At 38.0% G+C, this 57,671-nt stretch carries 47 protein-coding genes and 2 tRNA genes (1 of these 49 running past the window's edge); 33 read left to right on the top strand and 16 right to left on the bottom strand.

Features of this window, described 5'->3' with window-relative positions; translation table 11 throughout:
* The first annotated feature begins 706 nt into the window (after positions 1-706).
* The 9 genes from Q4534_RS06745 (at position 707) to aroF (ending at position 10,360) form a co-directional block, all read left to right on the top strand.
* The gene (locus tag Q4534_RS06745) at positions 707-2,644 is read left to right on the top strand and encodes a nucleoside-diphosphate sugar epimerase/dehydratase (protein ID WP_303612404.1); all 1,938 of its coding nucleotides are present in this window, start codon (positions 707-709) and stop codon (positions 2,642-2,644) included.
* Positions 2,645-2,884: 240 nt separating this feature from the next.
* Complete coding sequence (locus tag Q4534_RS06750) at positions 2,885-4,291, top strand: anthranilate synthase component I family protein (RefSeq protein WP_303612405.1); 1,407 nt, start codon at positions 2,885-2,887, stop codon at positions 4,289-4,291.
* A gap of 22 nt (positions 4,292-4,313) precedes the next feature.
* Positions 4,314-4,895 (top strand): aminodeoxychorismate/anthranilate synthase component II, encoded by a 582-nt coding sequence (locus tag Q4534_RS06755; RefSeq protein ID WP_303612406.1) that lies wholly within the window; start codon positions 4,314-4,316, stop codon positions 4,893-4,895.
* Complete coding sequence (gene trpD / locus Q4534_RS06760; RefSeq protein ID WP_303612407.1) at positions 4,895-5,905, top strand: anthranilate phosphoribosyltransferase; 1,011 nt, start codon at positions 4,895-4,897, stop codon at positions 5,903-5,905. Before Q4534_RS06755 ends, trpD begins: the two co-directional genes overlap by 1 nt.
* 2 nt (positions 5,906-5,907) lie before the next feature.
* Complete coding sequence (gene trpC / locus Q4534_RS06765; RefSeq protein ID WP_303612408.1) at positions 5,908-6,729, top strand: indole-3-glycerol phosphate synthase TrpC; 822 nt, start codon at positions 5,908-5,910, stop codon at positions 6,727-6,729.
* Positions 6,726-7,400 carry a phosphoribosylanthranilate isomerase gene (locus tag Q4534_RS06770; protein ID WP_303612409.1) on the top strand — a complete coding sequence of 225 codons (675 nt, stop codon included), beginning with the start codon at positions 6,726-6,728 and terminating at the stop codon, positions 7,398-7,400. The genes trpC and Q4534_RS06770 overlap by 4 nt, the downstream gene beginning before the upstream one ends.
* A complete protein-coding gene (trpB, locus tag Q4534_RS06775) occupies positions 7,387-8,565 on the top strand; it encodes a tryptophan synthase subunit beta (protein ID WP_303612410.1) in 1,179 nt (392 codons plus the stop codon). The genes Q4534_RS06770 and trpB overlap by 14 nt, the downstream gene beginning before the upstream one ends.
* A gap of 5 nt (positions 8,566-8,570) precedes the next feature.
* Positions 8,571-9,344 carry a tryptophan synthase subunit alpha gene (gene trpA, locus Q4534_RS06780; protein ID WP_303612411.1) on the top strand — a complete coding sequence of 258 codons (774 nt, stop codon included), beginning with the start codon at positions 8,571-8,573 and terminating at the stop codon, positions 9,342-9,344.
* Entirely contained in the window at positions 9,341-10,360 is a 1,020-nt protein-coding gene (aroF, locus tag Q4534_RS06785) for a 3-deoxy-7-phosphoheptulonate synthase (protein ID WP_303612412.1), read from the top strand. The genes trpA and aroF overlap by 4 nt, the downstream gene beginning before the upstream one ends.
* Positions 10,361-12,375: 2,015 nt before the next feature.
* Here aroF and Q4534_RS06790 read toward each other — a convergent pair.
* Both Q4534_RS06790 and Q4534_RS06795 read right to left on the bottom strand, forming a co-directional pair.
* Positions 12,376-12,858, bottom strand: coding sequence for a hypothetical protein (locus tag Q4534_RS06790; protein ID WP_303612413.1), 483 nt, complete (start codon positions 12,856-12,858; stop codon positions 12,376-12,378).
* A gap of 51 nt (positions 12,859-12,909) precedes the next feature.
* The gene (locus Q4534_RS06795) at positions 12,910-13,476 is read right to left on the bottom strand and encodes a Crp/Fnr family transcriptional regulator (RefSeq protein WP_303612414.1); all 567 of its coding nucleotides are present in this window, start codon (positions 13,474-13,476) and stop codon (positions 12,910-12,912) included.
* 349 nt (positions 13,477-13,825) lie between these two features.
* On the opposite strand from Q4534_RS06795, the gene Q4534_RS06800 reads away from it, so the two are divergent.
* The 6 genes from Q4534_RS06800 (at position 13,826) to Q4534_RS06825 (ending at position 22,293) form a co-directional block, all read left to right on the top strand.
* Positions 13,826-14,602, top strand: a complete 777-nt coding sequence (locus Q4534_RS06800) for a phenylalanine 4-monooxygenase (protein ID WP_303612415.1) — start codon at positions 13,826-13,828, stop codon at positions 14,600-14,602.
* Between the two features lie 69 nt (positions 14,603-14,671).
* Positions 14,672-16,264 carry a sialate O-acetylesterase gene (locus tag Q4534_RS06805; RefSeq protein ID WP_303612416.1) on the top strand — a complete coding sequence of 531 codons (1,593 nt, stop codon included), beginning with the start codon at positions 14,672-14,674 and terminating at the stop codon, positions 16,262-16,264.
* A gap of 97 nt (positions 16,265-16,361) precedes the next feature.
* Positions 16,362-16,859 (top strand): DNA topoisomerase IV, encoded by a 498-nt coding sequence (locus Q4534_RS06810; RefSeq protein WP_303612417.1) that lies wholly within the window; start codon positions 16,362-16,364, stop codon positions 16,857-16,859.
* A 19-nt stretch (positions 16,860-16,878) separates the two neighbouring features.
* A complete protein-coding gene (locus Q4534_RS06815; RefSeq protein WP_303612418.1) occupies positions 16,879-18,783 on the top strand; it encodes a DNA topoisomerase IV subunit B in 1,905 nt (634 codons plus the stop codon).
* 211 nt (positions 18,784-18,994) lie between these two features.
* Entirely contained in the window at positions 18,995-21,589 is a 2,595-nt protein-coding gene (locus Q4534_RS06820; protein WP_303612419.1) for a DNA gyrase/topoisomerase IV subunit A, read from the top strand.
* Positions 21,590-21,600: 11 nt separating this feature from the next.
* A complete protein-coding gene (locus tag Q4534_RS06825) occupies positions 21,601-22,293 on the top strand; it encodes an RNA methyltransferase (RefSeq protein ID WP_303612420.1) in 693 nt (230 codons plus the stop codon).
* A 66-nt stretch (positions 22,294-22,359) separates the two neighbouring features.
* Here the strand turns inward: Q4534_RS06825 and Q4534_RS06830 are convergent, their stop codons facing one another.
* Entirely contained in the window at positions 22,360-22,776 is a 417-nt protein-coding gene (locus Q4534_RS06830; protein WP_303612421.1) for a DUF6157 family protein, read from the bottom strand.
* Between the two features lie 546 nt (positions 22,777-23,322).
* Between Q4534_RS06830 and thrS the strand changes: the two genes are divergently transcribed.
* From thrS to rplT, 4 genes are all read left to right on the top strand, one after another.
* Complete coding sequence (thrS, locus tag Q4534_RS06835; RefSeq protein ID WP_303612422.1) at positions 23,323-25,278, top strand: threonine--tRNA ligase; 1,956 nt, start codon at positions 23,323-23,325, stop codon at positions 25,276-25,278.
* Positions 25,279-25,363: 85 nt separating this feature from the next.
* A complete protein-coding gene (gene infC / locus Q4534_RS06840; RefSeq protein ID WP_303612423.1) occupies positions 25,364-25,915 on the top strand; it encodes a translation initiation factor IF-3 in 552 nt (183 codons plus the stop codon).
* A 22-nt stretch (positions 25,916-25,937) separates the two neighbouring features.
* Entirely contained in the window at positions 25,938-26,132 is a 195-nt protein-coding gene (gene rpmI, locus Q4534_RS06845; RefSeq protein WP_014021144.1) for a 50S ribosomal protein L35, read from the top strand.
* Positions 26,133-26,227: 95 nt separating this feature from the next.
* The gene (gene rplT, locus Q4534_RS06850) at positions 26,228-26,572 is read left to right on the top strand and encodes a 50S ribosomal protein L20 (protein ID WP_014021145.1); all 345 of its coding nucleotides are present in this window, start codon (positions 26,228-26,230) and stop codon (positions 26,570-26,572) included.
* Between the two features lie 641 nt (positions 26,573-27,213).
* Here rplT and Q4534_RS06855 read toward each other — a convergent pair.
* Positions 27,214-27,290 (bottom strand) — tRNA-Met (locus Q4534_RS06855).
* Between the two features lie 93 nt (positions 27,291-27,383).
* On the opposite strand from Q4534_RS06855, the gene Q4534_RS06860 reads away from it, so the two are divergent.
* The 8 genes from Q4534_RS06860 to bshB1 all read left to right on the top strand — a co-directional run bounded on the left by Q4534_RS06860 (position 27,384) and on the right by bshB1 (position 36,268).
* On the top strand, positions 27,384-27,788 hold the full coding sequence (locus Q4534_RS06860; RefSeq protein WP_303612424.1) for an START-like domain-containing protein: 405 nt from the start codon (positions 27,384-27,386) through the stop codon (positions 27,786-27,788).
* 225 nt (positions 27,789-28,013) lie between these two features.
* Positions 28,014-29,843 (top strand): LptF/LptG family permease, encoded by a 1,830-nt coding sequence (locus Q4534_RS06865; RefSeq protein ID WP_303612425.1) that lies wholly within the window; start codon positions 28,014-28,016, stop codon positions 29,841-29,843.
* 63 nt (positions 29,844-29,906) lie between these two features.
* On the top strand, positions 29,907-30,182 hold the full coding sequence (gene rpsO, locus Q4534_RS06870; RefSeq protein ID WP_303612426.1) for a 30S ribosomal protein S15: 276 nt from the start codon (positions 29,907-29,909) through the stop codon (positions 30,180-30,182).
* Between the two features lie 101 nt (positions 30,183-30,283).
* Positions 30,284-32,419: a polyribonucleotide nucleotidyltransferase gene (pnp, locus tag Q4534_RS06875; protein WP_303612427.1), complete on the top strand. Its 2,136-nt coding sequence runs from the start codon at positions 30,284-30,286 to the stop codon at positions 32,417-32,419.
* A gap of 100 nt (positions 32,420-32,519) precedes the next feature.
* Positions 32,520-33,383, top strand: a complete 864-nt coding sequence (locus Q4534_RS06880) for an RNA polymerase sigma factor RpoD/SigA (RefSeq protein WP_014021150.1) — start codon at positions 32,520-32,522, stop codon at positions 33,381-33,383.
* A gap of 156 nt (positions 33,384-33,539) precedes the next feature.
* On the top strand, positions 33,540-34,478 hold the full coding sequence (gene trxB / locus Q4534_RS06885; protein WP_303612428.1) for a thioredoxin-disulfide reductase: 939 nt from the start codon (positions 33,540-33,542) through the stop codon (positions 34,476-34,478).
* Between the two features lie 11 nt (positions 34,479-34,489).
* The gene (locus Q4534_RS06890) at positions 34,490-35,521 is read left to right on the top strand and encodes a M23 family metallopeptidase (RefSeq protein ID WP_303612429.1); all 1,032 of its coding nucleotides are present in this window, start codon (positions 34,490-34,492) and stop codon (positions 35,519-35,521) included.
* A gap of 30 nt (positions 35,522-35,551) precedes the next feature.
* Positions 35,552-36,268: a bacillithiol biosynthesis deacetylase BshB1 gene (gene bshB1 / locus Q4534_RS06895; protein WP_303612430.1), complete on the top strand. Its 717-nt coding sequence runs from the start codon at positions 35,552-35,554 to the stop codon at positions 36,266-36,268.
* Between the two features lie 94 nt (positions 36,269-36,362).
* On the opposite strand, the gene pdxH is transcribed toward bshB1, so the two are convergent.
* Positions 36,363-36,998 carry a pyridoxamine 5'-phosphate oxidase gene (gene pdxH, locus Q4534_RS06900; RefSeq protein WP_303612431.1) on the bottom strand — a complete coding sequence of 212 codons (636 nt, stop codon included), beginning with the start codon at positions 36,996-36,998 and terminating at the stop codon, positions 36,363-36,365.
* Between the two features lie 98 nt (positions 36,999-37,096).
* Between pdxH and Q4534_RS06905 the strand changes: the two genes are divergently transcribed.
* The 3 genes from Q4534_RS06905 to Q4534_RS06915 all read left to right on the top strand — a co-directional run bounded on the left by Q4534_RS06905 (position 37,097) and on the right by Q4534_RS06915 (position 39,982).
* A complete protein-coding gene (locus tag Q4534_RS06905) occupies positions 37,097-37,666 on the top strand; it encodes a YqgE/AlgH family protein (RefSeq protein ID WP_303612432.1) in 570 nt (189 codons plus the stop codon).
* Positions 37,667-37,725: 59 nt separating this feature from the next.
* A complete protein-coding gene (locus Q4534_RS06910; protein ID WP_303612433.1) occupies positions 37,726-39,762 on the top strand; it encodes a DUF349 domain-containing protein in 2,037 nt (678 codons plus the stop codon).
* A 147-nt stretch (positions 39,763-39,909) separates the two neighbouring features.
* Positions 39,910-39,982: transfer RNA gene (locus tag Q4534_RS06915), tRNA-Thr, on the top strand.
* 151 nt (positions 39,983-40,133) lie between these two features.
* On the opposite strand, the gene Q4534_RS06920 is transcribed toward Q4534_RS06915, so the two are convergent.
* The 10 genes from Q4534_RS06920 to Q4534_RS06965 form a co-directional block, all read right to left on the bottom strand.
* Positions 40,134-40,814: a fibrobacter succinogenes major paralogous domain-containing protein gene (locus Q4534_RS06920; RefSeq protein ID WP_303612434.1), complete on the bottom strand. Its 681-nt coding sequence runs from the start codon at positions 40,812-40,814 to the stop codon at positions 40,134-40,136.
* 85 nt (positions 40,815-40,899) lie between these two features.
* Positions 40,900-41,118, bottom strand: coding sequence for a hypothetical protein (locus Q4534_RS06925; RefSeq protein ID WP_303612435.1), 219 nt, complete (start codon positions 41,116-41,118; stop codon positions 40,900-40,902).
* The gene (locus Q4534_RS06930) at positions 41,099-41,335 is read right to left on the bottom strand and encodes a hypothetical protein (protein ID WP_303612436.1); all 237 of its coding nucleotides are present in this window, start codon (positions 41,333-41,335) and stop codon (positions 41,099-41,101) included. Before Q4534_RS06930 ends, Q4534_RS06925 begins: the two co-directional genes overlap by 20 nt.
* Before the next feature lie 30 nt (positions 41,336-41,365).
* Positions 41,366-41,650 carry a hypothetical protein gene (locus tag Q4534_RS06935; protein WP_303612437.1) on the bottom strand — a complete coding sequence of 95 codons (285 nt, stop codon included), beginning with the start codon at positions 41,648-41,650 and terminating at the stop codon, positions 41,366-41,368.
* A gap of 41 nt (positions 41,651-41,691) precedes the next feature.
* Positions 41,692-42,681, bottom strand: a complete 990-nt coding sequence (locus tag Q4534_RS06940) for a DUF6371 domain-containing protein (RefSeq protein ID WP_303612438.1) — start codon at positions 42,679-42,681, stop codon at positions 41,692-41,694.
* A 127-nt stretch (positions 42,682-42,808) separates the two neighbouring features.
* Positions 42,809-44,377, bottom strand: a complete 1,569-nt coding sequence (locus tag Q4534_RS06945) for a phage/plasmid primase, P4 family (protein WP_303612439.1) — start codon at positions 44,375-44,377, stop codon at positions 42,809-42,811.
* The gene (locus Q4534_RS06950; protein ID WP_303612440.1) at positions 44,374-44,658 is read right to left on the bottom strand and encodes a hypothetical protein; all 285 of its coding nucleotides are present in this window, start codon (positions 44,656-44,658) and stop codon (positions 44,374-44,376) included. The genes Q4534_RS06945 and Q4534_RS06950 overlap by 4 nt, the downstream gene beginning before the upstream one ends.
* Positions 44,651-45,025 (bottom strand): helix-turn-helix domain-containing protein, encoded by a 375-nt coding sequence (locus Q4534_RS06955; protein ID WP_303612441.1) that lies wholly within the window; start codon positions 45,023-45,025, stop codon positions 44,651-44,653. The genes Q4534_RS06950 and Q4534_RS06955 overlap by 8 nt, the downstream gene beginning before the upstream one ends.
* Positions 45,026-45,172: 147 nt before the next feature.
* Positions 45,173-45,955 (bottom strand): hypothetical protein, encoded by a 783-nt coding sequence (locus Q4534_RS06960; protein WP_303612442.1) that lies wholly within the window; start codon positions 45,953-45,955, stop codon positions 45,173-45,175.
* A 57-nt stretch (positions 45,956-46,012) separates the two neighbouring features.
* Positions 46,013-47,305, bottom strand: coding sequence for a site-specific integrase (locus Q4534_RS06965; protein ID WP_303612443.1), 1,293 nt, complete (start codon positions 47,303-47,305; stop codon positions 46,013-46,015).
* An 863-nt stretch (positions 47,306-48,168) separates the two neighbouring features.
* Between Q4534_RS06965 and Q4534_RS06970 the strand changes: the two genes are divergently transcribed.
* On the top strand, positions 48,169-49,455 hold the full coding sequence (locus Q4534_RS06970) for a sialidase family protein (protein WP_303612444.1): 1,287 nt from the start codon (positions 48,169-48,171) through the stop codon (positions 49,453-49,455).
* A 429-nt stretch (positions 49,456-49,884) separates the two neighbouring features.
* Here the strand turns inward: Q4534_RS06970 and Q4534_RS06975 are convergent, their stop codons facing one another.
* Entirely contained in the window at positions 49,885-51,840 is a 1,956-nt protein-coding gene (locus tag Q4534_RS06975) for a response regulator (RefSeq protein ID WP_303612445.1), read from the bottom strand.
* Between the two features lie 443 nt (positions 51,841-52,283).
* On the opposite strand from Q4534_RS06975, the gene Q4534_RS06980 reads away from it, so the two are divergent.
* A complete protein-coding gene (locus Q4534_RS06980; RefSeq protein ID WP_303612446.1) occupies positions 52,284-53,180 on the top strand; it encodes a tail fiber protein in 897 nt (298 codons plus the stop codon).
* A 10-nt stretch (positions 53,181-53,190) separates the two neighbouring features.
* Positions 53,191-57,671, top strand: the 5' portion of a protein-coding gene (locus tag Q4534_RS06985; RefSeq protein WP_303612447.1) for a LamG-like jellyroll fold domain-containing protein. Its footprint extends 4,135 nt past the window's final position; the window shows 4,481 of its 8,616 coding nt (coding positions 1-4,481); its start codon is at positions 53,191-53,193; its stop codon lies off the right edge, out of view.

A 57,671-nucleotide genomic window follows, 5' to 3' on the forward strand; every position in this document is an offset into this window, starting at 1 on the left:
TACTGGTATACTTTCCCCTGGAATCACTGGTATACTTTGCTCTGGAATAGTGGTATACTATGGAGTGGAATACTCATACCACCTAAAAGATGGTTGATTATTTCTTTAATTTGTAAGAAATAAGTGTTTAGTAGGTGTTTTTCCCTCCTTTTACCAATAATTTTTCAAAAAATTTCAAAAAAATTTAATAAGGCTGATCTAATGAGAAATGCAATAAATAATATGTGAAATGAAGAAATGGAAGTAGAAGCGAATATTTTGTTTTAACCCTATAAAAAAAATAAATAATTGTGGAGTGGCAATATTAACCGCCTCTAGCACTTTTTAAGTAATTTTTGTATATTTGAGTACTATATAAAACAAGCAATCGTTAACCATGTTTTGTACAGTAGGTATTTTTAAAGAGAATAATAAAATGGAGACTATTTTTCAAACAACTCTAAAGTGCTCAACCCAGAATTTCCTTTTTTACAACAGGATACTTAACAGCAAAACCAAGGATAAAATCCATAATTATTAACATAAATCTGTAACCGATTCGATTATTGAGATTAATCGAATGAATTTCTACCCATTATAACTAAAATTTTGAAACATCGATTTTAAGCTGTTTCAAAGTGGTGTTAAAAAATATTTTTAACCCGATCGATTTGAAATAATTATAGTTTTGACCGGTAAGTCGGGTCATTTTAACCAACGTTTTTTTATGATCAACTTGAGCAAAAAAATCAACATTTTACCCAGATGGATAATTGCATTTCTGGATGGTTTCATTATGTTTCAATGTGTTATCCTGGCATTTTGGCTTCGAGCCAATTTTGACTGGGCATCATTGGCTGATTATCCGGTAATAGGATCTGCAGCAGCCTATTTGTTGATAGGTGCAATGGTAATGTTTTTTACGAAAAGTTATGTTGGGATTGTAAGGCATACTTCCCTAAGTGATGGCTTATTGTTAATGAGAACCACAATAATAACTGCCGTTGTTGCCTATATGGTGGATTTTGGTTACAGTGTTTTCTTGGTTCCGGGCAAGCATTTCCTTCCTTTATCAGTTTTGGTGATCACATCGGTATTGACCTTGTCTTTTTTAATGGTTTATCGCTTGTTTGTAAAGGAAGTTTTCAGCCTTATCAAGTACAAAGTTGAATCTAATTTGCCTGAAAAGGACGTTTTAATTTTTGGAGCGGGAGAAGCAGGTATTCTTATTCATAAGGCGATCTTGAAAAACACGCATTATAAGTTTAATGTCCACGGGTTTTTAGATGATGACCCTAAGAAACAAAAGAAAAAGGTTGAAGGAATCAGGGTTCACGGTGGCTTGAATATGTTGGATAGCTTGGTGAAAGAAAAAGGGGTTAAGGAATTGATTATTTCGGTGATGGACCTTTCTCCGGCTAGGAAAAGAGAAATCATTGACAGGTGTATTACACTAAATATACATGCGCTTACCATTACACCCGTAAATGAGTGGGTAGATGGTAGCACTAAAACAGGCAGCTTGAGGGAAGTAAACATTGAAGATTTACTTAGTAGGGATGCCATCATGTTAAAGAATAAAAATGTAGCAAGTTACCTCAGTGGAAAAACCATTTTGGTGACAGGAGCTGCAGGTTCTATAGGAAGTGAAATATGTAAGCAAGTAGCTAGGGCTAATCCCGGATTCTTGATCATGCTGGATAAGGCAGAATCGCCTTTACATGAGCATGAAATCAGGTTGGAAAGTGAGTTTGAAGATTTGGGTTTACAGACTGTTTTGGCAGATGTAACGGATGAGGAAAACCTCGAGCATATCATTAAGACTTACAGACCTGAGGTTATTTTTCACGCTGCGGCCTACAAACACGTACCAATGATGGAGAGGTATCCGATTCAGGCAGTGAGGTGCAATGTCCTTGGAACCAAAACAGTAGCGGACTTGGCCGTAAGGTATGGTGTAGAGAAATTTGTCTTGGTGAGTACGGATAAAGCTGTGAACCCTACCAATGTGATGGGGGCAAGTAAGCGTATTGCTGAGATGTACATTCAAAGCCTTGATAAAAAGCTTAGAGAATCCGGAAATGGTGGTACACGATTCATTACCACAAGATTTGGGAATGTATTGGGCTCCAACGGATCTGTTATTCCGTTGTTCAAAGAACAAATTAAAAAAGGCGGCCCTCTAACCGTGACGGATGCAAAAGTTACACGTTACTTTATGACCATTCCTGAGGCTTGTGACCTTGTCTTGGAAGCCGGAGTTATGGGTAATGGTGGAGAGATTTTCGTATTCGATATGGGAGAACCGGTTAAAATCATTGATTTGGCTAGGAAAATGATTCACTTGAGTGGCAAAAAACCTGATGTGGACATCATGATCCGCATCACAGGCTTGAGACCTGGTGAGAAGTTATATGAGGAAGTGCTTAATGATCAAGAGAAATCTTTGGAAACGCATCACCCGAAAATTAAAATCGCTCAAGTAAGGCCTGGAAATTTCGAAGAAGTTAATTTTGATGTATCCTTATTGATGGAAATGAAAGGCAATGAAGGAGAAATGACTTTGGTGGGACAAATGAAAAAAATGGTTCCTGAATTCTTAAGTCACAAATCCAGATTTGAAGCCATTGACAACGAAGCTATTGTTCATGAATTGAAACCTTAAATTGACGCGAATAGCTTATAGTAAAGGAACAATTTTAAAAATATATTAAAATACCTTTTTAAAATCGACGCCCTTTTCTATATTTGCTCAACGTTATGAAAAATCAGAATCAAAATTGGTGGTGGCTTTCTTACTTCTTTTAAAGGGGAACAGCTAACTATTGCCAAATTTTGATCAATCGATATACTTAGGCTTGCTGGATTCCCGGCAAGCCTTTTTTTTATTTTAAATACCCAAATAATGAATAAAATAAGAATCAAAACCCGGTATAAAAAGCTTTTGGCGGATACCATCACTCCGGTGAGTATTTACCTTCAGATTCGTGACAGGTATAACAATACCATTCTTCTGGAAAGCTCAGATTACCATGGGAATGAAAACAGTTATTCCTACATCTGTTGCGAACCCATGGCAACTTTTTCTCTAATAAATGGTGAAGTCCATCAGTCTTTTCCCGATCAGAGCACCTCAGTGAAGAAGCTCGAGAAAACAGACAATATTATGGATGAGCTAAGGCAGTTTGGGAACACCTTTCAGGAAGAGGAGATGGACTTTAAGTTTATTACCAACGGTCTTTTTGGCTATATTCAATACGATGGGGTAAGTTATTTTGAAGACATCACCATCAACAACCCTCAAGCTTCGAACACCCCTTTGATTCACTATGCGGTGTACAAAAACATGATTGTGGTAGATCATTTTAAAAATGAGCTTTATATTTTTGAGCATTATTTGGAAGGGGGAGAAGAGGACTCGGGAATTCCAAAAATTGAAATGATTCTCAATAACAAAAATATACCAAGCTATTCATTTAGTCTGGACGGCAAGGAGACCTCCAACTATACTGATAATGAATTTTTAGATATTCTTGCCAAGGGAAGGGATCATTGTTTCCGAGGAGATGTTTTCCAAATAGTATTGTCTCGCTCCTTTTCAACCGGGTTTAAAGGGGATGAATTTAATGTTTACCGGGCATTGCGATCCATTAATCCCTCTCCCTATTTATTTTATTTTGACTATGGTTCTTATAAGATTTTTGGAAGTAGTCCGGAAGCTCAAATTGTAGTAAAAGGAAGGAAAGCAACCATATATCCGATTGCAGGGACCTTTAAACGTACGGGAAATGACAAATCTGATGCTGAATTGGCGGTAAAACTTTATGATGATCCGAAAGAGAATTCTGAGCATGTCATGTTGGTAGATTTGGCCAGAAATGATTTAAGCAGGTCTTCTGAAAAGGTGAATGTGGAAGTTTTTAAAGAGATTCAATACTATTCACATGTCATTCATTTGGTGTCTAAAGTAACCGGGGACCTACCCGAGGGAGCCAATCCGCTGCAACTTGTTGCCGATACTTTTCCTGCCGGTACCTTGTCCGGGGCACCCAAATACAGGGCCATGGAATTGATAGATAACCTTGAAAATAGCGCTAGGAAATTTTATGGGGGAGCCATAGGCTTTTTGGGCTTCAACGGAGATTTTAATCACGCCATTCTGATCCGTTCATTCGTATCAGAAAATAACCAATTGCGTTTTCAGGCAGGTGCAGGGGTAGTGGCCAAGTCTTCTATTGAGAGTGAACTTCAAGAGGTCAGCAATAAGCTGGAAGCCTTGCGGGTAGCCCTTAAGTCTGCGGAGACAATTTAATTAAATAGAAAAGGATTTACAGATGAAAATACTGGTACTGGACAATTACGATTCCTTCACCTATAACTTGGTTTACATTATCCGAGAGTTAGGTTATGGAGATTCAATGGATATTATTAGAAATGATAAAATAAGTTTGGAAGAGGTGGACGCTTATGACAAAATATTGCTTTCCCCGGGCCCCGGACTCCCTTCAGAGGCTGGCATTATGCCTGAACTAATTAAAAAATATGCGCCTAGTAAAGATATTTTGGGTGTTTGTCTTGGCCACCAGGCTATTGGCGAGGCTTTTGAAGCAGGACTTATCAATTTAACAGAGGTGGTTCATGGTGTAGCGAGCAAAATCAAGATCAAACCTGATTTGTTGTTTGATGGCTTGCCTGAATACTTTACCGTTGGCAGGTACCACAGTTGGGTGATAGATGCAACGATGCTTCCTGAAGTACTAGAGGTTACCTCCAAAACTCCTGATGGTCAAATAATGGCCATCAAGCACAAAGAATTTGAAGTACGCGGTTTGCAATTTCATCCCGAGAGCATCCTAACTGAAAATGGGGTGCAAATAATAAAAAACTGGATTGAAGGTAAAAAAAATAACAATTAATGAAAGAGATACTTAACCACCTGATAGAACACAAGACCCTTAGCAAAGAACAAGCAAAAGGGGTATTGAAAGAAATGACTTCCGGTGAGGTAAATACCAGTCAGATGGCTGCTTTCTTGACCATATTTATGATGCGAAGTGTGAGGGTTGAAGAGTTGATGGGATTTAGAGAGGCCATGCTTGAAAGGTGTATCGCCGTGGATATACCGGAATATGATGCCATTGATTTATGTGGCACCGGTGGAGATGGCAAAGATACCTTTAATGTATCAACCTTGGCTTCCTTTATAGTAGCCGGCGCAGGACAACCCGTAGCCAAGCATGGTAATGTGGGGGTTTCCTCGGTTTGTGGATCTTCCAATCTATTGGCTCATTTCGGTTATGAGTTTACCAACGATGTGGATCAGTTGAAAAGCAGTCTCGATAATGCCGGGATTTGTTTTTTGCATGCACCTCTTTTTCACCCGGCCATGAAACACATAGGCCCGGTGCGCAAAGAGTTAGGGGTGAAAACTTTCTTTAATATGCTGGGCCCCATGGTGAATCCAAGTTTCCCAAAAAAACAATTGGTAGGTGTTTTTAGTCTTGAACTTGCGCGCTTGTATGGTTACCTGTACCAAAGCAATGATGTGAGATTTAGTATTTTGCATGCCTTGGATGGATATGACGAAGTGTCACTGACAGGAGATCTAAAGTGGATTTCTAACGATGGGGAAAAAATTGTAAGTCCAGAAGAATTGGGCTTCAATACCATAATGCCTGAAACCATTAAAGGAGGAACCACCATTGAGGAATCTGCTGACATTTTTATGAATATCTTGAAAGGTAAAGGAAGTCCTGAACAAGAAGCAGTTGTAATAGCCAATGCTACCCTCGCCCTTACCACCTCCAAGCCGGATTGGAGTCTGGATACCGCGAGAGATAAAGCTACGGAAACCCTTAAAAATGGTACGGCGCTTAAAGTCTTCAAAGAATTGATTAATCCTAAAACCTCCATAAATATTAGCTAAATATGAATATTCTGGAAAAAATAATTGCTCGAAAAAAGGAGGAAATAGCAGAACGGAAGGCCCTTTATCCCCAAAAATTGCTGGAGAAAAGTTTGTTTTTCGAAGGTGAGGTGGTTTCAATGAAAAAATATGTCACCAACCCGGAGAAGACCGGGATCATTGCTGAATTCAAAAGAAGATCGCCTTCAAAAGGTCTTATCAATGGGACAGCAAAGGTTGAGCAAACAACAATTGGTTACATGCAGGCCGGAGCTTCCGCTTTGTCTGTATTGACAGACAAGGACTTTTTTGGAGGAAGTGAAGCGGATCTTGGCTTGGCAAGGAAATTCAATTTCTGCCCAATCTTACGAAAAGATTTTACAGTAGATGAATACCAAATCATAGAGGCCAGGTCCATTGGAGCAGATTGTATCTTATTAATAGCGGCTGCCTTGGAGCCAAAACGACTCAATGAATTGGCAGTCTTTGCAAAAAGCCTGGGCTTAGAGGTATTATTGGAAGTGCATGATGGGGAGGAGTTGGAAAAAAGCCTCAATGTAAATGTAGACCTTGTAGGCGTAAACAACCGAAACCTGAAGACCTTTGAAGTGAATATTCAAACCTCTTTGGATCTGGTGGAAGCCATACCAAATACCTTTACCAAAATTTCAGAAAGTGGCATTTCTGATCCGGCCACTTTGGTCCAATTAAAACAGGCCGGTTATGATGGGTTCCTGATTGGAGAGAACTTTATGAAGACCATCCGCCCTCACCAAGCGGCTTATAATTTTATGCAACAATACAGGAAGTTATTGGCAGCTTCCAAAGGACAAGTAGCCGTATGATCATCAAGGTTTGCGGCATGGCTGAGCCTGAGAATATTTCAGGTTTATTGGAAATAGAGGGAGTCGATTGGATGGGGATGATATTTTATCCCCCTTCAGGGCGTTATGTTCCTAATTTTGGACAGGATGTTGCCCTATATAAAAGCATAGCTCTGCCCAAAGTTGGCGTGTTTGTCAATGAAAGTACCAAAGAAATCCTTAGCATAGTTAAGGATTATGGCCTTTCCATGGTTCAACTTCATGGAGATGAATCTCCGACTCAGCTACAAGCCCTTAGGAAACAGTCCAAAGCAAAACTGATCAAGGTTTTTAGAGTAGGAGCAGAGTGGAGTTGGAAATCTTTGGAACCCTATATAGACCTGGTTGATTATTTTCTATTTGATACAGACGGTCCTTCCTACGGGGGCACAGGCCATCAGTTCAATTGGGAGTTATTAGAAACGTATCCTTATAAGACCCCTTTTTTGTTAAGCGGAGGAATAGCATCCAAAGATGTGGAAAATCTTTTGGCTTGTTATAAGGCTTTTCCTGCCATGGTGGGAATTGACATCAACTCAAAATTTGAAATTTCCAAGGGTGTCAAAGATTTGGAAAAAATAAAGACATTTACGGCAGCAATCAGAGATAAGGCTGCCACAGCGATAAAAAAGAGAACCAATGATAAAGATTGATGAAAATGGATTTTACGGTGATTTTGGGGGAGCCTATATTCCTGAAATGCTGTATCCCAACATAGAAGAGCTTAGAGAAAATTATGAGCAAATCATGGCTTCGGAAGCTTTTAAGGAGGAATTTGACCGTTTGCTCAAAGATTATGTGGGGAGACCTACTCCTTTGTTTTTTGCCGAAAGATTATCTAAAGAATATGGAGCAAAAATCTACCTTAAAAGGGAGGACTTATGCCATACCGGTGCCCATAAAATTAACAATACCATAGGCCAAATTATCCTTGCCAAAAAACTCAATAAAAAGCGGATTATTGCAGAAACAGGGGCAGGACAACATGGTGTAGCCACAGCTACTGTTTGTGCCCTGATGGGAATGGAATGTACCGTTTATATGGGAGCCATTGATATGGAGCGGCAAAAACCCAATGTGGAACGCATGCGGATTCTGGGTGCCACAGTAGTGCCGGCCAATTCAGGCAGTAAAACCCTAAAAGATGCCACCAATGAAGCCATGCGGCAGTGGATCAACAACCCGGTTGATACGCATTATATCATTGGATCTGTAGTGGGGCCTCATCCTTACCCGGAAATGGTAGCCAGATTTCAGTCGGTAATTTCTGCTGAGATCAAGACACAACTCCTAGAAAAAGAGGGGAAAGATAGCCCGGACATAGTTGTTGCCTGCGTAGGAGGAGGTAGCAACGCTGCAGGGGCGTTTTTCCATTATTACAATGACGAAAAAGTAAGATTAATAGCGGTGGAAGCTGCCGGTCTTGGTGTAAGCTCCGGTAAGTCTGCAGCCACTACTCAGCTTGGAAAACCGGGCATTCTTCATGGGAGCAAGACCTTACTTATGCAAACAGAAGATGGACAGGTAGTAGAGCCTCACAGTATTTCCGCAGGCTTGGATTATCCTGGAATAGGTCCTGTGCATGCCCATTTATTTGCATCAGGCAGAGGAGAGTTTTTGGCGGTAGAAGATGAGGATGCGATGAAAGCAGGGATAGAATTGAGTCGTTTGGAAGGAATTATACCAGCCATAGAATCGGCCCATGCACTTTCTGCCTTGAACCAGCTGAAATTCAAGGCCTCGGATATCATCGTAATCAATTTGTCAGGAAGAGGAGACAAGGATTTGGAAACATATATTAAATGGGGTAATTATTAATGGCCATGAATCGAATAGACGAATTATTTAAAAATAAGGATGGCAATATCCTTTCTATATACTTTACAGCAGGTTTCCCTAAGTTGGACGATACCATCAGAATTATGGAAGCCATTGAGGAGGCAGGAGCAGATATAATTGAAATAGGCATTCCCTATTCTGACCCTGTAGCCGACGGCCCCACCATTCAGGATAGCAATAATGTTGCCCTTAACAATGGAATGACACTTAAATTGCTATTTACTCAATTGGAAGGCTTAAGGAGCAAGTTAAATATCCCTGTGGTGTTGATGGGGTATTTAAATCCTATAGTTCAATATGGAATGGAAGCATTTTGCAAAAAATGTCAGGAAGTAGGAGTTGATGGAGTGATTATTCCTGACCTGCCAATGCAGCAATATACAGATGCTTATAAAGAGCTGTTTGACACTTATAATCTTAGAAACACCTTCCTGATTTCTCCTCAGACTTCTGAGGAAAGGATTCGAGAAATTGATAGCAAAACAGATGGGTTTATTTATATGGTCTCTTCCGCCAGTATTACGGGAGCTAAAAAAGAGGTGAGTCCGGAGCAAATAGCCTATTTTGAGAGAGTGAGAGATATGGGCCTTAAGAACCCACGATTGATCGGCTTTGGCATCTCAGACAAGGCCTCCTTTACAACTGCTTCAACTTATTCACATGGAGCAATTATAGGGAGTGCTTTTATCAATGTTGTCAGGGAGGCAAAATCACTCAAGGAAGAAATCAAAACATATATTAAAGGCGTCATATCATGATCGTACAGCTAAAGGCAGACATAAGCCGGCAACAAACAGATAATTTGATTGAAAAGATCAATGGCATAGGCTATAAGGTGACTGAGGTGAAAACACAAGCCGGAAATTACCTGATAGGTATAGGAAAGACGGCCTACGACATTAGAAAAATTGGAGCCATGGATGGTATTTTAGACATCCACGTGGTGTCTGATGAATATAAATTGGTGTCTAAAAAGTGGAAAGCAAAACCAACTTCCATTGATCTTGGGGATGGAATTGAAATAAAGGATGGGGATATGGCCATTATTTCCGGACCCTGTTCCATAGAATCAGAAGAACAAATTGAACGTGTAATCGCTCACCTAAAAGAAAACCAGGTAAGCATGATGCGGGGTGGAGTATTCAAACCCAGGAGTAGCCCCTATGCATTTAGAGGCTTGGGCATGGATGGACTTAAGCTTTGGTACCGACATGCAAATGCTGCAGGAATTAAAATCGTAACTGAAGTCATGCAGGTTTCCCAGATAGAAGAAATGCACGATTATGTAGATATTTTTCAAGTAGGAGCCAGAAACACCCAAAACTTTAACCTTTTGGATGAATTGGGTAAAATTGACAAAGCTGTGTTAATCAAAAGGGGGATATCGGGAACAATCGAAGAACTGCTTCAATCTGCGGAATATGTGTTCTCAGGGGGGAATGAAAAACTTATTCTTTGTGAGCGCGGAATCCGTACCTACGAAAGGGCAAGCAGAAATACCTTAGACCTGAATGCTGTTCCCATTCTAAAGTCTAAATCCCATTTGCCGGTAGTGGTGGATCCTTCTCATGGTATTGGTATACGTGACTTTGTACCACAAATGGCCTTGGCAGGGGTGATGGCCGGCGCAGATGGAATCATTTACGAATCGCATGAGCATCCGGATAAAGCCTATTCTGACGGACAGCAGACCTTAAACTTTACCCAAAGTAGCGATCTGATTGGCTACATTAGGAAAATCTTTGAGATGAGAAAATCATTTGATTTGCATTAGGCCTTAGTCAATGGGTTTATCAGTTTTTTATTTTTATTATAAACAACTGATAAACAATTGATTGAAATATCTTGTCAGCATTGTAGTTTTTCTATAATGCTGACAAAATCTTTGTAGCACTCGATGGAAATACGTTTAAATCGGATTAGGTAATAAGCCCTGCTCGACTAAATGGCTATAAAAGCGGAAACGTCGTCCTTGCGAACCCTTTTTGGAGAGGTGTTGGGTAGGGAAAGGCTGTGGTAATCCCTCCTTCTGGTTTAGCAGTTTTTCCGAGAGATGCTATCCCAGGTTAAGCAAAAGTCACTCCATTGATAAAAGCTCAAATTCCCCCTTGACAAGGAAAAAAAAGGGGGATTTTCGATCTCAATGCTTTGGAGATTCCTCCGACTTTCTACTCGCAAGGCTTCTGCAAAGCCTCGGAATGATGAATATTTTAATTCCGCCTTGTAGATTTTCGGCGTTAAGAAATTTAAGATGAGAAGGCAAGGGCACAGGCATGGTTGGAAAAGGATTTAGAGGATGAGCCTCTAGAAATAGCAATTGTTAAAGGCGAAACCTTAAATACCGGAGTTTGCCTGTGTGCGGGAGGCCTTAAATTTTAGCCAAAAAGATACACAGCGGCGGGTTTTTTTCGTCACTTTTTTGACCTGCAGCAAAAAAGTGACAATCGAAATGGTGAAAGACTCGGTATAGATATACTGTCCTCTATTTAAAACCTCAACTCGAGTTATAATTATGCTAAAAATATCGTTACATCGTCATTTCGAACCCTTTATTGGGGTGGTGTTTCGTAGGGAAAGGCTGTGGCAATCCCTCCTTCTGGTCTAGCGGTTTTTCCGAAAGATGCTATCTCACGTTTAGCAAAAGTCACTTCATTGCTGAAAGCTCAAAATCCCCCTTGACAAGGAAAAAAAGGGGGGATTTTCGATCTCAATGCTTTGGAGATTCCTCCTACAAAGATTGCCCTCGGCTGGAGTGTTGCATTAGATACTTTTTGTGAGAAGAGGGATTGTTCAACCCACTATCGGGGTTGAGGGATTGATGTGGAATTTGCCGTCCACGGGTTTCACCCGTGGTTATTGAAGTTGAAGCCCTACAGGCTTCTTTCGATTTACTTCAGTTCGATTTTAATAGTTGCTGGTAAAATTAGGTTTATTTAATCAAGCAGTTCCCTACCTGAAATAAACACAGGAAAGACAGATAAGGTAAATCCCCCTTTTTTTTGAAAGGGGGATTTTTGGCTCCCAATATTTTGCAGATTCCTCCTACAAAGATTGCACACCGCTGGACTGCGGCATTGAATACTGCCATCATGATTGCTGCGTTTTCAAAATCTTAATTCTCGGAATGACGAATATATTAAAATCCGCCTTGTAGATTTTCGGCGTTAAGAAATTTAAGCGGGGTTGGCAAGGGCACTGGCACTGTTTGACGAAGTTTTTGGTTTATTTAACATTAAAAAGCAACGCCAACATTAAAACCAAAAACAAGGAGTTTGCCTGTGTGTGGGAGGCCTTAAATTTTAGCCGAAAAGATACTCAGCGGCGGGCTTTTTCTCCTGACTAGCTCCGCTTCAGGACAGGTTGCTTACTTCTTTGACCACTGACTAGGGTCAGGGCAGGCCCTGAGTTACTGCATTTCAGGGCAGGCATGCAGAAAAAAGTAACAATCGAAATGGTGAAAGACTCAGTATAGATATACTGTCCTCTATTTAAAACCTCAACACGAGTTATAATTATGCTAAAAATATCGTTACATCGTCATTTCGAACCTTTTTTGTAGAGGTGTTGCGTAGGGAAAGGCTGTGGTAATCTCATAACGCTGGGGCTTCCTTCGACTTCCACCGTGCCAAAGCCCCTGCAAAGTCTCGGAATGACGAATTATACTACAAAGATTGCACACCGCTGGACTGCGGCATTGAATACTGCCATCATGATTGCTGCGTCTTCAAAATGTTAATTCTCGGATTGACGATTTCCACATAATTTTAAGTGGCTAATTTTGAAACGATTTTAAGGCCTAATTGAAGGTATATTACTTTTTTCGGGTTTAATGGATGAAAAATACACCCATGCAATAAATAAAATTTGCAAGGGAACTCTGAACCATAGATAAGTCAATCCACTGCCTCCATGGTTTGCTTCTTGATAATCGATTTGTTCCATAGCAGCCTTGATATTTGCAGGTAGGATCAGTAGGAAAAATAGGATCAATAAGTAGGCTGTGACTGTTCTAAACTGAGACAGGAGTAAACCAATGGCTCCAAAAATTTCGATAATGCCTGTAAAATAGACAAGCTCTTTTTTGTATGGTAAAAAATCAGGAATCATCATTGCCATCCCTTCTGTGAACATAAAGTGTCCCAAAGCTGTAAAAAGCAGCATGGCAGAGAAGCCTATTCTGGCAGCTAGAGCAAACTTATAATTGCCATGGACAAGTTTGAAATAGCCTATAGAAAGTAGGGTTATGGTAATTAGCAGGACAAAAGGTTTCATGTTTTTTTTTCAAAGGTGGGTAAAATTTTTCCTTGAGAAAATGAACCCGGGTTAAGAAATTCGCTTTCTTATTCTGCTAAGTGCCTGAGGGGTTACTCCCACATAGGAAGCAATGTATTTGAGTGGGATCTCTAAAATTAAATTTGGACGCTTTATAAAGAGTGCCTTGTACCTTTCCTCTGCTGTTTGCTCTAAAAAGGAAAGTTCTCTTTCGGATTTTATCAGGAATTGGCTTTCAGCAGCCAGTCTTCCTATGGTATTCCCAATATTGGTGTTGGCGTAAATAAACTGCAAGTCTTCGTAGGAAATGCGCCAAAGGCTGGTTTGGGTCATGGTTTCTACTTGATAGGTACAAGGTTGCCGACTTAAAAAAGAATCATAGGCACTGACAAATTGCCCTTGAAAACAAAAGCCGAAAGTTAAGTCATTTTCTATTTTAGGAATAAATAGCCTGACAGCCCCTTTTGCAATAAACGACAAATGAGATTCTGTCTCTCCAACTTTTAGCAAGCAGGATTTTTTAGGGTATTCACTTTTTTTAAGCTTGGAAGAAAACAAAGCCCAATCTTGGTCAGAGATAGCCACAAGCTGCTCAAAATAATTTCTTATCTGCTCCATTTATTGTTTTGGCATTTATGAGGGTAAGTTACGGGAAAGCATTAAAGTATCAAGGGGAAGCAAACTAACCGGCAAGTATGATTAGTCTTTAAAGAAGGTGGAGTGATGCGCCGGATTATTCAAATAATTCCATTCTAACAAAGTAAATTTTTAGCTGTTTTAAGCTTTTAACAAATTTTAAATTATATAAAGTGGTGTAAGTCAGTGGTTTTTATTTTATTAGAGCTGAGCTACACTAAAGAGCAATGAAATTACAATCCTTTGCTCTAAAGATTCGTTTATAATCTAAGTAAGCTTTTAAAAGTCCAGGTGTTTACCAATAAAAGCGATTCAATTTTTGCGATAAAAAATGAAAAATATACGTTTTAACAGAATTTTCACCGACCCCGGTTTAGGCCTATTTCAGCAGGATATAAGGACCTATAATGCCGAAGATTTTAAAGTTTGGGAAACCTTATTTAAGAAACAGTCAAAAAAACTTCCGACAGTTGCTGCGCAAGAATATATAGATGGTTTTAAATCTTTGCGTTTGTCTGAAGAAAAGATAGTGAATTTAAAAGAAGTGTCCTACCGGTTAGGAATGAACACAGGGTGGCGAGTACAGGTGGTCCCGGGCCGAATTAGTGACAGCTTGTTTTTTAGCCTATTGCAGGCCAAGAAATTCCCGGTCACTTCCTGGCTAAGAAGATTGGATGAATTGGATTACCCGACAGCCCCTGATTTATTTCATGATGCCTTTGGCCATTTACCTTTATTGATGAATGAAAGCTTTTCCCAATTTTTACAAGGTTTAGCCACTATTACCGAAAGGTATAGAGACAATCCTTTGGCCTTAGAGTTGCTCGAAAGGGTTTATTGGTATACTGTGGAGTTTGGCCTAATTAGAGAAAAAAATGGGCTCAGGGTATATGGGGCAGGAATACTTAGCTCCTCCGGAGAAATGTATTATAGCCTTTCGGATGAGCCCAAGCATTGTACCTATGAGGTGGAGGCGGTCTTGAATACTCCTTTTTGGAAGAATAAATTTCAGGACAGGTATTTTATTGTGAATAGTTTCGATGAGTTAAGGGCCTCCCTTCCACTTATCGAGGAAAAAGTAGACGAAATTTTGCAAAAAGCGGAGTAAAAACGGGTGATTTTAATGGAATTTTTTTAATCTTAGCACATCTTTTTCCATAAAAATCCAATCACCTTTATGTCCGTCCTTATTAAGAAGTTCTTATTGTTATCGTTTTTATTGCCAATTACTTTTTTTCTCCAAGCTCAGGAGATTGATAGCTTGGATATTTACTTGGCCATCGGTCAATCCAACATGGCCGGGAGGGCAGAAATCATAGCTGATTTGGAAGCCCCGATAGAAGATGTTTATCTATTTACCGGAAAAGAATGGCTGCAGGCCAGCAATCCATTAAACCTGTATTCGACTGTTAGGAAAGTGGTGAGCATGCAACGACTAAGCCCTGCCTATGGTTTTGCCAGAAAAATGCATGATTACAATCAGGATAAAAAAATTGGTCTTGTGGTCAATGCCAAAGGGGGGAGTGTAATTGATGAGTGGATGCCTGGCACTCTGTTCTTTTCGGAAATTATCTCCCGTGCTAGACTGGCCGCAGAAAGTGGTAAGATCAGAGGCATTATCTGGCATCAAGGTGAAGGTGATGTAAAGGAAGCAGATCAGTATTTAGGAAAAATAAGTCACTTGATTACTGCCTTGCGTGACAGTCTCAATTTACCTGATTTGCCTTTTGTGGCCGGCCAATTGTCAGAAGACAAAGAAAGCAGAAAGGTACTTAATGACACCTTACTAAGCCTTCCGAAGGTGATGCCGCATACGGGACTAGCCCGGTCTTTTGGCACGACTACCTTTGATAGTACCCACTTTGATAGTCCGAGTCAGGTTTTATTAGGAGAGCGATATGCCGATCAAATGATGCAATTAATGGAAGCAAAAAATATCAGGAAGAGTTTTTCTTTTGGTGTATTGTCAGACATACAGTATGCCGACGTTGAAACTGCGGGAAAACGAAATTACCGAGGGACTTTGGAAACCCTTAAGCGAACCATTCCTTATTTAAATGCCTATGATCTTAAATTTACTGTGCATCTGGGTGACTTAATAGACCGTGATTTCGAAAGTTTTGATGCCCCTTTGTCCATTTTAGAAGAGAGCAAAGCTCCTGTGCATTATGTTTGGGGAAATCACGATTTCTCTGTACTGGATAGCCTTAAACAAAAGGTAGGCAAAAAAGTAGGGAACGAAAAAGGATACCATTCCATGGAGATTGGAGACATGGTATTTATGATGGTCAATGGGATGGACATAAGCATGGGAGGACATCCGGAAGGTTCTACCCAACATGAGGAAGCTTTGATGATGATGGAAGCCTTAGAAGCAGAAGGAGCAAACAATGTGAAACCGTGGAATGGAGGAGTAGGAGAGGAACAATTGCAATGGATGGAAGCTTTGGTAAATAAAGCAGAGACAGAAGGAAAGCATGTTGTGGCATTTTGCCATTATCCGTTGTTGCCGGAAAATGGGCTTCACTTACTTAATCATAAGGAAGTGCTGGATAGAATAGGCAATTCACCTGCCATGGTGGCCTGGCTTTCGGGGCACCATCACGCCGGCAATTATTTCCAAGATGAAAATGGCATGCACCACCTGACTTTTTTGGGTATGGTGGAGGCTGAATCTCCTGCACTTGGGGCAATTGTCACAGTAGAGAAAGATAAATTAATTATTCATGGCATAGGAGATGAAGAGGATCGGATCCTGAATTTCAGGTAAATACCACGTCTTTGATTTTTCTTTTCAAAAAGGCCGGAGGACTTTCCGCTTTTGGTACTGGATTAATTTTTATATTTGCTGCCTAAATAGAAAATTTATGTACACCCGTTTTGCTAAATTCTTTTACTTCCTGTCAATAGGATTGTTTTTGTTCGTTTTTCTGTATGCTTATGCTTCCATGCCGGACTTTGCCACTTACGAGCAAAACAGCAAAGGATTGCCTGTAAAGCAATTGAGTAAGGAGAGCTTCTTTTATTTTACAGTCATCTTGTTTTTTGTGTTCAATGTCTTATTGGTCATTCCCGGGAAAATGATAGAAATGAAAGGCAGCAATGCGCTGCACAGGCTTTTTCCGGTAGGAGACAGTTTTAGGGATCGTATTTTAGCTTGGATATATTCCTTTATCGGTGTACTTAACCTATGCGTGAGTATAATGGTCTTTTATATCCATAGCCTTACCAACCAAAATGAGATTAGGAATACTGAATACAATGTTTTCTTTTACCTTGTCCCTATTTTACTGGCAGCATGGGTTATAGGCTTATTTTTATTACTGGTAGGAAAAATGAAACAGGTAAAAACAGGTACAGTTTAAGGCAGAAAACAGTTAAAATATGGCAGGAAACGTACAATACACTGAAGATAGTATAAAATCCCTCGATTGGAAAGAGCATATCCGCTTAAGGCCGGGTATGTATATTGGTAAGCTGGGAGACGGTAGTGCGCAGGATGATGGTATTTATGTTTTGGTAAAAGAAATCCTTGACAATAGTATCGATGAGCACATGATGGGAAATGGTCGAACCATTGAGGTGAAGATCAGTGAGCACAAGGTGGAAATCAGGGATTATGGTAGGGGAATACCCTTGGGGAAGGTCATCGATTGTGTTTCCAAAATCAATACGGGTGGTAAATATGACTCAGGTGCATTCCAGAAATCTGTGGGACTAAATGGGGTCGGTACCAAAGCAGTGAATGCCTTATCTGAATTTTTTAAGGTTCAATCTTTTAGAGAAGGTCAAACAAAAGTTGCCGAGTTCAATAAAGGAGAACTGATAGAAGATCGTCCGGTAGTCAAAACTTCGGAAAGAAACGGGACCAAAATTGTTTTTTCTCCGGATCCTTCGGTCTTTAAGAACTACCATTTTATCCCGGAATACCTTGAAAACCAAATTTGGAATTATGCTTTCCTAAATAGTGGGCTAACCATTAATTTTAATGGGGTTAAATATTTTTCTCAGAATGGGCTGTTGGATTTATTGGACCGAAAGGTAGATGATGATAGCAGAAGATACCCTACCATACACCTCAAGGGCAATGATATTGAGATGGCCCTTACCCATACCAACCAATACGGTGAGGAGTATTACTCCTTTGTAAACGGACAGTTTACCACCCAAGGAGGAACTCATTTGGCAGCATTTAGGGAGTCTATTGTCAGGTCGATCAGGGAATTCTTCAAAAAAGATTATGATGCCGCAGATATACGGCAAGGTGTGGTGGCTTCCATTGCGGTAAGGGTGATGGAACCTGTTTTTGAGTCCCAAACCAAAACCAAATTAGGCTCTCACAGCGTAGGACCTGATGGCCCTACCTTGCGGACATTTGTCAATGACTTTGTAAAAGTAGAACTTGACAATTACCTGCACAAGCATCCGGATACTGCCAATGCCATCCTTAAGAGAATTCTTCAATCGGAGAGAGAAAGAAAAGAAATTTCAGGCATCAAGAAATTGGCCAATGAGAGGGCTAAAAAAGCCAATCTGCACAATAAGAAATTGAGAGATTGTAGGGTTCATTACGATGACAATAAGGCAAAGGACGAGCAGAAAAATGAAACCATGCTCTTTATTACAGAGGGTGACTCAGCATCCGGATCAATTACCAAGTCTAGAAATGTGCAGACCCAAGCAGTGTTTTCCTTGAGAGGAAAGCCACTCAATTGCTTTGGGATGACCAAAAAAGTGGTGTATGAAAATGAGGAATTTAACCTCTTGCAGCACGCCTTGAATATTGAAGATGGGATTGATGGATTGAGGTATAGGAAGATAGTCATTGCCACTGATGCCGATGTGGATGGTATGCATATTCGCTTGTTGATCATGACCTATTTTCTACAATTCTTCCCTGATTTGGTAAAGAATGGACACCTCTTTATTCTTGAAACGCCTCTTTTTAGGGTGCGAAACAAAAAAGAAACCATTTATTGCTATTCTGATGAGGAGCGTCAGCGTGCCATTCATAAACTAGGTAAGACATCAGAGATAACGCGATTTAAGGGGCTGGGTGAAATTTCCCCCAGTGAATTTGGAGGATTTATCGGTGAAAATATCCGTTTGGAACCCATTATCCTAAACAAGGAAACTAAAATTGCCGATTTGCTGGGCTTCTATATGGGGAAAAATACGCCAACCAGACAAGAGTTTATTATTAATAGACTGAAGGTTGAAAAAGACCTGGATCTGGGAGCAGAGGATAAGGCAAATGAGGAAGAAAGTGATGAAAAGGAAGTGGCTTAAAAGGCAATACCTCTGCTTTAATTACCCGAAGGTTATCTGAGCAATTTGTAGCTAATTATAAAGTTTAGCGCCTTTCACCATAACTCCCTTCAGGATAATAAGGAGTAGTGTAGTGGCCGGTAGAAAAATTTTCATACAATATCAACCTAATTATAGGGATCAAGTGTTTTGAGGGATTACTCAAATACTCAAGTAAAAATGAAGTTAATTCATGAGTGAAGAAAAAGATTTACCAATAGACGGAAATGAAGGCTTACAAAATGTTGTGCCTGTTTCCGGAATGTATCAAGATTGGTTTTTGGATTATGCTTCCTATGTTATTTTGGAGCGTGCAGTCCCTGCTATAGAAGATGGGTTTAAACCCGTGCAACGCAGGATCATGCATGCCATGAAAGAAATGGATGATGGCCGTTTTAATAAAGTTGCCAATATCATAGGGCAGTCCATGCAATACCACCCTCATGGTGATGCATCCATTGGTGATGCCATAGTGAATTTAGGGCAAAAGGACTTGCTGATAGAAACCCAAGGTAACTGGGGAGATGTAAGAACCGGAGACGGAGCCGCGGCTGCTAGATATATTGAAGCTAGGCTTTCCAAGTTTGCACTTGAGGTAGTCTTTAACCCCCAAACTACAGAATGGCAGCTTTCCTATGATGGAAGAAAAAAAGAACCGGTAACCCTTCCGGTTAAGTTTCCATTATTATTGGCTCAAGGAGTAGAAGGGATTGCAGTAGGCTTGAGCACAAAAATCCTTCCTCATAACTTCTGTGAGTTAATAGAAGGCTCCATCCAAATCCTGAAAGGAAGGAAAACGAATATTATTCCCGATTTCAATATGGGAGGCTATGCCGATTTTTCGGAGTACAATGAGGGCCTAAGAGGAGGTAAAGTTAAAGTCCGAGCTAAAATAGAAGAGGACGACAACAGAACCTTGTTAATCAAGGAAATCCCTTACGGAACCACCACCAATTCCCTGATTGAGTCGATCATTAAGGCCAATGACAAAGGGAAGATTAAGATCAAAAAAGTTGTCGACAACACCGCTAAGGATGTAGAGATAATGGTGCAACTGGCACCGGGGCAGTCGCCCAATATGACCATTGATGCTTTGTATGCCTTTACAGATTGTGAAGTAAGCATATCGCCAAATGCCTGCGTAATTATTGAAGACAAACCTGTTTTTATTTCCGTCAACAAGATATTGGAATACAATACTTTCCAAACAAAGGAATTGTTGAACCAGGAGTTGGAAATCAGGAAAAATGAATTGCTGGAGAAATTGCTCTTCTCTTCACTTGAAAAGATATTTATTGAAAACAGGATTTACCGGGACATTGAAGAGTGTGAAACCTGGGAAGCTGTTATCGAAACCATAGACAATGGTCTGGAGCCCTTTAAACCTGAATTTTACAGGGAAATCACCAAGGATGACATCATTCGTTTGACAGAAATTAAAATCAAACGTATTTCCAAGTTTGATACCTTCAAGGCAGATGAGCTGATGCGTAAACTGAATGAAGAGTTAGAGGAAGTGAACCATCACTTGGAAAACCTAACGGATTATGCCATACAGTATTACAGCAACCTATTGAAAAAATATGGCAAGGGTCGGGAAAGGAAAACAGAAGCCAGAACCTTTGATACCATTGCTGCCAATATAGTGGCAGCCAACAATGCCAAACTTTATGTGAATAGGGCCGATGGATTTGTAGGCTATGGCTTGAAAAAAGATGAATTTGTTTGTGAATGTTCAGACCTGGACGATATCATTATCTTCCGCAGAGATGGTGTTTGTATGGTTACCAAAATTCAAGACAAAGGATTTGTGGGTAAAGACATTATTCATGTGGCAGTCTTCAGAAAAGGGGATGAAAGGATGGTATACAACCTGATCTATTTGGATGGTGGTTCGGGAAGAACGATGATCAAGCGATTCCAGGTTTTAAGTGTAACCAGGGATAGAGAATACGTGCTGACCAAAGGCACCAAAGGGTCTAAAGTACTTTACTTTACAGCAAATGCCAATGGAGAAGCAGAAATTGTAACGGTATTCCTCACTGCCGGGGCCAAGGCAAGGGTGAAGGTGTTTGATTTTGATTTTAAAGATCTTGAAATCAAAGGCCGAGTGGCTAAAGGAAATATACTCACCAAATATCCGGTTAGAAAAATCCAACTTAAAATGGAAGGCGTGTCCACTTTAGGTGGTTTGGACATTTATTTTGATCCATCTGTAGGTAGGCTAAACACAGATGAAAGAGGGGATTTTGTCGGAAATTTCTTAGGGGAAGACAAAGTGCTGGTCTTTTATAAAGATGGAAGTTATGAATTGACCACCTTTGAACTGACCAACCGCTATGAACCGGAAAATATTTTATTGATTGAAAAATATGATCCGGAAAGCGTGGTGTCATCCATTTATTATGATGGTGTACATAAGATGTATTATGTGAAAAGGTTTGTGATCGAAACGTCTACTTTAAATAAGAAATTTAACTTTATCTCAGACCATAAGCAGTCCAAGCTTACGATTGTCTCAACAGAGAAACAGCCTCAGGTAAAAGTGAAGTTTAAGCTTGACAAAGAGGTGGAAGAAAAGGTTTATGACATGGATATGTTGATTGACGTAAAAGGATGGAAATCTGTAGGAAATCGATTAAGTAACCATAAAGTAATGAACATTTCTTTGTTGGAATCAGCCAAACCGGAAAAGAAAAAAGAGAACCCTGAAAAAGACAATGGTTCGGGAGAATCAAAAGATACTTCAGGAGAAGATGATGACAAAGAACAATTAGGCCTGTTTTAACCCAAGCCGTTATGGAGCAATTGGACAAGGATGAACTGGCTTTTTTAGCCTATCTTTCCCAGTATATCAGCCCACATAAAAAAGCTTTGATAGACAAAGTACTGGGAGAGAGAACCCGATACATTACGCTTGTATTAGAAAATATTTACAAACCTCACAATGCCTCAGCCGTTCTAAGAACGGCTGATTGCTTTGGTATACAGGATGTTCATGTCATTGAGGGGAGTAACAGTTATGACATCAATCCCTATGTTACCAGAGGAGCCGCTCAATGGGTAGACTTGCACAAATATGACGATGCATCGGGAAATGCAACGGAGGACTGTATCAAACAGCTCAAGCAAAAAGGTTATAAAGTTTTGGCCACCAGTCCCAGGGAAGGAAGTTTGCCGGTGAGTGATTTGTCAATAGATCAGCCACTTGCCTTAATTTTTGGCAATGAACATGAAGGGGTAAGCCAAGCGGCCATGGAAGCGGCAGACGGTTTGGTGCATATACCCATGAAAGGGTTTACTGAAAGTTTTAATATTTCAGTCAGCGCGGCCATTTGCTTGTACGCCCTTCAAGAAAAAGTAGCTGAGGAGTCAATTGACAATTATCCCTTAAAGGTAGATGAAAAGTTAAAGTTAAAGTACCGTTGGTACCAAGAAATTGTCAAGCATTCGGCAGCCCATAAACGGGCATTCTTTCAAAAAAGAAAATAAGGCCGGGTGTCTTTTATATGGGCCGGTTTGCGATTTAAGTTTTCAGGAAGGCAAAGTTTCTTTCCCCTAAGGCTTTTTTGACCGCATGGCTTTAATTTTAGTAATGGATTGATCCTCAGTAAATTTCTCGTATTCTACTGTTTCTCTACCGAAAAGCGCAACTTTTCCGTCTTTATTACTATGGATTCCAAAACCATACCTTTTCGTTAATGGAGAAGCCCTCAGGCATGCTTGACCTTTTGAAAAAAATTGGTTTTTCGCTTCGGGGTACTCCTCTTGGCTTAGGTCTTTGCGCAAGGCGTAAATAGCAAATAGCAACTCATCTGAAGTGAATTGGTAAGGTTGCTCACTAATCATTTCATATTGTAAGTTGGCAACTGATTTTTTATTTCCCTTGTGTGGAGGGACTTCCCCCATTTCTACCCGACAATCGGCTGCAACTTCAATAAAAGTGTTAAAGTAATTGGTGGAATGTCCTTTCATTTTTTAAAATGAGTAGCTGGTGAAAGCGGTTTATTCATGCGTTTACATAGCATTAAAACCATAAGATAAGAAGTTAAATCTAATCAATTTAAACGTTTCTATCTGTTTCAATCCAATTTTTCTAGTCAATTGTTGCTGCTGTTTTAGTTTTTAAATTAAAAACTTTTGTTGGAGCAAGAAAAGCAGCTGTTAGTTGGAAGCAATTGTTAGGGACTTTTTTAAGAAATATAATTTAAAATGTTTTTTTGATTTAAACGATTTTGGCTTGTATTTTGGGTAGAGCAGGTGGTTGGTTTATTGTTTAAAAAAAGTATAAGCAGGTGAAATAGATTGTTTTTCTTAATTACCGGGGTAAATGGTTTAGATAAGCAAGGGCTAATCTTTTTTTTTACCCCGTCGAATTTGCATATTTGCAGTTCATAAATCAGGAAAATGCTTTACTTTTGGAGCCTTGCGCTATAATCGTAAAAAAATCGCTGGTTTTGGCGAAGAATGAGTTTAAAAGCACCTGTTTGTAAAGGTGATTTATCATAAATAAAAGAATGCATGTCAAGTAGTGGTAATGAGATTAAAGTAAGATTTCCTGATCAATCTGTCAGGGTTTTTGAAAAGGGAGTAAACAGTTTAGAAATAGCATTGAGCATCAGTGAAGGTTTGGCCAGAAATGTTTTGGCAGCCAAAATCAATGGTGAGATTTGGGATGCTACCAGGCCAATCGACCAAGATGTAAGCATTGAGTTGCTTACTTGGAAAGATGAAGGTGGAAAATCTACTTTTTGGCATTCATCTGCCCACTTGTTGGCGGAGGCATTGGAAGCATTATATCCCGGTATAAAATTTGGAATAGGCCCACCTATTGAGAATGGGTTTTATTACGATGTAGATTTTGGAGACAAAACCCTTGAAGGGGCGGAGTTAGAAAAGATAGAAGCCAAAATGATTGAATTGGCTCGTCAAAAGAATGAATTTGTAAGAAAAGACATTTCCAAGAATGAGGCAATTGACTATTTTGAGGAGAAAGGGGATGAGTATAAACTAGACCTTCTGGACAGATTAGAAGACGGGACTATTACATTTTATGAGCAAGGCGGGTTTACAGACTTGTGTAGAGGACCTCATATTCCGCACACCGGTTTTGTTAAGGCCGTTAAATTGCTGAACATTGCCGGGGCCTATTGGAGAGGGGATGAGAAGAATAAAATGCTTACCCGTATTTATGGCATTACTTTTCCTAAGGCGAAGGAATTGAAAGAATACCTTCATATGCTTGAAGAAGCAAAGAAAAGGGACCATAGAAAACTTGGCAGGGAATTGGAATTGTTTACATTTTCAGAGAAAGTTGGCTTAGGCTTGCCTTTATGGTTGCCAAAAGGCACCCTATTGCGGGAGCGTTTGGTATCTTTTCTGAAAAAAGAACAAGATCATACTGGGTATCAGCAGGTAATCACTCCGCATATTGGACACAAGGCATTGTATGAAACATCCGGACATTATGAGAAATATGGTAAGGATTCATTTCAGCCAATAGCTACCCCACATGAAGGTGAGGAGTTTTTATTGAAACCAATGAACTGCCCACATCACTGTGAAATTTACAAACATAAGCCTCGGTCTTATAAGGATCTTCCGGTAAGGTATGCCGAGTTTGGCACCGTTTACCGGTATGAGCAAAGCGGTGAGTTGCACGGATTGACCAGGGTTCGTGGTTTTACCCAAGATGATGCCCATATATTCTGTAGACAAGATCAGGTAAAAGAAGAATTTATCAAGGTAATAGACTTGGTATTGTATGTTTTCAAGGCCTTGGGCTTTGACAATTACACCGCGCAAATTTCTTTGAGAGATCCTGAAAATATGGACAAGTATATTGGGGAAGAAGAAGCATGGAATAAAGCAGAGCAAGCCATCATAGAGGCTGCCGAAGAAAAAGGTCTCGACACTGTAACAGAAAAAGGTGAGGCGGCTTTTTATGGGCCGAAACTGGATTTTATGGTCAAAGATGCTTTGGGAAGAAGTTGGCAACTGGGAACCATACAGGTAGATTATCAGTTACCCCAACGGTTTGAATTGGAATATACCGGTTCAGACAACCAAAAACACAGGCCTGTAATGATTCATAGGGCGCCATTTGGATCTTTGGAACGATTTGTGGCGGTATTGATTGAACATTGTGCAGGCAACTTCCCACTTTGGCTGGCGCCGGAGCAATTGGTGATTTTGCCAATATCTGAAAAATATGCCGATTATGCCTCCAAGGTTAAGGCCTTACTGGCTGACAATGACATAACTGGTGAGATTGACAATAGAGATGAGAAGATTGGCCGTAAAATCAGGGATGCTGAAGTAAAAAAGATACCTTTTATGGTGATTGTAGGAGAAAAGGAGCAAGAAGAGAATAAAATATCGCTAAGAAAACATGGGGAAGGAGACATTGGCTCGTTTGAATTGAGCGCATTTGTGGACTACTTTCAGGGAATCATTAGGGAATCATTGAATAAATAACAGGAATATAATTTGTTGATTTTTAATATTTAAAAAATTATTAGATATTTGCAATCTGAAACTTTAAAAAACAACCATAACTATTTTGAGAGGAAAAAGAACTTATACTCCGAGACAAGAGGAACCATATAAAGTAAATTCAAAAATTAGGGCCCGAGAGGTCAGGGTTGTAGGAGATTTTGTAGAGGGAGGAAACGCGGTTATGGCGACTGACAAAGCAGTAGCATTGGCCGAGGAAAATGGACTTGATCTCGTTGAAATTTCTCCTTCCGCTGCACCGCCGGTATGTAAGGTGATCGATTATGCTAAGTTCAAATATGAACAAAAGAAAAAGCAGAAAGAGATCAAATCCAATGCAGCCAAAACTGTAGTGAAAGAAATTAGGTTTGGTCCCAACACTGATGATCATGATTTCGATTTTAAATTGAAACATGCCATCAACTTTCTAAAAGATGGTGCCAAAGTAAAGGCATATGTCCATTTTGTTGGTCGTACCATTGTTTTTAAGGAAAGAGGGGAAATGCTTCTATTGAAATTTGCTCAGGCCCTGGAAGACTATGGTCAGGTAGAGCAACTACCAAAAATGGAGGGGAAAAGAATGAACATATTTGTTTCTCCGAAAGCAGGTAAGAAATAATTCAACTAATATATATACGGTAATGCCAAAAGTTAAAACTAAATCAAGTGCTAAGAAAAGGTTCAAGCTTTCTGGGTCTGGAAAGATAAGAAGGAAGCATGCTTTCAAAAGCCACATTTTGACTAAAAAGTCTACCAAAAGGAAGAGAAATCTTACCAAAATGGGAGTCGTTCATGAGTCTGATGAGGGCAGAGTAAAAGCAATGCTTAGAATCTAATCAAAAATTATCAGGTTATTTAATTCACCAGGCCTTTGGTTTACAAGTCTTTTCAGAAACACTGAAAGCACCAAAAGTCAAAAACTAAAACAAAAATGCCAAGATCGGTCAATTCAGTAGCTTCAAGAGCTAGGAGAAAAAAAGTATTAAAAGCAACCAAAGGTTACTTCGGAAGAGGTAAAAACGTTTGGACTGTAGCAAAAAACAAGTATGAAAAAGGACTTCAATATGCTTACAGGGATAGAAAAGTAAAGAAAAGAGAATTCAGAGCACTTTGGATTCAAAGAATCAACGCTGGAGCCAGACAATATGGCATTAGCTACTCTCAATTTATGGGATTGCTTAAAAAGGCGGAGATTGATCTTAATAGAAAGGTACTTGCAGATCTTGCAATGAACCATCCGGTAGCTTTCAAAGCCATCGTTGAAAAAGTAAAATAAGCAGCTTTTAAGCTATAGTTAAAAACCCTCCTTGGAGGGTTTTTTTTTGCCTTTATTTTTCCTCAACTTATTATTTTCATCGATACACAACATGAAGTTAGGCGCAGGGAGTTTAAAACATGGTAAAGGGTATTGGGCACCCACCTTTGCTTTCCCATTCTGCTTAACATTGTTTAGGCGAAATCTATCTGAACGCCTAACATGAATTTAACCTTCGCCTAAAGCTTGTATTAATCAGACCTATATAAAAGCCTTATAATGAATAAGAATGTCTGATGAGGGATGTTTTATTGCAAAATAGCAAGGCTCCATTTAAAAGTAGGAGTAAAATAAAAATTTAAATACGTTTAAATTTTATAAACCTTTGCCATTGAAGCTAAAACCGGTATCCAAATTGATTCCCCAACTATCAAGTTTTAGAATCCGGCCTTAAAAAGGTTTATTTTTTGAAATTTTCCTTATATTACTCAGGGTTTACCTATCTTTTGCAAGTCATAAGGCTTATTGTATTTAATTAAGTCTTTGTTAATAAAATAAGAGGTGTTTTACCACATAGGGTATGCCAATACGAGGATTGTGTGATAGGTTTTAAGAGACAAAGGGCATAAAAAAAGGTCTCTAAATTGAAGAGACCTTTTAATTGGTAGCGAGGAGGGGAGTTGAACCCCTGACCTCAGGGTTATGAATCCTGCGCTCTAACCATCTGAGCTACCTCGCCAATTGGGAATGCAAATATGTGAGTATAATCCTTGAATTGCAAATCAAGTACCTAAAAAATAATGCACTTTTTACAACTAGAATAAAAAAAGCCATGGAGAAGATCAAATTTGTTTCAGATTATCAGATAAATAGCTCCAAAAAGATTATTTATCCATATTTAAGCACAGCAAGTGGATTGTCACAATGGTTTGCGGATGATGTAGTCATTAATGAGGATAAAGTTTATAATTTTATTTATGATGGCGAAGATCATCATGCGCGTGCAGTTATTATGCGGACCAATCACCATGTCAAATTTGAGTTTTTCGACCCCGAGGAGGAAGAAGAGGATTCAGATGCTGAGCATACCTTCATCGAATTTAAGCTGGATGAAAATGAACTAACCCAAACCATTTATCTGCGTGTAATAGAATATAGCGACGCCTTTGATGAGCAGGAGCAACAATCAATTTGGGAAGGCTTAATAGCTTCTCTCAAAGAGATTATTGGTGGATAAAATGGCTTTAAATTATCATTTTTAACATAATATGCTCAATTTTGTCTAGGGCTTAACCCTGCAGTTTAAATGCTAAGTAATCATGTGTTGCAAGTTGGTGAAATAAGCTTAAAAAAATAGTAGTAGCTTCTTCATCAGTTTTCGGTACCAATAGCGTTAAAACCTATACATACCTGAATGGCAATGAGCTGTTTTGTGTTTGCAATTGAAAAGTAAAAGCATTGAATGAAAAAATTAGATAAGCTAGTATTGGGGTCATTCCTCAGTCCTTTTCTGCTTACTTTTATCGTGGTAGACTTTATTTTGCTCACGGTGAATATGCTTAAATATTTTGATGAGATTTTTGGTAAGGACCTGCCTTTTATGGTCTATATGGAACTCATTGGTTATTTTGTAATAAGCATTTCTCCCATGGCCTTGCCTTTGGCGGTATTGCTTTCTTCTTTGATGACTTTTGGTAACCTGGGAGAGCATTTTGAATTAACAGCCATAAAGAGCAGTGGCATTTCCCTTAATCGTACCATGCTTCCTATAGGGGTATTTGTGGCCATTGTTACAGTATTGGCATTTTTGTCCAATAATTACATTGTCCCTCGTGTAAATCTCAAGACTTTTAGTTTGTTGTATGATATCAGGATGAAGTCTCCGGCATTTGATATCAAGGAAGGTGTTTTTTATAACGGAATACCGGGGTACAGTATCAAGGTGAATACCAAACTGGACGAAGTACGCCTCAAAGATGTATTGATCTATGACCATACTACAGGACAAGGCAATCTTCATGTCATTACTGCAGATTCAGGAAGGATGGAACCTTTTTTTAACGACCGGTATATTATGTTGACCCTTTATCATGGGAACAGTTACCAAGAAGGTACAGGAAGAAGAGGTGGGAGAAATGTTCCCCAAACTTTTAGCAGAACACAATTTGAAACCAATAAAATGGTTTTTAATCTGGATGCTTTCGAACTTGATCGGACGGATGAAAAACTTTGGTCCAACAGTAAATCCATTAAAAACATTAGTGAAATAAGGGTTGATTTAGACTCAATGGAAAGAGAAATCAATCATTTCCAATTTTTTAACTACGCCAATACTGAGGCGTCTTATAATTATTTTGGCAGATCCCGCAAGCTCAAGCCTCCCAAGGATGTCTTGGATAAAAAGCTAGAAAGCGACTCTTTGAAAAATTTAAGGTACCAGGCCGAAGAAGACCTACTTCAAAATGGAGCGGTCATAGATCGGGCAGGACAGGAAGTTTCCGAAGCAGCCCTTTCACCTACCACGGCAGCTGGGAAAAAAACCAATAGCGCAACTGCTGCTGATACAAGTGGTAGAGGGGCTCAGTCAGTGAAATTGGCAGAAAGAGCCAGCAGTAAGTCTTCAGCTGAGTTAAGTGACACCCTTGTCCAATCCAAAGACAGCTTAGACAAGGCGTTGGCGAACAATAAAAGTCCCGACATGCGGGAAATTAATAAAAAAAGTGCCTTGCAAACTGAGAAGCCGGAGATACAGGCCCTATCTCCCGATCAAGAAAAGCGCTTGGACTCCTTGTTATTAACGCCAAGATACCGACACTCTCGGGCTTCTGTAGGACTTACATCAGCAAGAAACATAAAAAACAATTTCACCAAGAATAAAACCCAAATCAATGAAGTGATGAGGCAATACAGGCATTTTACTGTTGCTTGGTATCAAAAGTATACCCAGTCATTGGCCTGTTTCGTAATGTTTATGATTGGGGCACCTTTGGGGGCTATTATCAAAAAAGGGGGGCTAGGAATGCCTGTTTTGTTGTCCATCATCTTTTTTATCATGTATTATATGTTGACCATCACCGGAGAGAAATGGGCGAAAGAAGGTTTGTCAGAGCCACTTTTTGGAACTTTCTTCTCCAATTTGGCATTGATTCCATTCGGTCTGTTCTTTTTAAAACAAGCTCGAAAAGATGCAAGATTATTTGAACCCGATTTTTACCAAGGAATTTGGGAAAAAATAGTTAAATTATACCAGAAATTGATCCCAAGAAAAAAGTTAAAAGAAGATGTTTTATAATTTGGAATAAAACAGCTACCTTTGGCTCTGTTTTAAAAAATTTAACATCATATTTGACTAAGCATGTATTTAGCGAAAGAAGAAAAAGTAGAACTATTCAAGAATCATGGTCGGTTGAAGTCAGAAAGTGATACAGGGTCTCCTGAGTCACAAATTGCCCTGTTTACTTACAGGATTAAGCATTTGACTGAACACTTAAAGACCAACAAAAAGGACCATTCAAGCAGAAAAGGTCTATTGAAATTGGTAGGTAAAAGAAGAAGTTTACTGAATTACCTTATTAAAATTGATATTGAGAGATACAGGAATGTAATTGCTGACCTTGGTATCCGTAAATAATAACTTGTAGGGTTCCTTTATTTGAGGGACCTTACTTTTTTACTTCCTTCTGTTATTAAGCCTTATTTTTAAAACTATACACTTTACATACTCAAAAGTATATGTTACCAAATACAATTTCAAAAACTATCACTCTTGAAGATGGTAGGGAAATAATCATAGAGACAGGTGCATTGGCCAAACAAGCTGATGGTGCTGTTGTAATTAAAATGGGCAAAGCTATACTACTAGCTACCGTAGTAACTAAGAAAGAAGCAGGTGAGGGGGTTGATTTTCTCCCTATGTCTGTTGATTACCAGGAAAAATTCGCTTCTTCAGGGAAAATACCTGGAGGTTTTTTGAAGAGGGAAGGCAGATTATCTGATTACGAAATATTAATTAGTAGAATGGTAGATAGGGCCATTAGGCCTATTTTTCCTGATGACTACCATGCAGATACCAACATAAGCATTACTTTGATGTCTTATGATGAAGACGTTTTACCTGACTGTCTTGCCGGACTCGCTGCTTCTGCAGCACTTGCTGTTTCTGATATTCCTTTCAATGGGCCTATCTCAGAAGTAAGGGTGGCAAAGATTGATGGCAATCTTTTTATTAATCCTACCCCTAAAGAATTAGAAAAGGCTTCTTTGGAGCTAATTGTAGCTGGTTCTGAAGAGTTCATCCTTATGGTAGAGGGTGAAGGAGATGAGGTTTCTGAAGATGAAATGGTTGAAGCCCTGCAATTTGCTCACGAGGAGATCAAAAAACATTGCAAGGTTCAAAAAGAACTGACCAAACTTGTTGGCAAAGAAGAAAAAAGAGCTTACAGCCATGAAGTAAATGACGAAGCACTTCATGCTAAAATAAAAGAGGAATTGTATGATAGTTTGTATGACGTGGTCAGCAGACAGATTCCTAACAAATCGGAGAGATCAGAACTAGTAAAGGCAATCAAAGAAAATTTTGTAGAAAGCCTTGGAGAAGATCACGAATACGATTTAAGTCTCGTTGGTAGGTATTTCGGCAAAGTTCACAAAGAAGCAGCCAGAAATTTCACCTTGAATGAGAAAAAGAGATTAGACGGCAGAGAGCCTGATGAAATTAGACCAATTTGGTCTGTGGTGGATTATTTGCCTTCAGCGCATGGGTCTGCAGTTTTTACTAGAGGAGAAACCCAATCCATTACCACTTGTACCTTAGGTACCAAGCTTGATGAGCAAATGGTAGATGGAGCCGTTTTGTCGGGATATAACAAATTCTTTTTACATTATAATTTCCCCGGTTTCAGTACCGGAGAAGTAAAACCTAATAGAGGACCGGGAAGAAGGGAAGTAGGTCATGGAAACCTTGCCATGCGTGCACTTAAGAAAGTATTGCCTGCCCCGGAAGACAATCCTTATACCATCCGTGTCGTTTCTGATATTTTGGAATCCAATGGTTCCTCATCTATGGCTACTGTATGTGCAGGATCGTTGGCCTTAATGGATGCCGGTATTGCTATCAAAAGCCCTGTTACAGGTATTGCAATGGGAATGATCTCTGATGCAGAGACAGGAAATTACACTATTTTGTCTGATATTTTGGGTGATGAAGATCACTTGGGAGATATGGACTTTAAAGTAACGGGAACCGCCAATGGAATCACGGCTTGCCAGATGGACCTTAAAGTAGAAGGTTTGGACTATGAAGTGTTGAAAGAAGCGCTTTATCAAGCAAGAAAAGGAAGGTTACATATTTTGGATGAAATCAATAAAACGTTATCGTCCGCAAGACCTGAATTCAAACCGCATACCCCAAGATCTTATAACATGCAGATTCCTAAGGAATTGATTGGTGCAGTTATCGGTCCCGGAGGAAAAGTTATTCAGGAAATTCAAAAAGATACAGGAGCCACTGTCATTATAGAAGAAGTGGATAATATAGGGAAAATCAATATTTTCTCAAATAACCAGGAGTCTATGGATGCTGCCATTGGCAGGATAAAAGCAATCGTTGCTCAGCCGGAAATAGGAGAAACTTATACCGGTAAAGTGAAGAATATCATGCCTTTTGGTGCTTTTATTGAGTTTATGCCTGGTAAAGATGGACTGTTGCATATTTCTGAAATCAAGTGGGAGAGACTGGAATCCATGGATGGTGTACTTGAATCTGGCGAGGAAATTGCAGTGAAGTTAATAGATGTAGATAAAAAGACAGGAAAATACAAATTGTCTAGAAAAGCATTATTGCCTAAACCTGAAAGAAAGGACAAATAAGCTGGAAGTTCTCTAAATTAATAGGTCATGAAATATAAAATGAACTATTTTTAAGGGAACATCTGTTATCAATGCGTTAAAAAATAATCAATAAAATTGAATGAGGCAGCTTAAAATCAGTAAACAGATTACCAACAGGGAAAGTCAATCTCTGGATAAATACCTTCAAGAGATAGGTAAGGTAGATTTATTGACAGCAGATGAAGAAGTGGTTTTGGCCAAAAGGATCCGTGAGGGTGACCAATTGGCCTTGGAAAAGTTAACCAAAGCCAACCTTAGATTTGTTGTCTCCGTTGCCAAACAATATCAAAACCAAGGCTTATCATTGGGAGATTTGATCAATGAGGGTAACCTAGGTTTGATTAAAGCCGCCCAGAGATTTGATGAAACCAGAGGTTTTAAATTTATATCCTATGCCGTATGGTGGATTCGTCAATCTATTCTTCAGGCTCTTGCTGAACAATCTAGGATTGTAAGGCTTCCACTGAATAGAGTGGGGTCTTTGAACAAGATCAGCAAGACATTTTCTGAGCTTGAACAAAAGTTTGAACGTGAACCATCACCGGAAGAGCTTGCAGAAGTTTTGGAAGTGACCGCAGGGGAAGTGGTGGATACCATGAAAATTTCCGGAAGGCATGTATCTATGGATGCTCCATTTGTTCAAGGAGAGGAAAACAGTTTGCTTGATGTTCTGGAAAACGACGGTGAAATCAAACCTGATGATGGTTTGATGAATGATTCCTTAAGGAAAGAAGTTCAAAGGGCCCTGTCTACGCTTACCCAAAGGGAAGCAGATGTAATTACCCTTTATTTTGGACTCAATGGCGAACATGCCATGACCCTAGAGGAAATAGGTGAGAAATTTAACCTTACCCGTGAAAGGGTGAGACAAATCAAAGAAAAAGCCATAAGGCGACTTAGGCATACCAGTAGAAGCAAAACTTTAAAGCCTTATCTGGGATAAATGTTAAAGCAAAGTTAGAAAAATTAGAAAGGGCACTTTGCCCTTTTTTTATATCCCACAAAAAAATCTCACTCGAGTAAACTTTTTTGTTTTGCTATGGTGTTAGTATTCGAAAGAATTTCATTTTGTGAGAAATATTGAACAATTGATAAAACAATGGACAAGGAAATAGAAAAAATAAAGGTCCTTATTATTGGATCAGGTCCGGCAGGCTATACTGCTGCTATCTATGCATCCCGAGCAGGGCTTTCGCCTGTAATGTATACAGGGGTTCAACCCGGTGGTCAGCTTACGATTACCAATGATGTAGAGAATTATCCTGGTTACCCTGATGGTGTCATGGGGCCCCAAATGATGGAAGATTTCAGAAAACAAGCGGAACGCTTTGGTACTGATGTGAGGTATGGGGTAGTGACAGGCATAGAGGCCGAGAAAAGACCTTTTAAGGTTACTGTGGATGAAGGAAAAACGCTTCTTGCAGAAACCGTAATTATTTCTACCGGTGCATCTGCAAAATGGCTGGGTATAGAAAGTGAAACCAGGCTTAACGGTAAAGGTGTATCTGCTTGTGCTGTTTGTGATGGTTTTTTCTTTAGAGGAAAAGATGTAGCCATCGTAGGCGGTGGAGATACCGCTTGTGAAGAAGCAAGTTATTTGGCCAATATATGCAATAAGGTTTATATGTTGGTGAGGAGAGATGAACTTCGGGCTTCACAAATCATGCAAAACAGGGTGATGAAAAACCCTAAAATTGAAATTCTTTGGAACCATGAAACGGTTGAGGTATTAGGTGATGAAGAGGTAACCGGTGCTAAAGTTAAAGACAGGATTACAGGTGAGGAGAAGGATTTAGCTGTGGAAGCTTTCTTTGTAGCCATTGGACATCAACCCAATACTGCTGTTTTTGAAAATCAGATTGATACGGATGAAAATGGTTATATACTTACCCAACCGGGAAGTACAAAAACCAATGTGCCCGGTGTATTTGCATGTGGAGATGCACAGGACCATGAATACCGTCAAGCAGTTACTGCTGCAGGAACAGGTTGTATGGCAGCATTGGACGCAGAAAGATTTTTGACTTCACAAGAATAGGTCTATAATTTATGCGTCTAAAAGAAAGGTGGCTCTTGGTTCTTCTTCTTTGGACGTCCGTAAGCTTTGGTAGTATCGCGCAAAATAAAAAGAGAGATAAACTTAACAATGGTGTAGTAGAACAAAATCTGGAGGTGCCATCAGGTGCCCTGATTTTTGATGCCGATCAATATCGCAGTGATTTGGAAAAGGCCACTGATGCTTTGATATTCAAGGATGGCCTTGACCTTAAAAAGCGATTGTCTCTTGTAAGTGAAAATAGCGATGCTTTTATCTGGGCACCCACACATGTGATGGTGGAAGTGGCAGAGAAAGTATTGATCGATAGTATTTGGATTACAGCTCATGAGTATTACGGACGCTGGGATAGTCATAAAATTAACAGTTATGATTTTGATCCAAGAGAGTTTAAAGATACTATTCCAGTGACATTGTATAATTCCTATTATGGTTCAGGTTGGAGTGCGCCATTAGAGAATACCAAAATCAATTCAGATTTTGGGCGGAGGCGCTACCGATGGCACCATGGGATTGATTTGAAATTAAAAACAGGTGACCCGATCAGGTCCGCATTTGATGGTATTGTTCGCATTACTTCCTATGAGCGGTATGGGTATGGGCATTATGTAGTGATTAGGCATAGAAATGGGCTTGAAACCATCTACGGACATCTTTCTAAGAAAGAAGTAAAGGTTGGTCAAGAAATCAGGGCCGGTGATATCATTGGTCTAGGAGGAAGCACGGGTAGGAGTACAGGGCCTCATTTGCATTTTGAGATTCGGTATCAGGGGCTGTCCATCAATCCTACCGAAATTTTCGATTTTGAAATTGGGAGAATAAAGTCGCCCATTTATACAATAACTGCCCAAAGTTTTGACCATGAAATTAAAATGCGGGAAGCTGTATATCACCGAATTAGGAGTGGAGATAATTTATCTGTCATTGCTCGGCGATACGGAGTTAGGGTAAGTCAGATTACCAGATTGAATGGAATTAGCACGCGAACTATTCTTAGAATAGGAAGGCGACTGCAAATACAATAAGAGTTTTAAAATTCATTTTAAAAGACAAAAATGAAATTGGATATTTTGGCCATCGCTGCTCATCCGGATGATATAGAGCTAGCTTGCAGTGGCACCTTGGCTTCCCATAGAGATATGGGGTATAAGGTCGGTATATTAGATCTTACTAAGGGAGAAATGGGCACCCGGGGCACCCCTGAGATTAGAATGCAGGAGGCAGATGCTTCAGCAGAAATTTTGGGACTTAGTGCCCGAGAAAATTTGGGCTTTAAGGACATCTACTTTAAAGATGATCTGGATCACCAAACAGCCATAGCTAAGGTGATTCGAAAATACAAGCCTGAAATTGTGCTTGCCAATGCTGTTAGAGACAGGCATCCCGATCATGGGAAAGGTGGAAGCTTGGCTTCTCATGCTTGTTTTATTAGTGGTTTGAGAAAATTAGAGACTACACTAGATGGTGTTCCTCAGGAAGTATGGCGACCAAAGTTTGTTTACCACTACATTCAAAACGAATTTATAGAACCGGATCTAGTTGTTGATATTTCAGAATATTGGGAGACCAAAAAGGAAAGTATACTTGCCTTTAAATCTCAGTTCCATAATCCAGATTCCAATGAACCGGAAAGCTTTATTTCCAGACCTGAATTTTTGGACTTTATAGAAGCCAGATCTCGTGAATTAGGACATAAGATCAATGTTAAATTCGGTGAAGGGTTTACTGTGGAAAGGGTTGCGGGGGTGAAAGATCTTTTCAACTTAATTTAACCCGGTGTTTTCCCCAACATGGAAAGTCCAATTGTTTTCCATGTTGGGGTGTTATTTTTTATTGCACTTTATTATTATGTTATTCCCATAGCTTTTAAGGTGCCAATCGCTCCATGCTCCATTTTGCCCCCTCTTCGAGCTTGTACAAAACCCTGTCATGCAATCGAGCAGGCCTGCCTTGCCAAAATTCAATGGTAGAAGGCATTAGTCGATACCCTCCCCAATGCTCGGGTCTTTCAATAGGTTCCGATTGGAACCTTTCTTCAACTTCCTGCTGTCTTGCTTCCAAGAAACTCCTGTTAGGAATAACCTCACTTTGTGGGCTTGTCCAGGCTCCTATTTGGCTTTGAATTGGCCTACTTTTAAAATATTCATCAGATTCTTCGGGGCTAGTTTTAGTAACCAGCCCTTCAATCCTTACTTGTCTTTCCAGTTCAGGCCAGAAAAATGTCAAGGAAGCATTGGGATTTTTGGATAGTTGCTGTCCTTTATGGCTGGAATAGTTCGTAAAAAAAACAAAACCTTCGTCAGCCCCTTTTAGCAAAACAATTCTGCCTGATGGATGACCATTTTCATTAACGGTACACAAGTGCATGGCTGTCGGTTCATTCACTTTTGCAGTGAGTGCTTCAGATAACCATACTTTGAATTGTTCCAAAGGGTTCTTATTTGTCTCATTTAAATTCAATTTCTTAGAAGAATATTCTATTCTTATATCTGCTAATTTCATTTTATGTTTATTTATAGCTGAAATTTAAGTTTGGAATACAAATATATTGGTTTTAAGATTTTTTGCTTTATATTAATGCCTCATATAAATCACAGTTGATGGTTGATAGGTCCAATATAAAGCCAAAATCAGGAAGTTTGTTGATATCTGAACCTTTTCTGCAAGATGAAAATTTTGTTAGGTCGGTGGTTCTTTTGTGCGAAAATAATGAACTGGGTTCCTTTGGTTTGGTATTGAATAAGTTGTCTATATTCAAATTAGACGAGCTCTTGGAAGGTTGTGAGCTTTTAGGTAAGGAGGTGTATGTGGGAGGTCCGGTGGAGCAAAATACACTTCATTTTATCTATTGTGGAGAGCAACTTTTGGAAGATAGTGTGGCATTAGGAGATCAACTGTGGTGGGGAGGCGATTTTAATGAATTGATGGACAAGTATAAGTCTGGCTTGCTGGATATTGCTAATTTTCGTTTCTTCTTGGGCTATTCAGGTTGGGAAGAAGGGCAATTGAGTGAGGAATTGCTTGAAAAAACATGGATAGTTTGTGACAATAGCCATACTAAAAAGATCTTTAAGGTAGCTCCGGATGAATTATGGCGAGTTATTTTAAAGAATATGGGGGGTGATTTCCAAGTATTAGCAAATTATCCGATTGACCCAAGACTAAATTAGCTCAAAATTGCTACTTTTGTTTAGTATGGATTGAATTACGCAGGAATATTTTAAATATTATGGATAACGAGAAAGAAATGTCTGAAAATGCAGACAAGGTTACTGAAGAATTGACGAATAGTCAAAAATCAGGAGAAGAAGCTTCTACCGAAAAGCAGGAAACACCAAGCAGTGATGTGACTGGTGAAAGTTCACCCACAACAGAGCAGGAGAATGTGGCTGACACTTCCGCAACGTCAAAAGTGACTGAGGAGGAAACAGTAGCTGAGGAACAAAAAGAAACCAAAGAAGAAACTTCTTCGGATAAAACCGAGGAACCTGTGACTTCAAATGAAACCAGCCCGGCAGCCAAAGAAGAATCGGAAGAAAGTGAAGAAGAGGAAGAGGAATTTGATTTTCATAATTATACCAAACCTCAGCTTATTAAAGTCCTTAAAGACTTTGTACATGAGCAGAATTTTGTTCGGAGAGATGGTTTGGTACAAGAAATTAAAAATCAATACGACGAATATTATTTAAAAGAGCAAGAGCAAGCCCTTGATCAATTCCTTAAAGATGGAGGGGAGAAAGATGGCTTTGTATATAGAGGTACAGATGAAGACCGTGAGTTTTTCGCTTCCTACCAATTATTTAAAGAGAGAAAACACCAGCAGTTCAAAGACCTTGAAAAATCCAAGGAAAAGAATGCCAATGATAAAAATCTAATTCTAGATCAACTAAGGGCCATTGTGGATGGGGAAGAAACCACCAACAGCATTGAGACCATTAAAAAGATCCAAGATGAATGGAAAAAAATAGGACCTGTTCCCCATAGTCAAAATAAAAACCTTTGGGCTTCCTATAATGCTTTAATGGATAGGTTTTATGACAACCGCAGTATCTATTTTGAGCTGAAAGAGCTAGATAGGAAGAAGAACCTGGACAGTAAATTAGACCTTTGTAGCAAAGCAGAAGCTTTATCCAAAGTAGAAGATGTAAAAGAAGCCATAAAAAGTTTGAATGACCTGCACGAAGAATTCAAACATATTGGCCCTGTACCTAGGGAAGATCAAGAAGCATTATGGCAACGTTTTAAAAGTGCTTCTGATGCTGTCTACAACAAACGCAAAGCGTATTATGACAGTCAGCGAGAAGTTTTCAAAGCCAATCAGGTACTGAAGGAGAAGTTAATTGAAAAATTAGAAGAGTTCAAGTCCTTCAAAGCTGAGAAAATTAGAGACTGGAATACAAAAACCAAAGAAATTCTTGCCCTTCAAAAAGAGTGGGAAGCCATTGGTCCCGTACCTAGAGAAGCAGGCAAGGAAATCAATAAAACTTTTTGGGGGTTGTTCAAGCAATTTTTCCACCACAAAAATTTATTCTTTAAGGAATTAGATGAAATAAGACAGCATAATAAGGAAAAGGCTGAGAAGCTAATTGAAAGTGCTGAGACTTATTTAGATAGTACAGATTGGAAGAATTCTTCCAATGAGTTAATTCAATTGCAGAAACAGTGGAAGGAATTGGGTCCCATGCCTGAAAAATTCCGTGATGATCTATACAATCGCTTTAAAAAGGCCTGTGACACTTTTTTCGACAATAGGAGAAATGCGAACAAAGAAAATAACAAGGCTTTCGAAGAAAATCTTGTGGCCAAGGAAAGGGTGTGTCAAGAGATTTTAGACGCAGCAAAGGATGAAGACCAAACAAGCTCAGAAAACCTCGAAAAGCTTATTCAACAATACAATGAAATAGGTTTTGTGCCAAGGAAGAGCATGAAGGATATTTCCAATAAATTCAATACAGCTGTAAACGAATATGTTTCCAAGCTAGAGCTTGAAGGGGAAAGCAAGGATGATTTTCTATTCAGACTTAACCTTAACAAACTTCAAGCAGACCCGAATAGCAATAAAGTTCTGAATAAAAAGGAGCACGGCATTCGCAGGCAGATCACCGATTTGGAAAACAACATTACTTTGTGGAGAAACAATTTGGAGTTTTTTGCGGCTTCAAAGACGGCCGACAAGCTGAAAGATCAATTTGAGGAGAAGATTGAGAAGGCAGAGCAAGAAGTGGATAAACTGAAAAAGAAACTTTCAATTATTAGAGAATTTTAATGCCTTCACTATGAGTAAAATAGGTATTTTGTTGGAAATTTCTTCTCAAAAGTTTTGATTTCATAGGAGTATAAAACTATATTTGCACTCGCAATCAGGGAAAAAGACTTCCTGATAACACTTTTAAAAGGGTGTATTTATAAAGAAGCCTCCTTAGCTCAGCTGGTAGAGCAACTGACTTGTAATCAGTAGGTCGTTGGTTCGATCCCGACAGGAGGCTCTTGATTATCAAGCCCTTACAGGATTTTTCTTGTAAGGGTTTTTTTATTTGCACGCCATTTGCACTCAAACCTCTATTTAGAGGACTTCATGGCCTAAAATAAAGACTCCTCGATCGAAGAAGTCTTAATTGAAATATTGTTGTTTAAGCTTTACTTTTCCTTAATACATCTTAGGTATATTCCGGGTAAATATAAACTTGGGTAAAAAGTTTTTTCAGAACTTTTTGATATGTGGATGTTAGAGTTTTCATAAATATCAGATATGACAACAAGGATAATATCGTCGTTTGAATCAAAACTCGATGTCCAAAAAGAAGCAATTATACCTTTCGAATCAAAATATCCGGATAAGAATCTTTCTCCTCCCGGAAGTGCATTAAACCCACTTTCATTAGTTCCGTTTTCACCTAACCAATAGGATGTACTTTTAAGTTTTATTCCTGCGTTGTCAATTCCGCCATTAAATTCAAAAAGTTTATCCCAATCTTCAATTTTTGGGATTCGCCAACCCTGTGGGGCTAAGCCTCTAGGGTCAGTAATTGCATAATAATTATATATTTTACCATAAACTTCTCCATTCTCTTCTAAATCGTCATAATATGACCATGCTGGCAATTTATTTATATACGCATATTCCCAGTCACTCTGATTTTTTGAATGAAATATTTCATCTCCGTTTCTAAAAGTACCAATATCAAGATTTTTTTTCATCCATATTTGATCTCCTATTTGGATGGCATTTGATGGTAATTTATCTGGCTGTTCTGGTAGTTGTTCTTCACTACAACCAAGGAATGCAAAAAAGATAAAAGCTAATATTTTTTTATTCATAGCAATGGATTCAAAGTAAAACTAAAAATTAAAGATAAGCTATATTGTTTTATCCGCTTGATTTTAAGTTGATAAATTCAAAAAACTAAGCCCACTCAATCCCGGAAATTGAATAACCAAATACCCGGCTTATCAATTCTCTTTTTTGTTCTTGTTTGGTTTTTTCCTCCTCATTATAATAAACCCATTCCTTCGGAGATATAGCGCTACCATTTCTAAGTAAGTAATCCATTTCCTCCCTTGTAATGGATTTCTCAAGATAAGCCTTTACAATTTGCTCTTTTTCATTCCGGGAAACTGCCATTCAATCTGATTAAAGGGTTGATAATACCCATTTTTTCAAGGGCATCTACATAAATAAACAATGGACTTTTTTTTATTTGGCTAAAGTAAAACACAGGAATTTCTTGTCTTTCAAAATCCCTCTTTAAACATTCTTTAGCCTCCACCTTTCCAATAATACCTTTGTGAAGTGCTTTTAATACTTCTTTTCTAAAATTGAAATTATGGTCTTTTTTCATTTCTTACAGTGTTTTTTCAAATCAGGTAATTTATTCATTAGTTATTCTATCAATTAAAATATCCAATTCCTCGTCTGACATACTATCAAAATTAAGTTCTTGACTGTGTGTGGTGCTTTGAAGTTTTGGCAACAAATACGGCAATAAATCAGAAAGGAATTTTAATCTGTCTTTTGCTTCCAGTGCTTCCAAGTCTTCTTGGATAGTTTGATAGTTGTTATCAAACAGACTTTGGATTAAATCCCTCATTTGGGTATTAATTTTGTTTTTTGCACCCTTTGGTCTACCCGGATTGCCTTTTTTAAATTTCCCCATATTACCCGTATTTATACCGTAATTTACGATAATTTAGTTAATTAATATCCGTATTTTGCTCGGTACCTTTTAAGAAGCTCTTTGTTTTCAAGTATTGCTCCGCTTGGAATCTCACAATCTCTAATCTTGTCTTTAAGGCTTGATTCCTTTTTATTTTCTTCTCTAATACCTTGGATAACTTTTTTAATCTGTTTTCTAATATTGTCAAATTGTTCATTGTTTATATTAGTTATTTTCTCATCACGTATAAAAGGTTTTTGAATGCCTTCATTTTGTTCATTTCGTTCATTTTTTGGTTTCCAGTCTTTTAATATGATATAGTCAGCTAAATCCAAGCCCATTTCTTTTTCCTCGATTTTAGCCCTACTTTCAAAATAATCAGAGACCTTAAATTTGCATGGTATTTCGTCCTGTATTTTGTTTACCTCATTAGTCCAAAGGTTGAAACAGGTTTCATTATCTCCCGGCTTTGAAAGGTCAGGAAAAAGAAAAACATTTCTATTTCTTAAGTTTTGGAATTTATATTTATTTAGACCGCTCTTTCCTCCACTTGCTAACCACACTAATTTTGGAAAAACTAGGCTTGCAATGATGGCTGTCTTTTCACTTTCTACTATTCCCACATCTTTTGTTGGATAGGTTTCTAGTAAATGAGATCCATAGAAGCAAAGCTTCAAATTGTATTCTTTTTGTTTTAGTCTGGAATGCGCCCAGGAAAAGAAATTTAGGCGTTTCCCTGTGGAGGGGTTGTAAAGCATTATTTTACCTCCTCTTACCTTTTGGTGTTCGTCTATATACCAAAACACATTTGCTCCATTACGGGCTAAAGAAGTCCCTATTTTGTAGTGTTTAACAGCTTCCATAGTAGAAGCTTCACCAAAGATTGATTTTAGAAAGGAAAAAAAATTATTTTTTTTATAACCTTTCAAGGTGGCATTCATTAATTCAGGGTCAAAATAAGAAATGGGTTTGGCATTAGGTGTCGAAATAAACTTCGATGGACTATCTCCTAAATATTTATTCTTGCCCATTTCAGGTGTATATGTTTTATTGCATGAATGACAATAGCCTTTATCGACATACCCGACAAAAGGAGAAAATTTTCCATCCTTATTTGATTTACCACAAGGGCAATTTCTCACCCTAAATCTTTTTTTATCAAAATATAGAGGCTTCATTTTTATTCAGTGAAATGTAAACTTGTATACCATCGCTTTCTCTCCTCACCTGAATTTTCAGTGATTCCAATCGCTTTTTGAAGTTAGGTTTTGACAGTACCCTGTTTCCTTCATCAAATGCAAACTGTTTGTATTCTGGATAGAGTTCTTTGAGTAAGATCTTCTTCTGCAGGTCTGGTAAATATTCATTTTCTTCAATAAAACGTTTTACCGTGTCAGATTCAGTTCTAAATTCATTTAAGGCTTTATCAATGGAGGGGCTTTCTGAAAATTTTCGATTTTCTACTATTCTTCTAAGTCCATCTAATACCCAGTTGAAAACACCCGGTAATTCATCTTTAATTATCTCATTAGCAAGTTCTTTATTTTGCTCTTTTTCCGGTATTCTCACTTCAAAAGGAATGATTATAAATCGCCTGAAAAAAGCATTTGTAAACTCTACATCTTTTGGTAGCTCGTTTGTATTAAAAATCAATTTGGCATAATCCTCAATTATGAAAGGGTCTTTATATGGCAACCTCGCTTCCATCGGTTCGCCTGAGGCCAAGGATTTGAATTTTGAACTTTCCAGTTTGCCACTTATCTCTGTGGCATAATTCGCAAGCTTGTCTGCGATTTGCGCTCTGTAGTAACCATTTGAATCTGTTAGGCTTTGTAAGGTGTATTCACTTGTATTTTGATTGCCTAACAAAGCTTTAATGATATCGTATAAAACAGATTTTCCATTAGCACCTCCACCGTAAAGGAATAGGGCTTTTTCCAATTTTAATTGACTGGCAGGTATAAAAATATATCCCAGAAATTCGGCCAAAACTTTTTGCTTATCCTCCTCTGGTAAAACTCTATTTAAATAATTCTCGAATTTAGGTGCCTCCGCTTTTGCATCATAAGAGAAGGGGAGTTGGTAACGCATAAAATCAACCGGATCGAATGACCTTAAAATAGGCTTATTTGATATTTCAAATGTGCCATTATTTAGATTTATGAGAACCTTATCCTTTGGCTTATTTGGGGCTGGTAAATACCCTGTTGCAGTAAATTGTTTGTAAAGCTTTTCTCTAAATAGGAAATATTCCGCTGTAAATTTGCCTACTCCCATTTTTTCAGAGGCTTCACCTAAAAACTTTTCAAATTCTTTCTTGTCAATGCTTTTCCAAAATTCCCCATTATACAGGTAAATAAAATCACGGTTAATGCAAAGCCCAAATTTTTTCCTTTTAGCCATTTTTTGGATTTCATTAACCGATATTATAAGGAGGTGCTTTTCCATTAACTTCATAGAATTGATTTCCGCTTTTAGTAGTTTCAATTCCTCCTCCTTACCTTTGAAGTCTTCCTTATTTTTATTTTTTGGATTTCCGCAATAATCAAATAATGCTTTAACCCTGTTATTCAGTTCGGTAAGTTTGGGGAATGCTTTTTCTAAATAGTTTACTTTTTCTAGGCATTCCATAAGTTCCTTTAGAACTTCTTTATGCAACTTTGTTTGTGCCTCCTTTTTGATTTCCTTTAAATGGTCTTCAAATCCTTTTTTATTTATTATGTTCATTTTTCACCCCTCCTTTCATCCTCTGAAATTTTATCATACTCTCCACTTTCGAGGTAACCCATTAACATTTTATCTAGTATAGAATAAAAAAGGTCATTTATTCCATAAACTTCTACTGGACAAATAATAGTGCCTATTTCAAAATCATTGTCCCATAATGAAATATTTACCATGCTATTTCCAATCATTGAGGCCTTTAAAGTGATCTCTCTTTTTTTTGTATCTTTGCTTTGTCGAGTAGCTTTGACACTTGAGGGGGTAGTTTTTGAATTTTTATTCATGGCTTCCTCCTCTGTTTTTACGTTTGGAAATGATTTTTTGCGCTTCCTCCTCCACACTAAAGGCTCTTTTATTTCCACCCTTTATCCATTCGATTAGGTCATTTTTGGAAAAATACAATCGCCCCGCCTTCTTATTGTAAGGGATAATTCCCTTGGATACATAAGAGTAAAGAGTCTGCTTTTGAACGTGTAGAAATTCAGATGTTTCTTGGATTGTGAATAGTTGATCACCACCTGTTTCAGTGGATGATTTCAAGATTAAAGATTTAATTTCCTTTGTCTCTTGCTTAAACTCTTGCCTAAGCTTTTCGAATATTGAGACCATACCCTTTGGGATGGAATCAAAATTGATTTGATTTTCTTTCATTTTTTTCGATCTTTTCGGTTAAGAATGATCGAATTTGAAAAATTAATCATTTAGGAATTTTCAGGAATTTTCAGGAATGAATAAAAACACCCAATAGATAGGTAAAATCCAATGAAATGAATTTAAAAAAATTTATTAAAAGAATTTTCAGGAATTTAGTTTAAAATCCTTCTTTATAAGCTTGATCTCTTTTCCCTCTCCTCTTTGAAATTGCTTAAATTGATTTGCAGTATTTGGATTATTTCTAATATTAAAGAATTCACAAAAAGCCAATCCTACTTTTTTATGGTCTATATTATCATTGATTGAATTTCCTTTCAATGAAATATAAAGGTTTGCTAATAACCTTTTTCCACTTCCATAAATACTACCTCTTTTGGCAATTAATTCATAATTCTTATCCCATAATCCTAAATCTAAACCTTTTCGTAAAAAGTCCTCTTTGGTCATTTTGGGATTATTAAGCCAAATTGATTCTAAAATATTGAAGCTACTCTCTACTTCTAATATGTCATTTGCATACTCATAGCAATAATCGATAGGTAATCGATCAAAATTTTCAGTCCAATCTAAGAGGGTTTTTTCAATTATACCGATTAAATCTTTTCTATAATGATCGGGACTAAAATTAACCCAGTATAATGTTTCTTTTAACCATAAATTAGGGTCTCCACCACTTTGCCTATATTGGTCAAAAAGATCTCTTAAGTAAGACACTACGGATTTTTCTGTAAAACTATCATCCTTCAAAACTAATTGAAGGCTTCCTAGATCAAAATAATAAAATTGGCTTAAATGAGTATCGGTTATTTCAAGCTCTGGATAGTTTTCAAATAATTCATAAACAGTCATTTCTTTACCATCAACCATAGTAAAATATTCAAAATTGAATAGAAGGCCATAAAGAGGAAGATAATCTTTAACTTTCATCTAGGTAGCTTTGAATAAATGAAGGGAATGAATAAAATGTACCCTTCTAAAAACCTTTTATTTTCGCATAAAGTCAGTTATATCCTCCAATATCTCCTTTTTGGTTTTATCTTCAAAACCTGCAAAGTAGTTTTTAGTAGTTTTAAGGTCGGAATGTCCCAAAGCTTCGCTTACAAATTCCAAGCTTGCTTTTTTTCTTACTGCTGTTGTGGCAAAGGAATGCCGAGCCCAATAGGTAGAAATATTTTCATTTAATCCGTTTGCCTTAGCTAGCTTTTTAATATGCTGGTTTACATATCGAATGAAGTTCAATTTTGCTAAATGCTGTTTTTCTGCATTGTCATTTTCCAATAGGATAGGGAAAACAAATTTATTTGGTTCTTTCTCATTGGTGCCATACTTTTCAATGAAAGACTTTGCAAAGTCAGTTAAGGGCACTTGGATAGGCTTTGTGTTTGCCTTTTTGGTTCGCTTGGTTTTCTCTCTTACAAATTCGATTTGACCATCATACAAATTTCTCCATTTGAGGTGGAGAATATCCTTCATATTCATACCATTGCACACAAAAGAAAAAAACCAAAAATCCTTTGCCTTTTCTTGCTCCGGGGTTTGGGCTTTAGCTTGAAATAGGGTTTGGAGTTCATTTGAATCAAAAGCCTTTTTGGTATTGGTAGAGGCTGGTATCTCATAACGCTTGGATCCGAAAGGATAAATTTCCCGGTCTATGGCTTTCGCCTCGATCGCCCGGTTAAATATTACCCGGAGGCCTCTAAGATAAATTCCAACCGTGGTAAGTGATTTTTCCTTTTTTTCAGTCATCCAAAGTTCAAAGTCATTAAGAAATTTGACAGTGATGTTTTGAAACAATAGCTTCTTAGGCTCCTTTCCGGTCATATCCTTAATATAAGCTTTCAAGGCCTTCATGCTTAACTCATAACTTGAAGCTGTAGAAATACGATTGTAATCCCTTAACTCTTGGATATAGCTTTCATAATGATAAAAGGAATCGAGTAATTCCCCTGAGGTAATCGAAAGGGATTTTTCAAACCCTTCAAAAGTGAATGAAATTAAAAATTTTGCTTTATTCGAATAAAGATTTTTCAACTCTTCTAAGTCCTCCTTTATTTCGGTTTCCTCTTTTTTAAATCGCTGTCCTTTTTCAGGATAAAATATCTTATTGAAAATTTTTTCGCTAAGATCGAAATCAGTTGTATAAAGTCTGGCTTTTTTAGTGGAGGTGTCATAAACCCGGATTTTCACCGGATAGGATCCATTTTCTTTTTTGCGCCTAGTGTCAAGGTATAAATTGACCTTAACCGGATCTTTGGCCTTGTCTTTTTTTCGTGTCATGTCAAAGTAGCTTTGAACAAAGATAATCATTTGCACACCATTTGCACAAAAATGTATCCATATTTACATAAAAATACCATAGTCAAAAGCATAGTTTAATGCTTTAAATACCTAAAAATCAATAAATAAGGATAGTATTCGATAAGTATAAAAGTAGTGTTATTTCTGACTTGTAATCAGTAGGTCGTTGGTTCGATCCCGACAGGAGGCTCTTAAAATTTAAGCACTTGCAGGATACATCTTGCAAGTGCTTTTTTTTGAGGTAGTTATTTTATATCCGGATAGTAAAAGAAGAAGAGAAGCAAAATTATCAAAAAAATAAATAGGGAAGGCTACATATAAATTATTAATTGGACTAGTTAATTTATCGTTCTCCCAATATTTTTTAAGGATAAGTCTTTCCATGTAAAAGGGGTGTGGTTAGTTATTTTTGTTTATGCTCCTTTTGTTTTATAGATGGAATTAGGATTGGTTTTATTTTTTGTAATTTATGCAATTAATTCAGGCAGAATTAGGAGTTGACCTCATAATATATGCTAAAGGATTCAGTTTGAGTCTTGTGATAATACCGAACAAATTGTTCATGTATGGGGTATAAGCTCCTTTAATATTTTTGCCTTCAAAGAAATGTTTGAATGGCTTAAAAGGTAAAAGCCTTTATTGATATGCTATAGAACCTTGATAAAGTCATTTGAAGATTGAGAGGGATATTTTGATTACATTTCAGCAGCCTTCTAGCGAGAGTAGGAAGATCCTTCAGATGGAAAGATAAAAATAAAGAAGGAAGGTTTTCAAATAAAGAATTCAATAAATTAGGAACAATAATCGATTTAAAACACTACAGATTTTTACCCGATAAGCGAATGTTAAGAAATATTATAAAATTAATTAGCTGTATTTCTATCGGACTAGTCATCTGCTGTAAAGAAAAAGGTACTGTTGAAAGCGAAGCATTTTCTGTGGAACTGGAAACCATTGCCAAAGGTAATGAAAAAGAATACACTTGGACACATGCACGCTCTGCTGTAATACCCTCCGATAAGCCAAAGGTGCTTACCACTATGTCACAAACACTCAAAGAGGGCTCAGATGTTTATCATGACTTGTATCAAGTGATAAGCCAAGACATGGGCCAAACCTGGTCTGAGCCTGAAGCAATACCCTCTTTGACAATAATTGAACAAGATAGTGGCTATCGATCTGTAGTGGATATGTGGCCTCAATGGCATTCCTCTACAAATAAGGTTTTAAATATAGGTACCTCTCCTTTTTATTCTAACGAAAGGACACATGACGGTTGGAAAAAAAAGGTGGTGTATGCCTGTTTTGATCCGGAAACCGAAAAATGGAGTTCTCCTAAATTTTTGAAACTACCGGAATTGGACCATGATGGAATGCTTTTAATGGCACCTGCAGCAGGCAGTGCCCAATGGTTGGAGTTGCCCAATGGAGATATTCTTTTACCTGTGTTTTATTTTAAGCTTACCGAGGAACAGGCTTATTCAGCTTTGAATAATCCAGATGAGGCTTTTAGTATAGGTAGTTTGATGAAAAGTGATGATTTTGGTTTTAGCAGCACAGTAGTTCGATGTACGTTTGATGGTGAAAATTTAATTTATAAAGCGCATGGTGATGAATTAATACTTAAACAGGGTAGGGGGATCTATGAACCATCCATTACCTCTTTTAAGGGAGAATATTATTTAACCATGCGTAGTGACAAAAGTGCTTATGTTGCTAAAAGCAAAGATGGATTGCATTTTAGTTCTCTTAAGGAATGGACCTTTGACGATGAGTCTATTTTGGGGAGTTATAACACCCAGCAACATTGGGTGAGGCATAGTGATGCCTTATACTTGGTGTACACCAGACGAGGTGCAGATAATGATGAGGTTTTTCGCCATAGGGCACCTCTTTTTATGGCAGAGGTGGATGTTAATAACCTTCAAGTTATACGGTCTACTGAACGTGAGATGGTTCCCAATAGAGGAGTTGCTTTAGGTAATTTTGGCATCATGGAAGTCAATCAAAATGAGACCTGGATCACTGTAGCCGAATACATGAGGGGAGAAGAGAACGTAGTTGCTGATAATAGTGTTTTCACTGCCAAAATCAAGTGGAAGCGTCCAAATTTGAATTCAAAACAATAATCAAAGATTTAATTAATACTAAGAGAATTGTAGAGTTTCCTACTACTATTTATTATGAGATGATAAGAACAAAATTTTTTAATAAATACAAACCCAAAGTAATTAGTAACTACAATACAAGTAGTGAATTGAACGGTGTTTGTAAGTGTTTTAAGTATCATAAAATTACCCATTAATGTTTATCCATATAACATTGAAAACTGAATCAACTCGGTGGATTGTTAGACTTTCAACGATAAGCAAATGATATTTCTTCAACTCTTTGGCTGATTTTGATGTCGATTTAGTTAAAATCTAATTCAGCTGTAAGAAGAATAAGGGAGTGATCAGGAAAATAATCTCTTGTATTTTTTACATTACTTTGACCAAAACCTAGTTCCATTGGTTAGGTACTTAGTTGATTTTTCTTTTATCGTTCAAAGCCACTTGCTAGAATTTAAAATTAGGCTTGCTGCCAAATCTCTCGTAGTATTTTTTTGAAAAATAGGAAGAATGTTTAAACCCAACCTCGAGAACAAGTTGTTTTAAGGAGTGAACCTGCCTATTTTCTAGTAGCATTTTAGCTTTCTGTAATTTAACTTCTGTTATAAGTTCATTAGGGGATAAACCTGTTTCACTTTTTATTTTTCTAAATAAAGAACTTGATGAAAGATTAAAATGCTCGGCAAGATCAGTTTGATTGATTTTACTTTTTCCGGATTGTTCAAAAATATATGCCTGTAATTTATCAATCCAATTGTTAGAATCATTTTGGGAGGGGTCTATTTTTTCCTCTAGTTGATACCTTGTACGTTTGTTGTTATTTATTAATGCATTATTTATCCGTATGATCAATTCTTCCTCTTCAAAAGGTTTAAGTAAATAATCGTCGATACCAAGTCTTAAAGTAGATAATTTGATTTGGTTATCTGCCCTCGCAGTAAGCATCAAAATTGGAGCAGTATGTTGTAGGGATTTAAGTTTTGAAATGAATTCTAATCCATTCATATTTGGCATCATATAATCTGTAATGATAAAATCTACGGCTTGACTCTTTATTATTTTCAAGGCTTCATGGCCATCCCCGGCTTCCAGGCATTCGTATTTACATAGTAAATCTTTAAGGTAGAGTCGCATATCATAAGCATCATCGACCAATAAAATTTTAACTTTTTTATTAGTAGAAGAAAAACGTTCCAATAGCTCAAGTTTGCTTATTTCGCTATTTTTAACACGATCTCTTTCCTTGATTTTCTCAACCTTAGGAAGGTGTATAACAAAAGTGCTCCCAACTGAAGGTTTGCTGGAAACCCTAATTGTTCCTCCAATTTTTGTAATTATCTCTTTGCTGAAAGCCAGTCCAACACCACTTCCACCTGATTTATTGAAAGAGTTGTTTGATTGATAAAATCGATTAAATATTAATTCTAAATCATTCTTTTCTATACCTATGCCATCATCCTCCACACCAAAGATTATTGAGGTTTGGTTTTCCTTTAAGAATAGGGTCACTTTCCCTTTCTTTTCTGTATATTTTAAGGCATTCAATAGAATGTTATTAAGTGCCCGTTCCAGATATAGCTTATCACCCAAAACGAATTTTGGTGAGGTACTTGTATTTACCTTAAATGTTATTTGCTTTTGCTTAAATAAAGGTTCAAAAGAGGTAGCTATTTTCTTCAATAAATCAGTCAAGTTTATTGGATGTAAGCTCATGCTGAAATTGGTATCCTGCATTTTGGCTAAATCGATTACATCATCTACTAATTTTTTTATTTTATCAGCTTGGTTATTGAGCTGGGTCACGACGGACTGTATTTGAGCATCATTTAATTCGGAGTTGTATTTTTTAAGTTTATTGATTTGACCTTTGATAAGTGTCAAAGGGGTACGGACCTCATGAGAGACATTGATAAAAAACTGCGACTGCTGCTCGTTAATATCGGCTATATTTTTTCGCTCTATTTCTAAAGCAATTTCACTTTTAAGATTTTCTTGTTTGAAATAGTAAACCAAAACAAATACAATTGCGAAAACCATGAAGATGAAACGATCAGGGCCGAAATAATTTTGTGGATAATGGAGAAAAAAAATATTGGGTATTATAAAAAGAACAAGGGACAATACAAATGAGGAAAAAATATAAAAACGATTGTTGGTAAACAAGAGTACAAAGGCAGGAGCTAAAAGGTATCCGGCTTCTAACATTTTACCTGATATAATGAAATTGGAGAACATAAAATTGCTAAAGTAAACCAAGAAAAAAAATAGGGCAATTGCCATTTTATTTCGGCTTATCCACTGAAGGTACAATACAAGTGAAATGCCTGCAAAATTGGCTAGATGGGTAAAGATATAAACAGGTGGCTTATTGGGTTCAAAAATTTCAGCAATAATTGAAGCCATTTCGATTAATATCCAAAATCCACAAAAGATATTCAAGAGCTTTATTTGCTTTTGTTTTTCTCTAGGTTTGTCAGGATCAAACCCGATCAATGAGATTGCTTTATAAAGGTTTAACCAATGTTGTCGAATTGTATTCAATTGAATTTAGGTGTTGAGTTATTGACCATTTTCCATTTAAAAATAGTTATTATAAAATTTTTCCAGCCGGTTTGATCGCAATAAATCAATACCAAACCTCCTCAAAGGTTAATTTGACCGGTTGATTACCCAAATTGACCTGTTAGTGATTCGGTTTGATTGATTTTTGACCTTTTCCTGATTTACTTTTAGGTGCGTTATTCCCATTATACTGCTTATAAATACCTAATAATATTTGGTTAAAAATTAGAAAGGAGGGTTGATAGTTCTCTTTTGTCTTGAATGTCTTTATTAAAATAATTACCATGAAAACTCAACTTATTCTCATTGTATTAATAGTATTCTCTTGTTCTTTTTCTTTGGCTCAGACTTCTGCTGAAATGGCTGATATAGCGATACAAGGTATTGCAAGAGATGACAATAATACGGCTAAAGCAAATGCCCAAATTTCCCTTACTTTCGAGTTTTTTTATTTTGATAGCAATAATGGAAATGCTAAAGTTGAAGTTGGGGCTCCACAAACAGTAAGCCTAAATACTGATGCTTTTGGTGTATTTTCCCATGTTATAAGTCCTGCTGCTACCAATAATTCCATATTTGCTAATCAGCAAATCTATTTAAAAATTACTGAGGGGAATGTTCTTGTGTCAGAGGAAAAACTAAAGCACGTTCCTTATGCAATAGCAGCTAATAACGGGGTGCCGACCGGAGCTATCATGCCTTTTGTTGGGGCTACAGCTCCAATTGGTTGGGTGCTGTGCGATGGACAATCTCTAACAAATATCAATGGGGCTGAAAATCTCATTGCTTTACTGGGGAGTACCAATGCACCAGATTTGAGGGCTATGTTTTTAAGAGGGGTAGGGGTCAACGCTGATGCCCAGTTTGCCGATAATAGAAGGGATGGTGGTGTAAATTCCACACAGCAAGATTCCAACATGGCGCACAACCACAGCGTGGATTTAACTACTTCTAATAATGGTGAACACTCACATCCCTTAAAGTTAATGAACAGGAAGTTTGTTAATGATGGTAATAGCGGTTCAACAGCGTTTAATATACAAGCCCAGGATGGAGGGGTATCTACAGTAAAAACCGATTTAAGTGGGATACATACCCATGCTGTTTCCGGAAATACGTCTTCTGAAGGAACTGAATCTCGTCCTATAAACTATGGGGTGAACTACATCATCAAATTATAATTTCAGGGGGATGAGAAAATTATTTCTTACACTGATATTGAGTATGTTGATTTCCTTCCTTTATGCACAACAGGAGGAAGGAGCCAAGGAAGTTACTGTCTCACAAGCCATACAAAATGAAGGTTTTACAATTCAGGTAGGGCTGCCTTTTTTAGGAACATCCAATAACACTACTCCAACAGATTTACGTTTTCCATGGGATGTACTTTACCTGTATGGTACTTTTGCAGAAGAATCTTTTAGTGTTTCCAAAGGTTATTTTGGTGATAAGATTTTGATAGAATGGCGACTTAGAAATAATATTAACAACATTACAAACATCAAAATTTTACGTAGAGAACTTGGAAGTAATGAAAATTTTCAACCAATAGCTGATATTACCCCACAGCCCTCCGGTACCTATGAAGACAAGTACGTGGATGGAGGAAAACTGTATGAATATAAAGTGTTGGCTGAAAATGTAATGGAGGATGAAGAGCTTTATACCAATTATATCACAGGTATAGGGTTTAGAAATCCTACTGCGGTCATTACCGGAAATGTTAATTTTGAAGGTGGAAATCCGGTGAAAAACGTAACGGTAGTTGCCGAATCGAGTGGGAGTTCCATAAGCTATGGGAGTAGTGTGAAAATCCCTTCTAACGCTAAGCTTGAGATCAATAAATTAAATAAACCAATTGATTCGTTGGCTACTTTACAGGCTTGGGTAAAACCGGACATCAATAGTCCTTATACTGATGATAATGGGAGCCCGATCAGGCTGTTTAGACTAACTGAGGCAAACGGTAATAACATAGATGTTAATGTCAGAGTAAAAATATTGGCAAACGAATTGGAAGTTAAAATAAAAGAGAGTTTGTTCCTTATCAAAAATGTATTTCCTTCTGGAGATATCGATGCCCGAGGTGATGATATTATGGTCCCTGTAGCTAATTTCAATGATTACTTTACTCATTTTTCGATACAGTTGAGGGATGGAATGGCTCCATCCCTCTTTATCAATGGCCGCCCAATGACAAAGGAGTACCGGGATGCTGTACATAAAGCACGAGCCGAGATAGACCAAAATATAAATACTCCATCTTTAGAGATTTTCGAGACTACAAGTCTTATTAATTTTCAACAAGGGCAGGCTGTTTGGAACAAGGTCAGAATAGGTGGTGGAAAAACAGCTCTGATTGATGAAATTCGCTTATGGAATCGCATAGAAACAGCCGCTGATATCCGAACAGATTATAAAAGGTATATCAGTGGTGACGATCCGGGTTTGATAGTCTATTTAAGCGCCAACGAAAATCAAGGGGGATATGCCTATGATGCTTCACGAGAAGACTATACATATAATAGAAATCACGGTAAATTAGAAAATATCACTTTTGTATCTGGACCTGGTGCAATCCCATCTGCTAGTCAATTGGGAATCTTAGGGGTAACCGATGAAAATGGCAATTATCAGATTAATTCCATTCCCTACTCCGGAACAGGAGAATCATTTAAAATTACCCCTGTTTATGGACAACACAAGTTTGAACCCAATCAACAACTGGTCTTTTTAGGTCAGGGCTCAGAGGTGGTAAATAAAATTGATTTTATCGATAAGTCCTCCTTTATCTTTAAAGGAAAAATATTGTACGATACCAGAAAGGTGTTCCCTTCCTACGTAGAGGTAAATGGTGGAAATTTGTCCGGATTGAATGATGGAGATGAATATGTTACAGGTCCCGGAATTATCGATGAAAACTATAATCGATATAAGAAGCTTACAGGAGCAAATGCAGGCACTTATAATAAAGGTGAATATTGGATTAATTATTATGATGAGAACGACTCTACCAATTTTCGACTGGAACGCTATGCCAGTATTCCAGTCTCCGGAGCTACTATCTACATTGATGGACAAATCGTAATTGATGAAAACAATACACCTGTACTGTCGGATGAAGCCGGTAATTTTGAAATTAGTGTACCTATTGGAAATCATTTTATACGGGTTGAAAAAAATGGTCACTCCTTTTCTTACAATGGTAGATTTCCTGCTGAAACCGGTACTTTTAAAGAATTTTTTGAAGATGCTCAGGAGCCGGTGGTATTTATTGATGAGACCAGAGTAACTGCGGTTGGACGTGTAGTTGGTGGAGCAGTGGAAGCAAGTAAGCCAATAGGATTTGGTGAAAATGGGCTTTATGTAATCAACGATACAATTGAAAATTTTAAGCCCATTCCTTTGGTTGTTAGTTCGAAAAATAATATAGGGGTGGCTAGTTTTGCGTTTCAGTATGATCCACCAGGTGCCGGAGGTGTCACCGATTACACAAAATTTAACTTTAAAACGAATAGCGAATCCGGCGAGTATCGTGTTGAAGTGATGCCATTGAATTATGAAATTGAAGGGGGAGATATACCAGGCTTAACAATTTCCAGTAATGAGAGCATTAATTCAGCTATAATTGGAACATCAAATGAAAGTATAAATTTTTCAAGTATTCCACCGCTTTTAACTCCGGAGTTTATTCTTCCAAACAATGATATTTTGGAAGGGGTACCCTATCATTTTGAAAAAAGCTTTGTGTACCGTTCTACGCCAGTATTGCGTGTCATCGACCAAACTTCAACAGATTCACTACAGTTTTTTAATGCAGATAGTAGTGAGTACTTTATAAGCACTGAAGGGGTAACCCACCCGGCAGACACTAGTAAAGAGGTATTGATTTATGAGCAGGCAGCAGGTTATGCCATAACCCTATCCACATTTGAAAGATACGTGAACATGGATGGAGACAGTATAATTGAAGATGTTGTGCCAATTATAGATGGGGAATTAAAAATCAATAATAATTTAGCAATTTTAGGCTCTGAAGAGATCGAAAAGGATACAGTAGACAATAGTATTTCCTATTATTCGTTTCAAGGGGGTGTTCCCAATACTACGTTCCCACATACACGCAGTTTGGATATACAGTATGTTATTGGGGGGATTTCTTATCCGGCAGAAAATTATATTCCTGACGGGATTATACTAGGAGGGGCTCCTGATGGGACTTCTGCTCCACCCCTTACAGTAGCTCCTGAAATCCCGGATATTATTCTCCGAGACCCTCCCGGATCCAACAGTTTTGCATCCATAGAGGCAGGTCAAACCTTAAGTTTTACCACAGAATCCATGTCCACCTTATCCGGAGGGCTTTCTCAAACCTTAAAATTAATGATGGGAGGAGCTGTTACCTTTGTTGGGGGAGTTCCGGGAGCCTCGATTGAGGTGAAAACAGAAGTGGTCAATGACCTTACCGGCAATATAACGCTAGAAACTTCTTCTTCAGATGCTTTAAGTTTAACAAAAACCTATACGTTTAATCAAACCATTTCGACCAGTGATGACCCGGAATTTGTGGGCGCTGATGGGGATTTGTATATAGGGAACGCTAGTAATTATGCCATAGGATCTTATGATGACTTTAAAGCTGACATTGCACCGATTGGAGATCCGAACAATAATTATAGGTTGACCAATGCAAATGGTGATGACATTTATTTAAATAAGCAAAAAGCTATATATATAAATACTAAACCGACCAATACCTTTTTTGTATACTCTCAAAAGTACATAATTAACGATTTAATGCCTCAATATGAGTTGATTGCAGAAAATCTCAGAAATCATATTCCTGTAGAAGGCGCCAATAGTTTGTTTTGGTACGAAGAACAAATCAGGTTGTGGCGTAAGATTATTCTTGAAAATGAACGAAAGAAATATTTGGCTTTAAATGAATCTGAATCGTTGATAAAAGCTGCTGATGATTATTTAGATATTTATATGTCTGATTTAGAGAATGAATTAAATCGTTCAGATGTTGGTGATCCTTACCAAGCGTTATTGAAGGAAAAACTTGACCTTGCCGCTAGCAATAAATCATTGGTAAACTCCCAATCATCCGGTAATATTTCATTTGATTCGGGTGTAGGCGAAGTAAGTAGGAGTGTAGAAACAGAGCTTATTAATTCCTCTTCTTTGGCTTATAATATTGAGTTGGAAGAAAGCTTGCAATATGATATAGGATTTGAAATTAATGATGCGTTAGGCCTTGTTTCTACCACTGTCTTTTCCTTGGCTCAGGATTTTAGTGCAGGTATCACCAAAGAAGAAGCTGAAACTACGACCTTTAAATATACCTTGAAGGACAATGATCCTGCAAACATTTTGAGTATTGATGTTTTTAATCTATTTGATGGTAACGGACCGGTTTTCACAACTGTTGGAGGTAGAACATCTTGCCCATATGAGGGCAAAGAGTTGTCTCATTTTTATAATCATTCCTCCTATGATCCTGCTAACCCCATTGTTGCTCTGGCAGAGGCGGATAGGGAAACCTTAAGCAATGCAACTCAAAAGGCAGAAGATCCTCAAATTACCGTAGAGGTTGCAGAAATATTTAATATTCCGGAAAGCAATACCGCAGAATTTCATCTGTCTTTTCAAAATTTAGCAGATGCAAC

It is taken from the genome of Cyclobacterium sp. 1_MG-2023 (assembly GCF_030546805.1).
Classification (GTDB): Bacteria; Bacteroidota; Bacteroidia; order Cytophagales; family Cyclobacteriaceae; genus Cyclobacterium.

Excerpts from the sequence above, each read along its gene's own strand:
- Q4534_RS06745 (WP_303612404.1), top strand. The coding sequence starts at position 707 with ATGATCAACTTGAGCAAAAAAATCAACATTTTACCCAGATGGATAATT.
- Q4534_RS06750 (WP_303612405.1), top strand. The coding sequence starts at position 2,885 with ATGAATAAAATAAGAATCAAAACCCGGTATAAAAAGCTTTTGGCGGAT.
- Q4534_RS06755 (WP_303612406.1), top strand. The coding sequence starts at position 4,314 with ATGAAAATACTGGTACTGGACAATTACGATTCCTTCACCTATAACTTG.
- trpD (WP_303612407.1), top strand. The coding sequence starts at position 4,895 with ATGAAAGAGATACTTAACCACCTGATAGAACACAAGACCCTTAGCAAA.
- trpC (WP_303612408.1), top strand. The coding sequence starts at position 5,908 with ATGAATATTCTGGAAAAAATAATTGCTCGAAAAAAGGAGGAAATAGCA.
- Q4534_RS06770 (WP_303612409.1), top strand. The coding sequence starts at position 6,726 with ATGATCATCAAGGTTTGCGGCATGGCTGAGCCTGAGAATATTTCAGGT.
- trpB (WP_303612410.1), top strand. The coding sequence starts at position 7,387 with ATGATAAAGATTGATGAAAATGGATTTTACGGTGATTTTGGGGGAGCC.
- trpA (WP_303612411.1), top strand. The coding sequence starts at position 8,571 with ATGAATCGAATAGACGAATTATTTAAAAATAAGGATGGCAATATCCTT.
- aroF (WP_303612412.1), top strand. The coding sequence starts at position 9,341 with ATGATCGTACAGCTAAAGGCAGACATAAGCCGGCAACAAACAGATAAT.
- Q4534_RS06790 (WP_303612413.1), bottom strand. The coding sequence starts at position 12,858 with ATGAAACCTTTTGTCCTGCTAATTACCATAACCCTACTTTCTATAGGC.
- Q4534_RS06795 (WP_303612414.1), bottom strand. The coding sequence starts at position 13,476 with ATGGAGCAGATAAGAAATTATTTTGAGCAGCTTGTGGCTATCTCTGAC.
- Q4534_RS06800 (WP_303612415.1), top strand. The coding sequence starts at position 13,826 with ATGAAAAATATACGTTTTAACAGAATTTTCACCGACCCCGGTTTAGGC.
- Q4534_RS06805 (WP_303612416.1), top strand. The coding sequence starts at position 14,672 with ATGTCCGTCCTTATTAAGAAGTTCTTATTGTTATCGTTTTTATTGCCA.
- Q4534_RS06810 (WP_303612417.1), top strand. The coding sequence starts at position 16,362 with ATGTACACCCGTTTTGCTAAATTCTTTTACTTCCTGTCAATAGGATTG.
- Q4534_RS06815 (WP_303612418.1), top strand. The coding sequence starts at position 16,879 with ATGGCAGGAAACGTACAATACACTGAAGATAGTATAAAATCCCTCGAT.
- Q4534_RS06820 (WP_303612419.1), top strand. The coding sequence starts at position 18,995 with ATGAGTGAAGAAAAAGATTTACCAATAGACGGAAATGAAGGCTTACAA.
- Q4534_RS06825 (WP_303612420.1), top strand. The coding sequence starts at position 21,601 with ATGGAGCAATTGGACAAGGATGAACTGGCTTTTTTAGCCTATCTTTCC.
- Q4534_RS06830 (WP_303612421.1), bottom strand. The coding sequence starts at position 22,776 with ATGAAAGGACATTCCACCAATTACTTTAACACTTTTATTGAAGTTGCA.
- thrS (WP_303612422.1), top strand. The coding sequence starts at position 23,323 with ATGTCAAGTAGTGGTAATGAGATTAAAGTAAGATTTCCTGATCAATCT.
- rpmI (WP_014021144.1), top strand. The coding sequence starts at position 25,938 with ATGCCAAAAGTTAAAACTAAATCAAGTGCTAAGAAAAGGTTCAAGCTT.
- rplT (WP_014021145.1), top strand. The coding sequence starts at position 26,228 with ATGCCAAGATCGGTCAATTCAGTAGCTTCAAGAGCTAGGAGAAAAAAA.
- Q4534_RS06860 (WP_303612424.1), top strand. The coding sequence starts at position 27,384 with ATGGAGAAGATCAAATTTGTTTCAGATTATCAGATAAATAGCTCCAAA.
- Q4534_RS06865 (WP_303612425.1), top strand. The coding sequence starts at position 28,014 with ATGAAAAAATTAGATAAGCTAGTATTGGGGTCATTCCTCAGTCCTTTT.
- rpsO (WP_303612426.1), top strand. The coding sequence starts at position 29,907 with ATGTATTTAGCGAAAGAAGAAAAAGTAGAACTATTCAAGAATCATGGT.
- pnp (WP_303612427.1), top strand. The coding sequence starts at position 30,284 with ATGTTACCAAATACAATTTCAAAAACTATCACTCTTGAAGATGGTAGG.
- Q4534_RS06880 (WP_014021150.1), top strand. The coding sequence starts at position 32,520 with ATGAGGCAGCTTAAAATCAGTAAACAGATTACCAACAGGGAAAGTCAA.
- trxB (WP_303612428.1), top strand. The coding sequence starts at position 33,540 with ATGGACAAGGAAATAGAAAAAATAAAGGTCCTTATTATTGGATCAGGT.
- Q4534_RS06890 (WP_303612429.1), top strand. The coding sequence starts at position 34,490 with ATGCGTCTAAAAGAAAGGTGGCTCTTGGTTCTTCTTCTTTGGACGTCC.
- bshB1 (WP_303612430.1), top strand. The coding sequence starts at position 35,552 with ATGAAATTGGATATTTTGGCCATCGCTGCTCATCCGGATGATATAGAG.
- pdxH (WP_303612431.1), bottom strand. The coding sequence starts at position 36,998 with ATGAAATTAGCAGATATAAGAATAGAATATTCTTCTAAGAAATTGAAT.
- Q4534_RS06905 (WP_303612432.1), top strand. The coding sequence starts at position 37,097 with ATGGTTGATAGGTCCAATATAAAGCCAAAATCAGGAAGTTTGTTGATA.
- Q4534_RS06910 (WP_303612433.1), top strand. The coding sequence starts at position 37,726 with ATGGATAACGAGAAAGAAATGTCTGAAAATGCAGACAAGGTTACTGAA.
- Q4534_RS06920 (WP_303612434.1), bottom strand. The coding sequence starts at position 40,814 with ATGAATAAAAAAATATTAGCTTTTATCTTTTTTGCATTCCTTGGTTGT.
- Q4534_RS06925 (WP_303612435.1), bottom strand. The coding sequence starts at position 41,118 with ATGGCAGTTTCCCGGAATGAAAAAGAGCAAATTGTAAAGGCTTATCTT.
- Q4534_RS06930 (WP_303612436.1), bottom strand. The coding sequence starts at position 41,335 with ATGAAAAAAGACCATAATTTCAATTTTAGAAAAGAAGTATTAAAAGCA.
- Q4534_RS06935 (WP_303612437.1), bottom strand. The coding sequence starts at position 41,650 with ATGGGGAAATTTAAAAAAGGCAATCCGGGTAGACCAAAGGGTGCAAAA.
- Q4534_RS06940 (WP_303612438.1), bottom strand. The coding sequence starts at position 42,681 with ATGGGCAAGAATAAATATTTAGGAGATAGTCCATCGAAGTTTATTTCG.
- Q4534_RS06945 (WP_303612439.1), bottom strand. The coding sequence starts at position 44,377 with ATGAACATAATAAATAAAAAAGGATTTGAAGACCATTTAAAGGAAATC.
- Q4534_RS06950 (WP_303612440.1), bottom strand. The coding sequence starts at position 44,658 with ATGAATAAAAATTCAAAAACTACCCCCTCAAGTGTCAAAGCTACTCGA.
- Q4534_RS06955 (WP_303612441.1), bottom strand. The coding sequence starts at position 45,025 with ATGAAAGAAAATCAAATCAATTTTGATTCCATCCCAAAGGGTATGGTC.
- Q4534_RS06960 (WP_303612442.1), bottom strand. The coding sequence starts at position 45,955 with ATGAAAGTTAAAGATTATCTTCCTCTTTATGGCCTTCTATTCAATTTT.
- Q4534_RS06965 (WP_303612443.1), bottom strand. The coding sequence starts at position 47,305 with ATGACACGAAAAAAAGACAAGGCCAAAGATCCGGTTAAGGTCAATTTA.
- Q4534_RS06970 (WP_303612444.1), top strand. The coding sequence starts at position 48,169 with ATGTTAAGAAATATTATAAAATTAATTAGCTGTATTTCTATCGGACTA.
- Q4534_RS06975 (WP_303612445.1), bottom strand. The coding sequence starts at position 51,840 with ATGGCTTCAATTATTGCTGAAATTTTTGAACCCAATAAGCCACCTGTT.
- Q4534_RS06980 (WP_303612446.1), top strand. The coding sequence starts at position 52,284 with ATGAAAACTCAACTTATTCTCATTGTATTAATAGTATTCTCTTGTTCT.